Genomic DNA, 54,596 nt, shown 5'->3' on the forward strand with positions numbered 1-54,596 from the left:
CCGGGACGACCCCGGCGGCCGTGACCGGCGCGGGTCCCGGCGCCCCGGCCCCCTCCCCCGCCGCAGCCGCCCCCGCGGACCGGCCCCCGCGGGTCACCCCCACACCGCCCCGCCCGGCCCACCCGGCACCCGTGGGCCCGCCACCAGCCCCTCACCGGCACCCGTGGGCCCACCACCAGACCCTCACCCCTCGGCCCGGGCACCTCGCCCCCCCCCACCCCCCACCACCACCGGACCCCACCCCCGCCCTCCTCCCCGCGCTCTCCTCCTCACTCGACCCAGACGCCCACCGCGGCCCCCGCGATCCGGCCCGCCGCGCCACTTCCACCCCGTCCGACCGGTTCGCCGGCCACCGGGGGCAGCGCAGGCCCCTGGCGCCCGCGGAGCACCGTCTCGCCGCGCACGGTGACGCCGTACGCCACCTCTCCGACGCGCACGACGCAGTCGGCCGGCGCGGCGCCCTGCGTCCCGGTACCGGCGGCCAGGCACCGGGACGGGCCGGCGGCGGCGCGCAGCAGTCCGCCGTCCCGGTGCGCCGGCTGCCGGGATGCGGCGGACGGGCACGGCGCGAGGCGGACCCCGACACCCGCCTCGTGCCCTCCCGCACGCACATCCGGGCAGCGCGCGGAGGCGACCACCCGCAGCCCGCCATGGCCGACTTCGACCGGATCACCCGATGCGTCGGCCCTCCCGGCGGACGCGACGGACGGCGCGTTGCCGAGGCGGCGAAGGCCCGTGCCGCTCGGGTCACCCGCGCCTCCCGGACCGCCCGGGCGACCGCCGTCTCCGGAATCGCTCGGGCCGCCGGCACCACCACCGCCCGCGTCCCCCGGCCGGCCCCTGCCCCTGCGACCACCCGCGCCACCGCCGCCGCGGTGACCCGTGGCGCCGACCGGGGCACCCCATGTGGCGCCGGGCGTCGGGACACCGTTGTCATCGGACCAGCTCCTCGCCACGAGGACGGTGGCGAGGAGCGCGAGCGAGGCCAGTCCGGCGCCCACGAGCAGCACCGTACGCCGACGGCCCACGGACCCGGTGCGGTGCCGGCCGCCGGCGCCCGCCGGAGTTCCCACCCGACCCTCCGCCCCGGACGACCGTTCCTCGCCGGCACCGCGGCCGGGGCGCGAGTCGAGATAGCGGCGGGCGCCCCAGCCGAGCACGGCCTCGGCGAGCAGGAGGCCCAGGCCGCCCTCGAACTGGCTGATGGTGTCGGCGGCGTGCCGGCAGTACGGGCACACCGTCAGATGCTGCCGGACATCGGGCAACAGGGCGCCGCCACGGCGCAGGGGGACGTCGAGGAGGCGGTTGTAGAAACGGCATTCATTCGTCGGCGCGAGTTCCCGGTGGGCACGCACGCAGCTCGCACGGAATTGCTCGCGAGCCCGTTCCAGGGCGGCCCTCGCGGTCGCCGGTGCGATGCCCAACAGACCAGCGGGTATGTTTATCGGCTCCGCTTCCACCTCGGTGTGCCACAGAAGGCATTGCGAGGCGGCCGGAAGGGCGCGGAAAGCGCGTTCTGCAAGCCGTCGCCTTTCCGGCGTTCCGGGCTTTGTGGCGCGTAGTCCGCGGCCCCCGGTGGGGCGACGCAATTCCGGCAGAGCCGTGCAGGTCTCCTCGTCCGCGGCCCAGGCACGGACGGTGTCGCGCACGGCGACCAGCAGGTGCGGGCGCAGGGCGCCGCCGACTGCGCCGCCCGCCGTACGGTCGAGCACCTCGTGGAAGGCAGCGGTGGCCACGAGCGGGGCGGCGGACCCGTAGGAGGCCAGGCAGACGACGGCGTAGTCGCGCGCGGCCCGCCAGTGTCGGGCGAGGAGCAGGGCGACGGCACGGTGGCGGGCGGCGTGCGGGCCGCTCAGCCGGGCGAGCAGGTCACGGTCGGACTCCCCGCCCGGACCGGGCAGGGGCGGGTACGGCGGGGGTGGGGGGTAGGGGGACTGCACGGAACCATTTCCTTTCCAGCCGCAGAACCGCACACGTAATGCCGTTCTGTGGAAAGCAGTGATAGTTCCCGCGGGGAGGCTCACCTTCGCACACGCACCTCACAGGAAACAAGAAGATGGATTGACGTGACTTCAAAGTCAGGAAATTAACCGGGGGTTACCGTCGGTACAGCCCTGTCGCCGGTTCTGTCGCACCGTCCACAGCCGGTTCCCATGTTTCTCCGGGCGCACTCTCATCCGCGTGCTCCAGCATGGGCCGCATGATCGCTCCCCACTCCACAGCGGCCTCCGGGACCCCCCGTGCCGTGCGCAAGGCCGTCGTGCCGGCGGCCGGACTCGGCACCCGGTTCCTGCCCGCGACGAAGGCCACGCCGAAGGAGATGCTGCCGGTCGTCGACAAGCCGGCCATCCAGTACGTGGTCGAGGAGGCCGCCGCGGCCGGCCTCGAGGACGTCCTGATGGTCACCGGCCGGCACAAGCGGGCCATCGAGGACCACTTCGACAACGCCTTCGAGCTGGAGCAGGCGTTGGCCGCCAAGGGTGACACCGTGCGCCTGGACGCCGTACGCGACCCCGCCCGGCTCGCCGACATCCACCACATCCGCCAGGGCGATCCGCTCGGCCTCGGCCACGCCGTGCTGTGCGCCCGCCACCACGTCGGGGACCAGCCGTTCGCGGTGCTGCTCGGTGACGACCTGATAGACCCGCGCGAGACCCTGCTGAGCCGCATGCTGGACGTACGCGAGCGCCACGAGGGCAGCGTGGTCGCGCTGATGGAGGTCGATCCGGAGCAGATCCACCTCTACGGCTGCGCGGCGGTCGAGCCGACCGGCGAGGAGGGCGTCGTCCGGGTCACCGGGCTGGTGGAGAAGCCGGCGCCGGGGACCGCGCCGAGCCGGTACGCGGTCATCGGCCGCTACGTCCTGGACCCGGCGGTCTTCGACGTCCTGGAGCGCACCCCGCCGGGCCGGGGCGGCGAGATCCAGCTGACCGACGCCCTGCACGAGCTGGCGGCGGGCGGCACCGTGCGCGGGGTCGTCTTCGGCGGGCTGCGCTACGACACCGGCGACAAGGCCGACTATCTGCGCACGGTGGTCCGGCTGGCCTGTGACCGTGCGGACCTGGGGCCCGAATTCCGCCGGTGGCTCAAGGAGTTCGTGGCCGGGCCGGCGGCCGGCGCGGCCGGTGGCGGCGAGGAGCGCCGGGTCGCCTGAGAGCCACCCCGCGACCCCGGCAGGGCCCCGGGACGGGGACCCTGCCGGCCAATGGGCCGCTCAGTCCTGGCTGTTGGGGCGCAGGGTCCAGACGACCGTCATCTCACCGGTCACGGCGCCGTCCGCGCGGCGGATCTCGATCGTCACGGGGAACTCGGGGCGCTGCCCCGCGTCCAGCTCCGCGACGACCTCGGCGGCCGGGCGGCCCAGGGTCGCGGTGGCGGTGACGGCGCCCATCGCGAGCTTCTTGTAGGCGATCTCGGCGCGGACGGCGAGCGGCACCGCGCGCGAGAGCTGGTCCCCGAAGGCGGCCAGCACGATGGCGCCGCTGGCCGACTCGCCGAGCGTGAACATCGCGCCGGCGTGCGGCCCGCCCACGTGGTTGTGGTAGGCGCCCTGGTCCGGCAGGGACACCACGGCCCGGTCCCGGTTCGTCTCCAGGAACTCCAGGTTCAGCGTCCGGGCCATGGGCACGGTGGCGGCGAGCATCTCGCCGATCGACATCTGGTCTGCGCTCATGGCCGTCATGTTACTCACGGGTAGGAGAAACTGACCAGCACGGATCCCCGCCGGGGCGGCCGGGCGGGACAGCGGGGCGCGCTTCGCTACGACCCTGACGAGGGCCGGTGACCGAATCGTTTCCCTGCCCCGGCTAGGGTTACGGGCCATGTGGCCAGATCAGCAGCCGCCAGGGGGCGCGCCGAACCCGCAGCAGAACCCGTACCAGCAGCCGGGTTACCAGCAGCCGAACCCGTACCAGCAGCCCGGGTACCAGCAGTACCCGCAGGCCGGCCAGTACGGTCAGCAGCCGCAGGCCGGGCAGCAGCAGGCCGGGCCGTACGGCCAGCAGCCGCAGTGGGGGCAGCAGCAGCCGCCCACCGTGCCCGTTCCGACGCCTCCGCAGGGCGGTGGCGGCCGTACGAAACTGATCGCGATCGTCGCGGCGGCGGCGGTCGTGGTCGCCGCCGGCGTGACCGGATACCTGGTCCTCGGCAAGGACGGCAAGAAGGACGACACGGCCGGCAAGGGCGGCGGGCAGAGCCAGTCGCCGTCGGCGCCGGCGTCGCCCTCCCCGTCCGTGACCGACGACCCGCGCGGCACCAACACCGAGAAGCCGACCGTCCCCGGCTGGAAGGTCGTCGTGAACGCCAAGTGGGGCGTGGCCTACGACGTGCCCGCGGACTGGACCGTGAACGCCCCCGGCCTGGAGATCGGGTTCACGGACGACAAGGGCGACGGCACCAAGCCCCTCATCGCGATGTCGGGCACCGCCGAGAACCAGCCCAAGTGGTGCACGTCGGACGACGACAAGGACGGCCGCACCGAGGACACACCGCTCGCGGTGGTGGGCTCCAAGGGCGCCAGCGGCGCGAAGGACGCGAACCAGATCGCGGTCAACACACCGGCCTGGTTCGTCTACGGCGGTTACACCCAGCCCGACAAGAAGAGCATCACCTTCGACAAGAAGGGCACGCCCTTCAAGACCGCCTCGGGCATCCAGGGCAGCTACGCGTGGGCCCGCTCGGCCCACACGCCGAAGAAGGGCAAGTGCGTCACCGACGGCAAGGCGCTCACCTTCGGCTTCCAGAACTCGGTGCACGACTACGTGTCGTTCGACTTCTACGGCGCCAAGGGCGTCAAGGACGAGGTCCCCGACGCGACCGTCATGAAGGTCCTCAGCACGGTCCGGCTGCACGGGGACCCGACGAACGGGCAGTGAGCCCGGACGTTCCGGCCCGCGGCGGCGCGGCGGGCCGGAATTCCCCGCGCCATAGGGGGGGTTGGCCGCGGAACTCCTTTGCAACCCCGCGCCGGGCGCGCCATTGTCGCCCGGTGAAGCCGACCATCCTGCCCGACCGCCCCCGCAGGCCCGCCTGGGCGGGGCGCAACTACACGCTGCTGACCTCGGCGGCCAGCGGGCCGGGCGTTCGCCGCCTTCCGCATGGCCACCCAGGGGGCGGCCCTCGGCGGAGCCGCGCTCGGCGGTGCGCTCGTCGCGGCCGTCGGTCCGGGCTGGGTGCTCGCGGTCGACGCGGCGGGCCTCGCCGTCGCCGGCGCCCTGCGCTCCTTCCTCGACGTCAGCCACATCCCGCCGCGCGCACCGGGCGCCGGCATGCTGGCCGATCTCCGCGAGGGCTGGCGCGAGTTCGTCGGCCGGCCCTGGCTGTGGGGCATCGTCGTGCAGTTCTCCCTCGCCAACGCGGTGGTCGGCGCGGCCGATTCCGTCTACGGTCCGCTGGTCGCCCGCGACCGCCTGGGCTGCGCCGCGCCCTGGGGCCTCGCGCTCGCCTCGTTCGGCGCGGGCACGGTGACCGGCGCGCTGCTGATGACCCGCTGGAAGCCCCGGCGCCTGCTGCTCGCGGGCACGCTCTGCGTCTTCCCGCTGGCGCTGCCCTCGGCCGCGCTGGCCGTACCGGTGCCGGTGGGCGTGCTGTACGCGGTGATGTTCGCCGCCGGTACGACGGTGGAGGTGTTCGGCGTCTCCCTGGATGACCGCGCTGCACCAGGAGATCCCCGAGGACAAGCTCTCCCGGCTCTCGGCGTACGACTGGTTCGGCTCGGTGTCCCTGCTGCCCCTCGCCACGGCGCTGGCGGGCCCGCCGAGGCGGCCTTCGGCCGCACGGCCGCCCTGTGGGGCTGTGCCGTGCTGGTCGTGCTGGTCACGGCGCTGGTGCTGCCGGTCCGGGACGTGCGCACGCCGGCCCCGCGCACCCAGCCGGTCGCCGACTCCCGGCCGGCGTCAGCCGACGCCGAACGCGCCGTCGGGGGGCTCGGGTGACGGTACGGCGTCCGCGTCCTCGACCGGCCGCGCGCCGCCGGTGAACTCCCGCACGGCCGCCCCGTGTTCGACCCGCGCCGGGAACACGTCGGCGGCGGTGCGACGGGCCAGGGCGGGGATGTCGACGGGCCGGTGCGAGGCGACGAGGACCGCGTTGCCGAACCGCCGCCCGCGCAGCACCCCCGGCTCGGCGATCAGCGCCAGCTCCGTGAACAGCTCGGCGAAGGTGGCCAGTTGGGAGCGGAGGAAGGCGAACGGGGCCTGGTCGGCGAGGTTGGCGAGATACACGCCGTGCGGTCGCAGGACCCGCTCGGCCTCGCGGGCGTAGGCCAGCGTGGTCAGGTGCGCCGGCACCCGGGAGCCGCCGAACACGTCGGCGATCAGCACGTCGGCGTGGTCGTCCGGCGCCTCCTCCAGCCAGGCCCGGGCGTCGGCGGCGTGCAGCACGACACCCGAGCCCGCCGGCAGCGGCAGATGCTCGACGACCAGGTCCAGCAGCCCGGCGTCCGCCTCCACCACGTCCTGCCGCGAGCCGGGCCGGGTGGCCGCCAGGTACCGGGGCAGGGTCAGCGCCCCGCCGCCGAGGTGCACCACGTCCAGCGGCCGCCCGGCCTCGGCCACGACGTCCAGCACGTAGCCGAGGCGCCGCGCGTACTCGAACTCCAGATGCGCCGGATCATCGAGGTCGACGTACGACTGCGGCGCCCCGTCGACCGTGAGCAGCCAGGCCCGCGCCCGGTCGACGTCGGGCATGAGCTTGGCCGTGCCGTGCTCGGTGGTGCGCAGGACGGGTATCGATTCGTTCACTCATCCATTGTGGACAGCCGTCACGGTCCCCGCGCCCACGGTCCGGCCGCCCTCGCGGACGGCGAATCCGAGTCCGGGCTCCAGCGGGACCCCGCGCCCCAGCTCGACGGTCATCTCCACCGTCTCGCCGGGCCGGGCCGCGCCCGCCGGGCCGAGGTCGACGTCCCCGACCACGTCCGCCGTGCGGATGTAGAACTGCGGCCGGTACCCGCTCGCGACCGGGGTCGCACGGCCGCCCTCGCGCGCCGGCAGCAGGTACACGCGCGCGGAGAACCGCCGGGCAGGCACCACGCTTCCCGGCGCGGCGACCACGTGCCCCCGCCGGACGGCGTCGCGCGGGACGCCCCGCAGCAGCACCGCCACGTTGTCCCCGGCCTGGGCCTGCTCCATCGGCTTGCCGAAGGTCTCCAGACCGGTGACGACGGTCTCGACGCCGGCGCCGAGCACGGACACCCGGTCCCCCACGCGCAGTGTTCCCCGCTCCACCGCGCCGGTGACGACCGTGCCGCGCCCGGTGATCGTGAGCACGTTCTCCACCGGCAGCAGGAACGGCGCGTCCAGGTACCGCTCGGGCATGGGCACGTACGTGTCCACCGCGTCGAGCAGCGCCTGGACGGAGGCCGTCCAGCGCGGGTCGCCCTCCAGCGCCCGGAGCCCGGAGACCCGTACGACCGGTACCGCGTCGCCCGGGTAGCCCTGCGCCGTCAGCAGGTCGCGCACCTCCAGCTCGACCAGGTCGGTCAGCTCCTCGTCCGCCGCGCCGTCCGCCTTGTTCAGCGCGACGACGATGTGGTCGACGCCCACCTGCCGGGCGAGCAGCACGTGCTCGGCGGTCTGCGGCATGATCCCGTCGAGCGCGGAGACGACCAGGATCGCGCCGTCGAGCTGCGCGGCGCCGGTGACCATGTTCTTGATGTAGTCGGCGTGGCCCGGCATGTCCACGTGGGCGTAGTGCCGGGTGTCGGTCTCGTACTCGACGTGCGCGATGTTGATGGTGATGCCGCGGGCCGCCTCCTCGGGGGCCCGGTCGATGCGGTCGTAGGGCACGAACGTGCCGGTGCCGCGCGCGGCGAGCACCTTGGTGATCGCGGCGGTCAGGGTCGTCTTGCCGTGGTCGACGTGACCCATGGTGCCGATGTTCAGGTGCGGCTTGGTGCGCACGTAGGCCGTTTTGGACATGGCTGTACCTCGAAGCCTCTCAGCCGTGGGATGGACGAGCGGGACCCCGGGGGACTGGCCGACCCTCCCCCTGCGGGGTCCGCCGGACGTTCCGGGGAGGGTCAGCTTCGGGCGCCGTCGACGGCGGCCACGAGGTGCGGGACGGCAGCCTTCGGCGCGTCCGCGACGGCGGATGCGGCGAGGTGGAAGGCGTACCGGAACATGGCGTCGATCATCGCCGAGGACCGGTCCGGCGTCGAACGGTTTTCCCCGGCCGGTGCTGTCAGCGGGACGGACGGTACGGGGGTTGCGCCCCGTTTCGTACGGGCGTTCCCTGGAAGTACCGGCGGCGAAGCGGGCGCACGGGGCCACGGTGGTCCGGGCCCCCGCCTTCGCGTGCGTCCCCGGCAGCGGTTCCCCTCGTGCGCTCCTCGCCGCCGCCGTCCGGTGCTCGACGCGGAGGTGACACAGAGAGATGAAAGCCGTCGTCTACGAAGAACCCTTCAGCGTGCAGGTGAAGGACGTACAGGATCCGTCGATCCAGCATCCCAACGATGTCCTCGTACGGGTCACGTCGACCGCCATATGCGGCTCGGACCTGCACATGTACGAGGGCCGTACGGCCGCCGAGTCGGGCATCGTCTTCGGCCACGAGAACCTCGGCATCATCGAGGAGGTCGGCAGCGGTGTGACCTCCCTGTCCGTGGGTGACCGTGTCGTGATGCCCTTCAACGTGGCCTGCGGATTCTGCAAGAACTGCCTCGCCGGGAAGACCGGCTTCTGCCTGACGGTCAACCCCGGGTTCGCGGGCGGGGCCTACGGCTATGTGGCGATGGGCCCGTACAAGGGAGGCCAGGCCGAGCTGCTGCGCGTGCCGTTCGCCGACTTCAACTGTCTGAAGCTGCCACCGGGCGAGGAGTTCGAGACCGATTTCGTGCTGCTCGCCGACATCTTCCCGACCGGCTACCACGGCTGCGAACTCGCCCAGGTGTCCCCCGGCGAGAGCGTGGCCGTCTACGGCGCCGGCCCGGTGGGCCTGATGGCCGCCTACTCGGCGCTGCTGCGCGGCGCGGCGAAGGTCTTCTCGGTCGACCGGGTGCCCGAGCGGCTCGCCAAGGCGGAGGAGATCGGGGCCATCCCCATCGACTTCACCAAGGGCGACCCCGCGCAGCAGATCAAGGAACAGACGAACGGAGAGGGGACCGACAAGGGCGTGGACGCCGTCGGCTACCAGGCTCAGGCGCACGACGCCAGCCACGAGGAACCGGCCATCGTCCTCAACGAACTGGTCGAGACGGTACGGCCCACCGGCATGCTCGGCGTACCGGGGCTGTACGTGCCCTCGGACCCGGGCGGGCCGGACGAGCACGCCAAGCACGGTCAACTGCTGGTCTCCATCGGCAGGATGTTCGAGAAGGGCCAGCAGATGGGCACCGGTCAGTGCAACGTCAAGCGGTACAACCGCCAGTTGCGCGACATGATCATCGCCGGGCGGGCCAAGCCCAGCTTCGTGGTCTCCCACGAGCTGCCACTGGACCAGGCGCCGCAGGCGTACGAGAAGTTCGACAAGCGGATCGAGGGCTACACCAAGGTGGTGCTGCACCCGGGTCACGCGCTCGCCGCGTGAGCGCGCCGCCCGTGCGCGGACGGGTCCGGGCGCCGGTCGGTGCCCGGACCCCTCCCTTGCCTCCTGACGGCGATCACACACGTGCTTCGGTTACTGTCACCGAATGCCCGATGCCACCACCCGCTCTGGGGGCACCGCCACGGCCTCTCCCCGGGCCGCCGCCACGGAGTTCGTCGTCCCCGTGCCGCCGCTGCCGCGCGCCGGGCTCACCGCCCGCTGCACGCGCGCGCTGCTGTCGCCGTACGCCCGGCTGTCGCTGCTGCTCGCCCTGCTCGCGGCGGCCGGTGCCGGGGTGCTGGTGTTCGAACCGCAGCGGCTGCTGGCGCACGGGTGGCCGCCGCAGCTCGGCGGGGCCGCGGCGGCCGTGGTGTTCGGAGCGGCGTACGGGCTGTGCACGGTGGCGTTCGTGCCGCGGCCGTTGCTGAATCTCGCGGCCGGGGCGTTGTTCGGCTCCCAGCTGGGGCTGACGGTGGCGCTGGCGGGGACGGTGCTCGGGGCGGGCGTGGCCTTCGGCCTCGGCCGGCTCCTCGGGCAGGAGGCGCTGCGTCCGCTGCTGCGGGGCCGCTGGCTGAAGGCGGCCGACGGGCAGCTGAGCCGGCACGGGTTCCGGTCGATGCTGGTGGCCCGGCTCTTCCCCGGGGTGCCGTTCTGGGCGGCGAACTACTGCGCGGCCGTCTCCCGTATGGGCTGGTGGCCGTTCCTGCTGGCCACGGCCCTCGGGTCGATCCCGAACACCGCCGCCTACGCGGTCGCCGGCGCCCGCGCCTCGGCACCGACCTCGCCCGCGTTCCTGATCGCGATGGCCTGCATCGCCGCACCGGCGCTGCTGGGCACGGTGGTGGCCTGGCGCAAGCGCCATCACCTGCGCGGGCACTGATCACGCCGGCGGCGGTTCAGACTCCTTCGAGGATCATGGCGTTGGCCAGTCCGCCCGCCTCGCACATGGTCTGCAGGGCGTAGCGGGCGCCGCGCTGGAGCATGGCATGGACCAGGGTGGTGGTCAGCCGGGTGCCGCTGGCGCCGAGGGGGTGGCCGAGGGCGATGGCGCCGCCGTGCACGTTGACGCGGGCGAGGTCGGCGCCCGTCTCCTGCTGCCAGGCCAGCACCACGCTCGCGAAAGCCTCGTTGACCTCGAAGAGGTCGATGTCGTCGATGCCCAGCCCCGCCCGGCGCAGCACCTTCTCGGTGGCCGGGACGACCCCGGTGAGCATCAGCAGCGGATCGGAGCCGGTGACGGCGAAGCTGTGCAGACGGGCCAGTGGGCGCAGGCCCAGCCGGGCAGCGGTCTCGCCGGAGGTGATCAGGACGGCCGAGGCGCCGTCGTTCACGGGGCTCGCGTTTCCGGCGGTGACGTTCCACTCGATCTGGGGGAAGCGCTCGGCGAAGCCGGGGTCGTGGTAGGCGGGCTTGAGCCCGGCGAGGATCTCGGGGGTGCTGCCCGGCCGTACGCACTCGTCGCGGGTGACGCCGTCGAGCGGCGCGACCTCGGTGTCGAAGAGGCCGTCCGCCCACGCGCGTGCCGCCTTGTGGTGCGAGGAGACGGCGAACTCGTCCATCCGGGCGCGGGTGAGCGACCACTTGGCGGCGATCAGTTCTGCGCTGATGCCCTGCGGGACCAGGCCCTCGGGGTAGCGCTCGGCGACGCCGGGCCCGAACGGATCCTTCCCCGCGGGCACGTTGGACCACATGGGCACCCGGCTCATCGACTCCACACCGCAGGCGACCACGAGGTCGTAGGCGCCGGAGAGGACGCCCTGCGCGGCGAAGTGCACGGCCTGCTGGGAGGAGCCGCACTGGCGGTCCACGGTGGCGGCCGGGACCGACTCGGGGAACCCGGCCGCGAGGACGGCGTACCGGGTGGTGTTCATGGCCTGTTCGCCGACCTGGTCGACGGTGCCGCCGATGACGTCGTCGATCAAGGCGGGGTCGACGCCGGAGCGCTCGACCAGGGTGCGCAGGGTGTGGGCGAGGAGCTGCACCGGGTGGACGTGGGCGAGGGCGCCGTTGGGCTTGCCCTTGCCGATGGGGGTGCGTACGGCTTCGACGATCACTGCGTCGCGCATGGCGCGGGCCTCCTTGGCCGCCTGGCCGCCGTGGACCGCGTCCACGCGGCACGGCGGCTACCAGTGAGTAATACCAGTGAGTAGGAAATCCGAACTCACCATAGCTCGACGAGTTGGAAAATCAAACCCTCCTCTAGACTGGCTGCCATGGCCGCCACGAAAGACCCGCGCCCCTGCTCCATCGCCGACGCCCTCGCGCTGGTCGGCGAGAAGTACTCCCTGCTCGTCCTGCGCGAGGTCTGCCTGGGCAACGGCCGCTTCGACCAGCTCGTGCGCAACACCGGCGCCCCGCGCGACATCCTGGCCACCCGGCTGCGCCGGCTGGTGGACGCCGGGATCCTCACCAAGCGCGTCTACAGCGAGCGCCCGCAGCGCTTCGAGTACCGGGCAACGCCGGCCGGGCTGGAGCTGGAGCCGGTCCTGATGACCCTCAAGGAGTGGGGCGACCGCCACCTGCGCCAGGGCACCGACCTGCCGATGGTCGTCGAGCACACCTGCGGCCACGAACTGGTCCCGGTCGTCACCTGCCGGGCCTGCGGCGACGAGGTACGCCACGAAGACCTCACCGCCCATCCGCAGGCCCCGGGCTGGACGATCACGGGACCGGCCGCGTGACCCCGGTTTCCGCGCTGCCGGTCCACCCCACTACGCCGCCCCCGTCATTTGGTCAGTTCTTTACCCGACAGCGCTGGGGCGTCCCCTCTCCATGTCTTGGTTCGAATCCCTCGTCCTCGGACTCGTCCAGGGGCTCACCGAGTTCCTGCCCGTCTCCTCCAGCGCGCACCTGCGGCTGACCGCGGCGTTCTCCGGCTGGGACGACCCGGGCGCGGCCTTCACGGCGATCACCCAGATCGGCACGGAGACCGCCATCCTGATCTACTTCCGCGAGGACATCGGCCGCATCGTCTCCGCCTGGTTCCGGTCGCTGTTCGGCAAGGGCACGCGCCGGGACCACGACGCGCGGACGGGCTGGCTCGTGATCGTCGGCTCGATACCCATCGGGGTGCTGGGTCTGACGCTCAAGGACCAGATCGAGGGCCCCTTCCGGGATCTGCGGGTCACCGCGACGATGCTGATCGTGGTCGGCCTGGTCATCGGCATCGCCGACCGGCTGGCGGCCCGCGACGAGACCGGCGGCCGCCACCGGGCACCCAAGCAGCGCAAGTCCCTGGCCGACCTGGGCGTCAGGGACGGCGGCCTCTTCATGGGCTACAGGCGCGAAGCCGCCGCCCGCTACTCGTTCCTCCTCGCCGTCCCCGCGGTGCTGGCCTCGGGCGCGTTCGAGGTGAAGGACTCGGTAGGCCAGGGCCAGGTGGACTGGGGCCCGACCCTGCTCGCGACGGCCATCGCGTTCGCGTCGGGATACGCGGTGATCGGATGGTTCATGAAATGGATCTCCAGCCGAAGCTTCATGCCGTTCGTCTGGTACCGCGTGGCTCTCGGCGCCGTGATCATCGCCCTGGTCTCGGCGGACGTACTGAGCCCGCACGCGGCGGAGTCGGCGAGCTGAGCCGGGGCCCGCAGGGCCTGCGAGACGGTGACCAACCCCATACGTTCTGCGTAGCCGGGCGGTAGCGCAGTGTCAGTGCTTGCCCCTAGGCTGTCCGCATGTCCCCCGAATTCCCGACCTCTGCTTCCGTGCGGTCCGCCGCCGAGGTGAACGAGCAGATCCGGGCGCTCTGGCTGCGCGCGGGCGGCACCCTGTCCCCCCAAGAGCGCGTGGAATACGAGCTGTTGGTGGTCGAGTGGGCCGAGGCCATCCGCGAGGAGGTCATCGAGGCCGCCTGAGGCGGCAGGCCCCGCAGCGCGCCCCGGCGGATCAGGCGAGCAGATGCGCCAGCGCCTCCCCGGCCACGGGGTACGGCCGCTCCGGCGGCAACAGCCCGGTGGCCCGCTCCAGTTCACCGGCCCGCACCAGAGCGTGCACCCGAGCGGCGAGCGGGGTCACGTCCTCGATCCCCCTGATCCACTCGTCGGCGTACCCCGCCGCCGCCTGTCCGGCGAGCCCGAGCTGCAACGACCGGTAGGGCAGCGGATTGTGGTGCAGATCGCGCTCGGGATCCCACTGGACCCGCGCCGGCGCCTGCCTCAACGTCCGCTTCCAGGACGCCCGATCCGCGTGCAGCCGGGGCACGTAATGCGACAGACAGGCGTTGCGGAGCGCCCATTCGAAACCGGCGCGGTCGATCTCGACGGCGAGTACGGTCTCCTGCCCCTCCTTGGTGCCCCAGCCGCAGCGGTACATCATCCACAGGAAGGACGGCTTGATCCAGGTCAAGCCGTGCTCACAGACCTTTCCAGCGGGCGGGGCACCTGGGGCACCCTGTGTTCTGCGCGCAACGTTGTGTAGATGGGCGGTGCCGAGCATCGCCTGGGGGACCGCATGGAAAGAGTTGGCCGCCGGACGGATCAGATGTGCGGGTTGCGCTCGTAGGAGGGTGACTCGTCGGGGAAGTCGTCCGGGAAGACATCGCTGACCAGGTCGCCGCGAAGGACCTGTAGGAGGTAGGACTCGACCGGACCCTCGAAGAGGTCGTAGTCGTCGCCACGGCCCTCCACGACGAGGACAGCCCACTTCGTGGGGTCGGGGTGGGGGATCAGGAAGCATGCGTCCGCATTGTCCGTTCCACCCCAGCGAACCAACTGGCTTGGATGAACGCCACGTTGGCGGAGAAGTTCGAGAATGTGCGGACGGGTCTCGAAGAACTTCTCTCCGGCTTCCTTCGTTCGGGATACGAGGTCGACGTTCTTGTTGTCGGCGCCCGCCCGGTACACGCGCAGGAAGTCGTCGAACTTCGCGCCGCCGAAAACATCCAGAAACCGGAGGAAGGCGGAGGGGAACGTGACTCCCAGGGCAGCCTCGGTCCGTTCCCAGTCGTTGACGACCATGCCCGCCTCGCCGGTCGCCGGGAATGCGGCCAGCAGTTCCAGATCCGTCATGAGCTGCCTACTTGTTGACGATGGTTTGGTTGATGTCGAGGCCACCGCCCCTGGCGGTCACGTGAACACCAGAGGGGATCAGGTCCGTGGGGTTCCTGTAGACGGGCATCGCCGAGTACTGCACGTCGTGACCTGCTTCGACCACTTTATAGATCTCCTGCTCCAGGTCCTTCATCTCCACGTTGTTTGCCTTGTCGTACATGATCACGATGTTTTCCGGGGCGGCCCCATCACCACCCAGGGACTTTGCGAGCAGGTGGCCCCGAGTATGGTCGGCGGCATCCCCGAGCCAACCCGGCGGTTTGACTCGCCTACTGGCTTTGGTCCCGGTGTTGAGCATCGACTTGGTGATCGTGGTCCTGACCCCCTGAGCCCGTCCCAGATCGTCGAGCGGCTCACAGTACGGCGGTGGCTGGCGTACCGCGCCGTAGCCGCCCTGCCCCGACCTGAGGGCCACGCCCAGATCATCCGTACTGGCGGCCAGTCCACCAGGTAGCGCCACTTGCGGCGCCAAACCCGGTATCCGTACGCCGCCCAGCAGCTCTGTCCAGCCGCCCGCATTGCCAGCTGCGCGTATCGCTGAACCCGCGCCTCCCAGGAGGCCGCCGGCGATGGCGCCGTCCACGCCCGCGCTGCGGGCTTCGTCGATGTTGAGGCCGCCCTTCTGCTCCCCGAGTGCGATGGACATGGGCTGGGTCACGGCGAGGTTCACGGCGACGGACTCAACGCCTGCGAACGCCGCGGTCGCCAGGGTCGTGCTGGCGATGGCCGCGATCTCCTCCGACACCGCCACGCCGAGGCTGGCGGCGGCGTCCGCGATCCCGGCCGCCACTGCCACGGCAGCGTCCTCGGAGAGGCTGAAGGTGACAACGGAGAGGACCCCGCCGACCACGAGCGTGGCACCGGCGATCTCCAGCTCGTGCTCCAGCTTCTTCTTCACACCGTGGATGAAGTCCGCGTACGCGTCCAGCGCTTTGGCCATGTCGCGCGCCGCGTCGGCGAGGTCCTTCAACCAACCGCGTTTGTCGTAGTAGTAACGGCGCCAGAATGGGTCCTCGAAGGCGGAGATGGCCTCGCCCTTGTTGTGCTCGATGATGGTGCGAGCCGCTCTGTTGGCACCGGAGGTGACGCCGTCGACGTCGTCGGCGAAGTCCCGCCACACCTTCGCCGCATGCCGCAGCCCGCTCTCGTCGGCGGCCGGCCACCACATGCCGGTCATGTCCTGGACGATCTTGCGGGCCTTGTCCGCAGTGCTCACCGGCCGTCGCCCTTGGCGCTGTGGTCGACGTGGATCCGGCTGAACATGCTGCGGATCAGCTGTTCGTTGTCGATGTGACCGTCCGCCATGTCGACCATGGCCTCACGGATGCTGGCCAGACCGTCGACAAGAATCTTGGTAGCGCGCTCGATCTGCGTCACGTGCGGGCCGTACACCTTGTGGAACTTCTGCCCCTGCTCGTCGTCCCCCCACGGCGACCCGGCCGCCTCCAGGCCGTGCTTCAGCTTGGTCAGAGCGTGTGCAAGAGCAACGCTTTCATGTTCGAAGTGAGGTGCTGTCGCTTTGAGGTCGGCGATCTTGATGTCGAGTATCTTGCCGCTATCACCCATGACTTGACGTCCTCCCCCTCCGCTAACTGCACGGACATTCGACCCTAGCTGCCGATCACTTCTACGCGGCCGCCTGATCGCAAAGGGGAAGCAAAGGCCCCGCCCAGCTGCCGTGAGCTCTCTCACCACCCATGGGCGTGACCCTGGTGTGGCAGCTCCGCCGGTGACAACGCCTAACTGATTCCCCTTCGCCTTCGACGGACGTTCGTACACCTTCACGATCGACAGCCAGGATGTGAGCGAGCGTGTGACAGTGGTCGACGTGCACACCGCCCCACATGGCCACCCCGCACGTCGTCCTGCACGTGAGCCCCGCCGAGGTCTGGCCTACCGCACTGAACCTGCTCGCCGCAACTGGGCATCGGGCTGATGGTCCGTGTCGTTCATCAGCCCCGGAAAGAGGTTATGAGCGCGGCTTGATGACCCAGGTCATGCGGTCCCGCTTCCAGGCCGCCGGAAAGCGCCCGGTCCGGGCCGCCGGTCCGCCGATCTCCGGGCGGTAGGCCTGGTAGACGGTAACGGTCGAATCCGTGTGGCGGGCGCGGACACGGAACACGGGCTCCGCCGCCGCGGTCGCGTCGTCGGGTTGATCGTTCATGGGCACAGACTCAGCCATGCGGCGCGTCCGCACCAGCGAATAAGCGGGACAACCCGAATGACCCGGCCCGCCCTCTTGGCAGGGGACCTCCGATGGCCAACACTGTGCCGATGACGCAGCGCGCGGAGCTTGCGACCGTGATCGACCGACTGGCCGTGGACGAGGTGATCACCGCGTACGCCGTGGCGGTGGACGACGGTGACTGGACGGCGTACCGGCGGCTGTTCACGCAGGACGGCCGCGCCGACTACCGTTCCTCCGGCGGCATAGAGGGGCCCGCGCCGGAGATCGCCGACTGGCTCGCCCGGAACCTGGCCGTGTTCCCCATGCGCCAGCACCTCATCGTCAACCGCCGTGTCCACTTCGGCGTCCTGGACCACGACACGGGCGACACGGCCCGGGTCCGGGCCGACTACCTCAACCCCATGCGCCTCTCGACCGTCGGCACCCCCACGTCACCGGACCTGGTCTGCGGCGGCCGCTACGACTTCGCGCTGCTGAGGACGCGGGAGGGCTGGCGCCTGCGCGAGGTGGCGGTCGAGGAGAAGTGGCGCAGCCGTCAGGCCACGGTGACGCCGGCACCGCACGGCCCGTAACGCCGGCCGGCCCTGTCCTGGATCGCTCCCCCGCCGCACACTGGAGACGCACGCTGGGTAGGGAGGGTCCACATGAGGACGATCGACCACTGGCTCACCTCCCCCTGGCGGCGCTCCACCGTCGCCGCCCTCGCCGGCGCGCTGCCCGTACTGGCCTTCCCCGCACCGGCCCTGTGGTGGTTCGCCTACATCGCCCTGGTCCCCTGGATCCTGCTGGCCCGCTCGGCCCCGGACGGGCGCCGCGCGGCGTACGACGGCTGGTGCGGCGGCGTCGGGCTGCTGCTCGCGGTGCACCACTGGCTGCTGCCGAGCCTGCACGTGTTCCTCTTCCTTATCGCCCTCCTGCTGGGTGCGCTCTGGGCACCCTGGGGCTGGCTGGTGCGCCGCTTCCTGGGCGGGCGGGCCACCCCGGGCCGGAGCGCCGCCGCGCTGCTGGTACTGCCGTCGGCCTGGCTGACGGTGGAGTCGGTGCGTTCCTGGCAGGGGCTCGGCGGGCCCTGGGGCATGCTGGGCGCCAGCCAGTGGCAGGTCTCCCCCGCGCTGCGGCTGGCCTCGGTGGGCGGGGTGTGGCTGCTCAGCTTCCTGATCGTGGCCGTGAACGTGGCGGCGGCCGTGCTGCTGTCGGTGCGCGACTCGCGCGTACCGGCCGTGGCCTCGCTGGTCGCCACGGCCGCCGCCACCTCGGCCGCGTGGGCCTGGGCGCCGCGCCCGCAGATGGAGGGACAGGTCCGGATCGCCGTCGTGCAGCCGGGCGTCGTGGACGGAAGCGACAGCGCCGAAAGGCGCTTCGCACGCGAGGAGCAGCTGACCCGGCGCCTCGCCGGGCAGGACGTCGACCTGGTGGTGTGGGGCGAGTCCAGCGTCGGCTTCGACCTCGGCGACCGGCCCGACCTGGCCCGGCGGATCGCCGCACTGGCCCGTGCGGTCGGCGCCGACGTGCTCGTCAACGTGGACGCCCGCGGCTCCGACCGGCCCGGCATCTACAAGAGTTCGGTACTGGTCGGCCCGAACGGCCCGACGGGCGACCGCTACGACAAGATGCGGCTCGTGCCCTTCGGGGAGTACATACCGGCCCGCTCCCTGCTCGGCTGGGCCACCTCGGTCGGCAAGGCGGCCGGCGAGGACCGCAGGCGCGGCACCGAGCAGGTCGTGATGAACGTCGGGCACGGGCTGCGGATCGGCCCGCTGATCTGCTTCGAGACCGCGTTTCCCGACATGAGCCGGCACCTGGCGGACGACGGCGCCGATGTGCTGCTCGGCCAGTCCTCCACGTCCTCCTTCCAGGACGGCTGGGCACCGGGCCAGCACGCTTCGCTCGGCGCGCTGCGGGCCGCCGAGACCGGCCGCCCGATGGTGCACGCCACCCTTACCGGGGACTCGGCGGTCTACGGGCCGGACGGGCAACGCCTCCGCCCCTGGCTCGGCACCGGCGCGAGCGCGGCGCGCGTGTACGACGTACCGCTCGCGCACGGCATCACGCCGTACGTCCGCTACGGCGACTGGCCGGTGCACGGTGCGCTGCTGGTGCTGGCCGGGCTGTGCGCGGCGGAGGGGGCGAGGGCGTTCAGGCTGCGCCGCAGCGGTCCCGAACCGCTCGTACCACCCGCTCGCACAGTTCATGAGTCGCCAGCGCGTCCCGGGCGCTGAGCACCTTTCCGGCCCGCACGGCGTCGAGGAAGGCGAGGACCGCCTGCTCGATGCCGCGCTGCCGGGCCACCGGCACCCAGTCGCCGCGCCGCCGCACGGTCGGCTGGCCCTTGTGGTCGACGACCTCGGCGAGGTTGAGCACCTGCCGCTTGGTGTCCTGCCCCGAGACCTCCAGGATCTCCTCGGTGGAGCCGCTGAGCCGGTTCATCACGCCGAGCGCGGTGAAGCCGTCGCCGGCGAGCTGGAGCACCACGTGGTGCAGCAGCCCGTCCTCGCCCCGGGCGCGCACCGTCACGTCGTCGACCGTGCCGGGCACCAGGAAGCGCAGGGTGTCGACGACGTGGATGAAGTCGTCGAGGATCATCGAGCGCGGTTCCTCGGGCAGCCCGATGCGGTTCTTCTGCAGGAGGATCAGCTCGCGGGGGTGCTCCAGGCACTGCGCGTAGCCGGGCGCGTACCGGCGGTTGAAGCCGACGAAGAGGGACACCCCGCGCTCCTCGGCGAGCCGCACCAGCCGTTCGGACTGGGCGAGTTCGTAGGCGAGCGGCTTGTCCACGTACGTCGGTACGCCCGCTTCCAGCAGCCGGGTGACGATCTCGGGGTGGACGGCGGTCGGCGCGTGCACGAAGGCCGCGTCGAGGCCCGCGGCGAGCAGGGAGTCGAGGGCGGTGTGCCGCCGCTCGGCCGGCAGGTGCAGGCTGTCCGCGACCCGGTCGAGGGTGGCGGGCGTCCGGGTCTGCAGGTGGAGGTCGATCCCCGGCTGCGTGCCCAGCACCGGCAGGTACGCCTTCTGCGCGATGTCGCCGAGTCCGATGCAGCCGACCTTCACGTCCACTCCCCTTGCCGCTTGTCCGCGCGTGTCTCCCCGGCAGCATACGGGGGCCGCCAGTCGGCGATGCCGTCGAAGCCGCGCAGGAAGAGCGCGGGCCCGGCCTTGGACAGTGCGGCGACCACGGTGTCCCGCACGGCGACGGCGGCGCGGTTCTCGGCCATGTTCACGCGGGCGACCCGGACGGCCTGACGGGCGATCGCGGTGGTGCGCGGGAGCCGGGCGGCGGTGTAGGCGGGCACGTCGCGGCAGTGGTGGGCAAGCACGACCGCGTCCTCGACGGCCTGGTTGCCGCCCTGGCCGAGGGTCGGCGGCATGGCGTGTGCGGCGTCGCCGAGGAGGGCGACCCGGCCGGAGTGGTAGGCCGGCAGGGGCGTGGCGATGTGGTGCACGTCGTGCCGGAGGACGTCCTCGGGGCGGGCGGCGGCGAGAACGGCGGGTACGGGGTAGTGCCAGTCGCCGAACCGGCGCGTGAGTTCCGCCTTCTCGTCGTCCGGCGCCCGTTCGCCGGCCGGTGCGACGGCCGCCGCGTAGGCGTAGACCCGGCCGTCCTTGAGCGGGTGCGTGCCCCAGATCCGGCCCCGGCCCCAGGTCTCGTGGGAGGCGAACCGCGCTCCCGGGACCGGGATCATCACCCGCCAGGTGGTGAACCCGGAGTACACCGGGCCGGGGTGGCGCGGGAACAGGGCGGTGCGCACGCGGGAGTTGATGCCGTCCGCGCCGACCACGAGGTCGGCCTGAAGCTCCTGCGTCCCGGCGCGCACCCGGGCCGGCCGTCGGCTGTCGCCGGGCTCGGTGAGGGTGGCGGCGGTCCCGGTGCGTACGGCGTCCGGCGGAAGCAGGGCGGCGAGGCGCGCGACCAGGGTGGCGCGGGGCAGCAGGACCAGGGGGCCGCCGAAGCGGGCGGCGGTGGCCTCGGCGCTGGAGCGGGACAGCCAGCGCCCGCCGGGGGCACGCAGCCCTCCGTCGCCCTGCCAGGCGGCCAGCTCCCGGATCTCGTCGCCGATGCCCAGCACGTCCAGCGCGCGCAGGGCGTTCGGGGCGAGGGAGATGGCCGCGCCGGCGGGTTCCAGCGAGCGGGCCCGCTCCAGCACGGTCACCTCCCAGCCGCGCCGGTGCAGGGCCGCCCCCGCCGCGAGCCCTCCGATCCCGCCGCCGATGACGACCGCACGTGCCGACCGCGCCATGGCTCCTCCTGTGTCCTCGGTCCCCGCACCCCATGCCGCACTACATCTGTAGTGGGCGCGATGGGCACGACTGTACTACACCCGTAGTGAGCGCTACTACGGCCGTAGTGCGACGGGTAGGGTCGCCTCATGCCCGCACGCACCCCTCCCGCCTCCCGCGCCGATCTGGTCGCCGACGCCGCCCTCGCCCTGCTCGCCGAGCGCGGCATGCGAGGGCTGACCCACCGGGCGGTGGACGAGTCGGCCGGGCTGCCGCCGGGCTCGACGTCGAACGTGGCCCGCACCCGGCAGGCGCTGCTGGAGCTGGCCGTACGCCGGCACGCCGAGCGCGAGGCCCGGGTCCTGGAGCTGACGGAGATGCCGCAGCCGGGCGGCGGACCCGACGCGCTGGCCGACGCGCTGGCCCTGGCTGTGCACCGCTCGCTGACCGACGGCCGCGACCTGCTCATCGCCCGCTACGAACTCGCCCTGGAGGCCACCCGCCGCCCCGAGCTACGGGCCTTCTACGACCGCGCGGGCGCCGTCTTCAAGGAGCAGCTGGCCGCGATGCTCACGGCCGTGGGCTCCCCCGACCCCGCCCGCCACGTGCTGTCCCTCGTCGCCTGGGCGGACGGGCTGATGTTCTCCTGCGCGGCGGGCTCCTTCGGTGCCGAGGAGCCCGGTCTGCCGCAGCTCCGCACGGGCCTGCGCGAACTGCTGGCGGGCATGCTGGGCCGCTGAACTCCCCGGCACCCCACGGAAAACCCGTGGTGGGACGGCATGGGCGCGGGCGAGGATACGGGGCATGACGACCGAACGCCGAGAACCCGACCAGACCGCCGGTGAACGCGCCATGCTGGAGGGCTGGCTGGACTACCACCGCCAGACGCTCGCCGCCAAGTGCGAGGGGCTGGCCGACGAGCAGCTGCGCACCGCGTCCGTGCCGCCCTCCGAGCTGTCCCTGATGGGGCTGGTGCGGCATCTGGCGGAGTGCGAGCGCGGCTGGTTCCGCAGGGTGCTGGCGGGCGACGACGCCGGGCCGATCTACTACTCCGACGCCGACCAGGACGGCGACTTCCACCCCACCGCGACCGACACCTGGCAGGAGACGTACGCGACCTGGCAGGCGGAGATCGAGACCGCCCGGCGCCGCGCGGCCGGCTTCGGGCTCGACGATCTGTCCCGGGGCCGGAGCAGGTTCACGGACACGCCGTTCAACCTGCGCTGGATCTACACCCACATGATCGAGGAGTACGCCCGGCACAACGGCCATGCCGACCTGATCCGCGAGCGGATCGACGGCGCCACCGGCGACTGAACGTCACCTTCCGTACGGCGGACCCCTCCTACGGGGCACGAGATCACCCGTGCGGGGGTGTCAACCTCGGCTCGTCCGTGCCAACTCGGCCGCGGACCCAGCAGAGTTGCCCGGGTGCAGCGAACGACCACCACCGCGACGCTCCTGGTCACCGTGGCCCTGACGTCCCTCACCGGCTGTGTGACGGTACGGCACCCGGCACCTCCCGCGGCGCCGCCGGACACGGCAGTCACCCAGCCGACGGCACCCCGGCCGGACGGCAGCGCGGCGCCCCGCGTGATCCAGGCCCCGGCCGAGCAGGCCCTGGAGATGGTCGGCCCCTCCCAGCGCCCCCGTCCCGAGCGGCCGCCGACCCCGCGGCACACCGCCGAGGCCCCGCCGCCGGCACCCCGGGGCCGGACGAACGAGCCCGCCCGCCACGAGGCTCACCCCCATCACGAGCACCGTCACCGGCGCCCGCGCACGGACGTCCCGGGCCTGTCGGACCCGGCCCCCGCGGCCCCCGGCGTGTGCGGCCTGGGCAGGGCGTACGGCGGCTGGAAGGACGACAGCCCGGAGGCGGAGATCTGCGAGCGGACGTACGGCCGCTGAGAGGCGGCGCCCGCGCTACTCGCCCAGCCGCAGCTCCAGCCGGCGGATCGCGGCCCGCACCCCGTCGCCGTAGCGATCGTCGGCCAGCACCCCCGCGGCCCGCCGCGCCCTCCGCACATGGCTCCGCGCGGCCTCCACCTGCCCGAGCTTCACATAGTCGGCGGCCAGATTGAGATGCAGGGACGGCAGGAATCCGCCGGGCCCGTCGGCAAGCTCCTCGGCCGCCGACAACGCCCTCAGGTCCCAGGCGAGTTCGTCGGCCGGATCGTCCTGCGTATCGGCGAGGTAGTGGGCCAGCGTGCAGCGGTGCAGCGGATCACCGGCCTCCCCGATCTCCGCCCACAGGTCCAGGAGACGACGGCGCGCCTCCTCCCGGTCGCCCCCGTGGTGCAGCATCACGACCTGCCCGATCCGCGTCGGCACGTCGTCCCGCGCCGCCTGCTCCCGCTGCTCCGCCACCGCACCCTCCGGGCCGTCGTCGGCTGTGTGGTCAGCCGTCCGTCCCGACGCTAACCGGCCGCGCGGACATTCCCGGGCAGGCGGCCCCGCGCGCGGCGGGGCCGCGCGGCCGGTCAGCCCAGGTTCGGGATCGTCCAGTCGATCGGCTCGTGTCCCTGCGCCGCGATCGCCTCGTTGATCTGGGTGAACGGACGGGAGCCGAAGAACTTCTTCGCGGACAGCGGGGAGGGGTGCGCGCCCTTGACCACCACGTGCCGGGTCTCGTCGATCAGCGGCAGCTTCTTCTGCGCGTAGTTCCCCCACAGGACGAAGACCGCCGGGTCCGGGCGGGAGTCCACCGCGCGGATCACCGCGTCCGTGAACTTCTCCCAGCCTTTGCCCTTGTGCGAGTTGGCCTCGCCGGCCCGGACGGTGAGCACCGCGTTGAGCAGCAGGACGCCCTGCTCGGCCCACGGCATCAGATAGCCGTTGTCCGGGACGGGCAGGCCCAGCTCCGCCTGCATCTCCTTGTAGATGTTCCGCAGCGAGGGCGGGGTCTTCACACCCGGACGGACCGAGAAGCACAGGCCGTGGCCCTGGCCCTCGCCGTGGTACGGGTCCTGGCCGAGGATGAGGACCTTGACCTCGTCGTATGGCGTGGCCGCCAGCGCTGCGAAGACCTCCTCGCGCGGGGGGTAGACGGGACCGTTCGCCCGCTCCTCCTCGACGAACTCGCTCAGCTCCTTGAAGTAGGGCTGCTGGAGCTCGTCGCCCAGAACCCCGCGCCAGGACTCGGGCAGCATGGCGATGTCGGTCACGTCAACGTCCTCACGGTGTCGATCGACTGCGTCGTACGGTCACTTCCAGGTCTCAGAACCTACAGTCGACCACTGACAACCGGCACACGAAGCCCGGTTCACCAGCTCGTCTTGCGGTGCAGCGTCCACATCATCATGATCGTCGACGGGTCGAGGGCCTGCTCGCCGCCGGAGACGTCGTCGCTGGCGGCGATGTACTGCCGGCCCTGCCACAGCGGGATCAGCCGGGCGTCGTCCACCAGGATCTGCTGGGCCCGCTCCATGTCCTTGACCGTCTGGGCGCGGTCGCTCTCGGCGCGCGAGTGCGGCAGCAGTGTGTCGGTGATCTCCTTGGCCGGATACGGCGTCCCGAGGGCGTTGTGCTCGCCGACGAACGGGGCGATGAAGTTGTCGGCGTCGGGGAAGTCAGGGAACCAGCCGCGGCCGAAGACCGGGTACTCGCCCTTCTGGTAGCCGACCACGAAGGTCTTCCAGGGGCGGCCGCGCAGCGTGACGGTGAACAGTCCGGAGGCCTCCAGCTGCCGCTTCAGCTCCTGGAACATCAGGGCGGTCTCGGAGCCGTAGCGGTCGGTGGTGTACCAGAGGGTGAGGGGCACGCGCTGGTGGATGCCCGCGCCGGTGAGGATCGCGCGGGCCCGGCCGGCGCTCGGGTCGCCGAAGGCGTCGAAGTAGGCGGTGGTGTGGCCGGTCAGGCCCTTGGGGACCATCGAGTACAGCGGGTCGACGGTGTCCTGGTAGACCTTGTGCGCGATGGCGCCCCGGTCGATGATCTGGGCGACGGCCTTGCGGACGGCGGGCTCCTTGGCCCAGGGGTCCGCGGGGTTGAACACCAGGTAGCTGATGTCGGTGCCGGTGCCGTCCACCAGCTGCAGGTCGGCGTCGCCGTGCTGCTGGAGGGCGAGGATGTCGCCGGCGGCGAGGCCGCGGTAGGTGACGTCGATCCGCCGCGCGCGCAGCGCCTTGACCATCTCGGCCGAGTCCTGGAAGTAGCGGATGGTCACCGCGTCGTTCTGCCGCTTGGCGAAGCCCCGGTAGCCGCCGTTGCCGACGAGGACGGCCTGCTTGTCCTCCGTGTAGGACCGGAGCGCGTACGGCCCGGAGCCGTTGACCTTGTCGTCCTTGCGCAGGGAGTGCGCCGGGTAGTCGTCGGGGTCGACGATCGACAGGGCGGGGGTGGCCAGCACGAACGGGAAGGTGGCGTCGGGCCGGTTGAGGTGGAACACGATCTCGCGGTCGCCGCTCGTCCGCACCTGGTCCAGGCTGCCGAGCAGACCGGCGGGGCCGCCGGGGGCGTCGATGGCGCGGATGCGGTCGACGGAGTACTTGACGGCTTTCGCGGTCAGCGGGTCGCCGTCGGAGAACTTCAGGCCCGGGCGCAGCTCGCAGCGGTAGGTGCGGCTGGTGGAGTCGGTGAAGGAGCAGCTCTCGGCGGCGTCGGGCTGCGGGGTGGTGGTGCCGTTCGGGTAGGCGAGGAGCGTCTGGTAGACGTTCCGGTACAGCTCCCAGGAACCGTCCCAGGCGCCCGCCGGGTCCAGCGTGCTGGGCGCGCTGGTGGTGCCGACGACGATCGGGCCCTTGCCGCCACCGCCGCTCCCGGACAGCACTCCGCAGCCGGCCGCCAAGGTCATGGACACGATCGCGGCGACTGACCGCAGGCATCGGTTCCGGTTGAACACGCGCACGCTCCTCGATCCGCCGTACCAAGGGTCGGCAGACCATACCGCAGCGTTCGACCCTGCGAACCTCCCCTGGAACCAGGCCTCTTGATCGCGAAAACGACGGCGGATCGATGACGACGTTGTCAGTTCGCTGTGCGGTACGCGTACGGCGTTCCGGGCGCCGATCCGTCCGGAAATCGGCGCCCGGACGTGGCTCAGCCCACTCCGGCGTTCAGGAAGATGCCGCCGTCCACGACGAGCGTCTGACCGGTGATCCAGTCGGACTGCGTGGAGGTGAGGAAGGCCGCGGCCCCGCCGATGTCGGAGGGCACGCCGAGCCGGGCGAGCGGGTAGGCGGCCGCCGCCTCCTCCTCCCGGTTCTCGTACAGGGCCTGGGCGAACTTGGTCTTGACGACGGCCGGGGCGATCGCGTTGACCCGCACCTTCGGCGCGAACTCGTGGGCGAGCTGCTGCGTCAGGTTGATCATCGCGGCCTTGCTCACGCCGTAGGCGCCGATGAACGGCGAGGGTGCGAGGCCCGCGACGGAGGCGATGTTGACGATCGCGCCGCCGTTGTCCTTCTGCCAGGCGTGCCAGGTCTTCTGGGCGAAGCCGAGCGCGGAGATCACGTTGGTCTCGAAGACCTTGCGGGCGACGTCCAGGTCGAGGTCCGCGATGGGTCCGAAGACGGGGTTGGTGCCCGCGTTGTTGACCAGGTAGTCGAGGCGGCCGAAGGCCTCCATGGTGCGCTCGACGGCCTCGGCCTGGTGGTCGAGGTCGTGCGCCTTGCCGGCGACGGCGATGACCCGCTCCGCGCCGAGCTTCTCCACGGCCTCCTTCAGGGCGTCCTCACCCCGGCCGGTGATGCACACGCGGTCGCCGCGGGCGACCAGGGCCTCGGCGACGCCGTAGCCGATGCCCCGGCTCGCGCCGGTGACGAGGGCGACCTTGCCGGACAGCTCCGGGAGTTCAGTCATGTCGGTGTGTCCTCAGGTTCCCTAGTCGAGCGGTCCGCCGGCCACGTACAGCACCTGGCCGGAGACGAAGCCGGCCGCCTCGCCGGTGAAGAAGGCGATGGCGTTGGCGATGTCCTCGGGCTCGCCGACGCGCTGCACCGGGATCGCGCCCGCGGCGGCCTTCTTGAAGTCCTCGAAGTCCATCTTGACGCGGTCGGCGGTGGCCTTGGTCATCTCGGTGGCGATGAACCCGGGGGCGACGGCGTTCGCCGTGATGCCGAACCTGCCCAGCTCGATGGCGAGGGTCTTGGTGAAGCCCTGCAGACCGGCCTTGGCGGCGGAGTAGTTGACCTGGCCGCGGTTGCCGAGCGCCGAGGAGGAGGAGAGGTTGACGATCCGGCCGAAGCCCGCGTCGACCATGTGCTTCTGGACGGCCTTGGTCATGAGGAACGAGCCGCGCAGGTGGACGTTCATGACGGTGTCCCAGTCGGAGACGCTCATCTTGAACAGCAGGTTGTCGCGCAGCACGCCCGCGTTGTTGACGAGGATCGTCGGAGCACCCAGCTCCTCGGCGATCCGGGCGACGGCCGCCTCGACCTGCGCCTCGTCGGAGACGTCCGCGCCGACCGCGATCGCCTTGCCGCCGGCGGCGGTGATCTTCTCGACGGTGTCCTTGCAGGCGGCCTCGTCGAGGTCGATCACGGCGACCGCGCGACCCTCGGCGGCCAGCCGTACGGCGGTGGCGGCACCGATGCCGCGCGCCGCGCCGGTGACGACCGCGACCCGCTGTTCAGTGGTGGACATTGCTTCTCCTCGCCCTTGAGAGAACCTGGCACCCTCCCGCAGACCGCCCTGCGGACTGCGGTGAGGGCCTTCCGATGCGGTGAGCGACCGCTTAGTACCTTCAGCACAGGTGACGCTAGAAGCCCTGGCACCCGGTGTCAACGGCAGCACGGGTGCGTGTGATCCATTACCTCACCAGGAGGTCCAGCAACCGCTCGGTCTCGGCCGCCGGATCGGCGGTCAGCCCCGTGTGCACGGGGCCGGGGCAGACGACGGTGGAGCGGGGTGCGATGAGCCAGCGGAAGCGCCGCCCGGCGTCGTCCCGGGCCGCCTGCCCCGCCTGCTCGCCGCCCGCGCACGTCCGCTCGATCGCGTCGAGCGCGGCCCGGATCCCGGACACGTCGGCCGCCGGGTCCAGGGCGAGCAGCCGGGCCTCGTCCAGATGGGTACGGGCGCCGACGTAGGCCTTGGCCCGGCTGTAGACGAGCACACCGGCGTTGATGCACTCGCCGCGCTCGACCCGCGGTACGACGCGCAGCAGCGCGTACTCGAACACGTCCCGGTCGCCGCCCTGACCCGCCCGGGTGATGTGCCGCTCGGTGACGTGTCCGGCCATGTGGATGTGGGTCTCGCTCACTTGGTCCCCTCGATGCCGGTGACGCGTTCGTGGACGACGGCCGCCCGCGCGAGCAGCGGCCGTGCGTAGGCCCGGCGCAGGTCGTCCGGGGTGTCGAAGCCGGGCTCGTCGGCGAGCCAGGCGTCCGGGATCTCGGCGGTGACCTCGGCGAGCAGGTCCTCGGTGACGCGGGGCGCCAGCTGCGCGGCGGCGGCGCGGACGTCCGGCGCGAAGCGGGCGAGGGCGTGGTCGGAGGCGTCGTAGGGGCGGCCCGCGGAGGTGTCGGCCGAGGGCCAGTTGTGGTGCCAGATCATCGTGGCGCCGTGGTCGATGAGCCACAGCTCGCCGCGGTGCACGAGGAGGTTCGGATTGCGCCAGGACCGGTCCACGTTGTTGATCAGCGCGTCGAACCAGACGATCCGCCCCGCCTCCTGCGCGCTCACCGGGAAGGCGAGCGGGTCGTAGCCGAGGGCGCCGGAGAGGAAGTCCATGCCGAGGTTGGGACCGCCGCTGGACCTCAGCAGGTCCTGCACCTGCTGCTCGGGCTCGCCGAGTCCGAGGACCGGGTCCAGCAGGAGGGTGACCAGCCGGGGCATCCGGAATCCGAGGCGCCGGGCGAGTTCGCCGCACACCACCTCGGCGACCAGTGTCTTGCGGCCCTGTCCGGCGCCGGTGAACTTCATGACGTAGGTCCCGAGGTCGTCGGCCTCGACGAGCCCCGGCAGGGAACCGCCCTCACGCAGCGGCGTGATGTAGCGGGTCGCGGTGACTTCCTTGAGCATCGCCCCAGGTTACTGGGGCCGGCGGGCGGGGCGGCGGGGGACGGCCGACAGCGCGCGGACAGCTCTGGCTTACGGCCGTCTCATGCCCGGACCGCGAGGATCTGGGTTCCCGTCTGAACGGGCGGTGCCCGGGCACCGTACCCCTGGACGGATCACGAGAAGCCTCGACGGAAGTTCCGCGGAAGGGAATCCCACATGAGCACCGCATCGCCCCAGCCCTCAGCCGGACCGGCCCGCCGTACCGTCGTGGCGGCGGCTGGAGCGGCGGGTCTCGCCGCCGCGCTGACCGCCTGCGGTTCGAGCAACGACAACTCCGCCGGCTCCTCCGGCACGTCCGACACCGCCTCCGCCGCCGGCTCGACCGGGACGACGGGGACGAGCGGGACGACCGGCTCGACCGGCTCGACGTCCCAGAGCGGCGGCGGGACCGCGCTCGCCAAGACCACCGACATCCCCGAGGGCGGCGGCAAGATCTTCAAGGAGCAGGGCGTGGTCGTGACCCAGCCGACGGCGGGCACGTTCAAGGCGTTCTCGGCCAAGTGCACCCACCAGGGGTGCGCGGTGGGCAGCGTGTCGGGTGGCGTGATCGTCTGCCCGTGCCACAACAGCCACTTCTCCGTCGCTGACGGCAGCGTGAAGCAGGGTCCCGCGACCCAGCCGCTGGCCGCCGAGAAGATCACCGTCTCCGGCGAGAACATCACGCTGGCCTGAACACCGGTCTGAACGACGGCCCGGACGACGGCACGCGCGCTGCCCCGATCCGGATCAGCCGCGCCCGCGCGGCCCTCCCAGACAGCCGAGCACCTCGTCGGTGGTCGCGACCGTGGCGACCAGCGCGAGGGTGTGCCGGATCATCGCGGGGGTGTACTCGGCGGGCACCCCCGCGATCGCGTCGGCCGGGACGACGGCGGTGTAGCCGAGGTTGACCGCGTCGAACACCGCGTTGGGGATCGCCACGTTGGCGGAGACACCGGTGACGACCAGCGTGCGGCAGCCGAGGTTGCGCAGCAGGGCGTCGACCCCGGTGCCGTGGACCGGCGACAGCCCGTGCAGCCGCCGTACGACGATGTCCGCCTCGGCGACCTCGATCGGCGGCGCGACCCGGACGGCGGCGGTACCGCTCAGCTGCCGCACGGCAAGCCGTTCGGCGGCCCGGAACAGACGGGCGTTGCGGCTCGCGCCCCGCCCGTCCGGTCGGCGCTCGGCGATCGCGTGGATCACCTGGATCCCGCCCTGGTGCGCGGCGGCGACCAGCCGGGCGACATTGCGCAGGGCACCACGGGAGCGGGCCTCGCGGGCGAGTTCGGGCAGCGCGCTGTCCGGGCCGACGACCCCCTGCTGGCACTCCACGGTGAGCAGGACGGTGCTCGCGGGGTCGAGGAGTTCGCTGAGCTGTGCGCGCGACGGCATACCCGTTCCCTTTTCTGATGATGTGTCAGAGGATCAGGAGGACAGGGTAGTTCGCCGACAAGACGTGGGAGAAGAGGGAGCCGCATGACCGTGACCGAGCAGCGCCGGGCCCGCAGGATCATGATGACGCCCGGCGAGCTGGACGCGTTCCTGACCGCGCAGCGCACCTGCCGGGTGGCGACCGTCTCGGCGGACGGCACGCCGCACGTCAGCGCGCTGTGGTTCGCCTGGGACGGTATGTCGCTGTGGTTGTACTCGGTGGTGCGCAGCAGGCGCTGGACGCAGCTGTGCCGCGATCCGCGGGTGGCGGTCGTGATCGACTCCGGCGAGGAGTACGACCAGTTGCGCGGGGTCGAGTTGTCGGGCCGGGTGGAGTTCGTGGGCGAGGTGCCGCGCCGGGGCGAGCTGTGCGCCGAACTCGACACGGCCGAGACGCTGTTCGCGCGGAAGAACTTCGGCCTGGACGAGATGCCGCACGACGGCCGGCACGCCTGGGCGCGGCTCACGCCGGAGAAGATCGTCTCGTGGGACTTCCGGAAGCTGGGCGGTCCGCGGACGCAGCCGTGACGGGTCCCGGGCGCCCACGGCCTCCCGGCAACCGCCCCCGAGGCACCGGCAGCCTCACCCCCTGCCCAGGCACAGGTACCCCCCAACCGGTACCCCCCAACCCCACGGCAACCGACCAGGGGCGCCAGCCGCCTCACCCTGCCCAGGCCGCAGGCCCCCACGACCTCGCCGAGACCGACCGCTGGGCGTCAAAAGCCTCACCCCACTGCCCAGCCGCAGCCGTTTCCCCGCCTCGCGCTGACCGGTCGCCGCGTCCCGGCCGCGCGGTTCTCCGGAGCCGATCGGCTGCGGTTCAGGGCTCGTCGGCCTGGCGGGCAGCTGTCCGCAGGGCCTCGACCGCCGCGCGGATCGAGGGTCTGCGGTCGGCGTCCGCGCGCCAGATGACGTAGACATGGCGGCGCACGCCCTGGACCAGCGGGACGGTCACCACGCCCGCCGGCACCGGCCGGCGCCCCAGCCGCGGCGCGATGCACACGCCCAACCCGGACTTCACCAGGGCGAGTTGGGTGTGGGTCTCGCTCGCGCGATGGCCGACGATCGGCTCGATGCCCTTGGACCGCAGCATGAAGACGAGCCACTCGTGGCAGAACTCGCCCTCGGCCCAGGTGATCCACTCGTCCTCGGCGAACTCGGTGAGGTCCACCTCGTCCCGGCCCGCCAGCCGGTGTCCCGCCGGCATGGCGACATCGGCCGGGTCGTCCAGCAGGGGCGCCTTGACCAGCCCGTCAGGCACCGGCATCGGCTTGTTGTACCAGTCGAGGACCACCGCGAGGTCGAGGTCGCCGCGGACGACACCGGCGACGCCCTGCTCCGGCTCCAGCTCACTGGAGCGCACCCGCAGCCCCGGATGCCGGGCCCGCAGCGCGCCGAGTGCGACCGGGAAGAGGCCGCGCGCGGCGGTCGGGAACGCGGACAGCCGCAGCTCGCCGACCACCTGTCCGCGATGCGCCTCCAGATCGGACTCGGCCAGCTCGACCTGGGACAGGATCCGCGACGCGTGCTCCGACAGCAGCCGGCCCGCGTCCGTGAGCCGTACGCCGCGGCCGTTCTTGGCGAGGAGCTGCTGGCCGACCTCGCGCTCCAGCTTGCCCAGCTGCTGCGAGACGGCGGACGTGGTGACGTGCAGCGCCTCGGCGGCGGTGCTGACCGAGCCGTGCCGGGCGAGGGCGTCCAGGGTGCGCAGGCGCTCAAGGTTCAACATGTAAGTGATTCTAAGAGGTACTGCATCAAAAATCTCGATTGTGCTACGACGTCGGCTCCATCATCGTTGACTCCATGAGCACGGTCACCGCATCCCAGACCCAGAACCACCCACACCCCCGGGCGCAGGCCCCCTCCCCCGCCCGGCCCCGCCTCGACTGGCGCCTCCGCTTCGGCGCGCTGTCCCTGATCTGGGGCTTCAGCTTCCTGCTGATCAAGGTGGGGACGAACGGGTACGCGCCGTTCCAGGTCACCCTCGGGCGTCTGGTGTTCGGCACGGCGGTACTGGCGGCGACGATGGCGGTCAAGCGGGAACGGCTGCCGCGCGGGGCCCGGCTCTGGGGCCACATGGCTGCCGCGGCCTTCTTCCTGAACGCCCTGCCCTTCTCCCTCTTCGCCTACTCCGAGCTGACGATCCCGTCCACGCTGGCCGGCATCTGCAACGCCACCTCACCGCTGTGGGGCATGGCTCTGTCCCTGGTCGCCCTCTCCGAGGACCGGCCGACCCGGGTCCGGGTGGCCGGGCTCGGGCTGGGCTTCCTCGGGGTGCTGACCGTGCTGGGCGCGTGGCAGGGCTTCCACGGGCTGGACGCCACGGGCACGGCACTGGCGCTGCTGGCTTCGCTGAGCTATCCGGTGGGCTGGATCTACGTCCGCCGCACGCTCGCCGGGACGGGCAACTCCCACCTGTCGATGACCGGGGCGCAGCTGCTGCTGGCGACGCTCCAACTGGCCGTGGCCACCCCGCTGTTCGCCGGATTCCCAACCCACCTCTCCCTGGTCCCGCTGCTGGCGATCGCCGCGCTCGGAGCGCTGGGCACGGGGCTGGCGGTGCTGATCCAGTACGGGCTGGTCGCCGAAGTCGGGCCCACGACCGCGCAGATGGTCACCTATTTCATCCCGGTCATCGCGACCGCCGCGGGAGTGGCGGTCCTGGGGGAGTCGTTGCGGTGGAGCACGCCGGTGGGAGCGGTGATCGTACTGGCGGGGGCCGCGTTGACCCAGGTGCGGCGGAAGGGCGCCTGAGGGGCCTGAGCGGACAAGCGGCCCGGTACGACGGGCGAGTGCGGGCCGGACGTGGCCGGTCGTGCCCTTCCCCGCGCCCCCAGGACGGTCCCGTCAGCCATAGACCCGCGCGGGAGACGGCCGTACCGCCGCAGCCACCGCCTCGGCCAGGGGGACGACGTCCTCCTGGCGGAGCATCGAGACGGTGATGCGGATCGCCGGGGGACTGTCGATGCGATAGCGGGCGCCCGGGGCGACCGCCCAGCCACCCTGGAGGAGGCGGGCCACCGCGCCGGTCTCGTCGGGGACGGGGACCCAGACGTTCATGCCGCTGCGGCCGTGGCCGACGACGCCCCGGTCGGCGAGGGCGTCGAGCAGGGCGTCCCGGCGCGCGCCGTACGACCGCGCCCCCGCCGTCCGGTCCACCGACCGCTCCGTCCACAGGTGGACCACGGCCCGCTGGAGCAGCAGGCTGACCCAGCCCGGGCCCAGGCGCTGCCGGCCGCGTACGCGGTCGACGGTGTCCGGGTCGCCGGTGAGGACCGCCACGCGCAGGTCGGGACCGTAGGTCTTGGAGGTGGAGCGGACGAAGGCCCAGTGCCGGGTGACGCCCGCGAGGGGGTGCGCGGGGAGGTCGACGATGCCGTGGCCGTGGTCGTCCTCGATCAGCAGCGTCTCCGGATGGTCGCGCAGGACCGCGCGCAGGGCACGCGCGCGTGCGGCGGTGACGGAAGCACCGGTCGGGTTCTGCGCGCGGTCGGTGACGATGAGCGCTCGGGCCCCCGACGCGAGGGCCGCGCGCACGTCCTCGGGGAGCGGGCCGTCGTCGTCCACGCCCACCGGGAGGGTGCGCAGGCCCAGCGCGGGGATCAGGTCCAGGACGCTGCCCCAGCCCGGGTCCTCGACGGCGACGGCGTCACCGGGCCTGAGGTGTGCGGACAGGACGCGTTCGACGGCGTCGAGGGAACCGGACGTCACGGTCACCGGGCCCTCGGGCACGCCGTCGGCCTCGAGTTCGGCGCGCGCGAGGCGGGCGAGGTCCGCGTCGACGGGGTCGTCGCCGTAGAGGACGGGCCGCCGGTCGCCCTCACGCGCGGCCGCGGCGAGGGCGGGGGCGAGGCGGGGCAGCAGGGCCGGGTCCGGGTTGCCGGAGGCCAGGTCGCGGCCCCCCTCGGGGACCTCCACGCGCAGTTCCTCGCGCCCGGTGGTGGCCGGCTTGCGCCGTACGCGGCTGCCCCGGCGGCCGGCCGTCTCGATCACCCCGCGCTCGCGCAGGGTGCGGTAGGCGGCCGCGACCGTGTTGGGATTCACGCCCAGCAGCACCGCCAACTCCCGCATCGGCGGCAGGGGTTGGCCCGGCGCCAGCTCACCGGCACCCACCGCGCGCTCGACGCTGGCCGCGATCTCAGCTGCGCCACGCCCTTCGATCCGATACTCTCCTAGCACAAAGCTGATTATGCACTAGTGCAATACATCCAGCAACACCGCTCGTCACAGCTCGCCATGGAGGACCGTCATGCAGGGGACGACCGAGGAATCCCGGGCCGCCGCCTACACCCCGACCGACCGCACCGTGCCCACCCGCTCCGCGGACCGGGCCTCGTACGACAAGGAACTGGTGCACGCGATACTCGACGAGGGGTACGTCTGCCACCTCGGCTTCGTCCGGGACGGGGCCCCGGTGGTGCTGCCGACGCTCTACGGCCGGGTGGGCGAGCGGCTCTACGTCCACGGGTCGACCGGTTCCCGCCCGCTGCGGATGACCGGTGCGGCCGACCCGGGGCTTCCGGTGTGCCTGACGGTCACCCACGTCGACGGGCTGGTGCTGGCCCGCTCCGCCTTCCACCACTCGATCAACTACCGCTCCGTGGTGGTGCACGGCGTCGCGCACGAGGTCACGGACCCCGAGGAGCGGCGGCTGGCCCTCGACGCGCTGGTGGACCACGTCGTGCCGGGCCGCTCCGCCGACTCCCGGCCCGCGAACAAGAAGGAACTGGCCGCCACCGCGGTCATCCGGCTGGATCTGGACGAGGTCTCGGCCAAGGTCCGCACCGGCGGCGCGAACGACGAACCCGAGGACCTCGCCCTGCCGCACTGGGCCGGGGTCGTCCCGCTCCGCAAGGGTTACGACGCCCCGGTGCCCAACGCCGACCTGACGGCCGGCGTCGAACTGCCCGACTACCTCAAGGCGCGGTAGGCCGGCGCGGTCACACCGGGACCGGTCCGCGCCGGCCGGTCCCGCGGGCCTCGCTCACGGCCAGGCCCCCGACCGCCGCCAGCATGAGCAGGGTGCCGGCCGCGGTGGTCGCGGTGAGCCGCTCGCCCAGGAGGACGACGGCGAGCACGGCCGCGGTCACCGGCTCCAGCAGCATGATCACGGAGACGGTTGCGGACCGTACGACGGCCGCTCCCGCGAAGTACAGGGCGTACGCGAGCGCCGTCGGCACGGCGGCGATGTAGCAGACGAGCGCAAGCAGCCGGGCCGGGTGGGCGGTGTGCGGGAGCAGCCCCTCGTGCAGGGCGAACGGCAGTACGCACAGGCCGGTCACGGCGAACGCCCAGACGGTGGTGTCGGAGGCGTCGGCCTCGCCGCCCCTGCCCCACCAGCGGGTCAGCAGGGTCATGACCGCGTAGCCCGCTGCCGACAGCAGTGCCGCCAGCACGCCCGCGGGGCGGACGGTGGCGGCCGAGCCGCCGAGGGTCAGCACGGCCAGCCCGGCGAGCGCGCCGCCGATCGCCAGCACTCCCGCGCTGCCGAGCCGTTCGCCGAGCAGCAACCGGGCGCCGAGCGCGATGAGCACCGGGCCCGCGCCGAGGGTGACGACGGTGGCCACGGCGAGACCGGTCGACTCCACGGCCGCGAAGTAGGCGGTCTGGAACACCGCCAGGCCCAGGCCCGTGACGAGGGCGCGGGCCGCCCGGCGCGCGGGCGGTTCGCTCGTGGCGGGGCGGGCCTTCGGGCGCAGTCCGCGCCCGGCCAGCAGCAACAGCAGGCCCAGCGCGCAGCGCCAGAACGACAGGGTGAAGACGCCCATGTCGCTGGTCCGGTAGACCAGGGAGGCGGCGGCGCCCGCGGTGCCCCAGGCGGCCCCGGTGACGATCAGATAGAGCAGGCCTCGCCCCTCGGGCAGGCCGGAAACAGCGTTCGTGTTCGTGGACAAGAGGATCTCTCCGCAGAAGCGCACCGCCAAGGGTGCGGAAGTTCGGGGGCGACCCGCTTCAGCGGGGCGCGCGGACTTCATCCGCGGGCAGCACCGTCCGGCCCGGCGCCCACGCGCCGGGCGGGTGTCCCGGAGGCCCGCCTCAGGCGGCCGGGGGCGGAAGAACGAGGGTGGACAGCACGAGCGGCACCTTATGCGGGCCTGCCGGGCACCGACAACTGCCTTTCCGGGCCGCCCCGGGCCACGGGCTCGGCCGCTCCCCGGGCGGGGGTGGCGGACTGGGCGATGAACGCGCCGGCGAGGACGACCAGGCCGCCCAGGATCTGCGGCGCCGAGAGGTGCTCGCCGAGCAGCACCCAGGCCAGCACGGTCGCGATGACGGCCTCCAGGCAGGCGACGACTCCGGCGACCTGCGGCGACAGCCGCCGTACCGCGAGCACCCCGGTGACGTACGCGACGACCGTGGCGATCAGCACGATCCAGGCCAGCAGGGCGACGGCGGGCACGGCGGTGCCGTTCATCCGCGCGGAACCGGTGAGCACCGACCAGCGCATGCTCCAGGGGTGGGCCACGGCGGTGAGGACGACGGCGCCGACGAGCAGGCCGTGAGCGATGACGCCGAGCGGGTCGGGGGCCTCCTCACCCGCGTCGCCGCCGTGGTCGGCCAGCACGAAGTAGCCGACCTGGCAGCAGGCGGCGGCGAGCGCGAACAGCAGGCCGAGCGCGTCGAAGCCCAGTCCCGACCAGACCTCCACCACACAGGCGAGGCCGCCGGCCGCGAGGACCACGCCGAGCGCGGCGGCCCGCGTCACCGGCCGGCGCTGCACGAACCGCACCCAGCCCAGCACCAGGGCCGGGGCCAGGTACTCGATGAGCAGCGCCACGCCGACCGGGATGCGGGAGAGCGCGGCGAAGTAGCAGGCCTGGACACCGGCGACGGCGAGCAGTCCGAACCCGGCGAGCAGCGCGGGCCGGCGGCGCGGCAGGGTCCTGTGACGTACGGCGAGCGGCAGCATGACCAGCGCCGCGCCGGTCACCCGCAACCACACCACGTGGAGCGGGTCCAGCCCCGCCTCGATCAGCGGCTTCGCGGCCACCCCCGACCCGCCGAAGGCGAGCGCCGACGCGAGCGCGAGACCGAGCCCGGCGCCCTTGCCGCGGCTGCCCTGACTGCTCTCTGAGATCTGCACCGGCACATGATGACAGGCGACGACATGACCGTCACGCCCTTTGACACCTGTCTCAGGAGGTGGACGGCCGGGCACGGGGCGAGGCCACGGGGGGCGGGGCGTCGGACGGGTCCCCGACGGGCGACCCACGGGACGACCGGCGGAGGGGTCGGCTCCGGACTCAGGAAGACGCCGGCTCGCCGCTCAGCAGCTCCCGCCGCCGCTGTCGGCCGCGCACTCCCCGGTGCCGGCGCCCAGCCGGGCGTTCAGGTCGAGGGCGGGGATGCCGGCGCGTTCGAGGACCTCGACCGCGCGGGAGCCGGGGTCCGCGGTGAGAGCGGCGAGCAGGTCGGTGCCGGCGGGGCGGGTCCCGCCGCGGCGGCGAGCGCGCCCGCGGGCCTCGGCCATGGCGGCGGCCGCGACGGGCGACCATGCGGGTGCGTCCCGGGTGTCCGGTACGACGGAGCCGGGCACGGCGGGTACGACGGCGATCGCGCCGGAGTCCTCCACGCTGCCCTGCCAGCGCAGCCCGTAGCCGATACTGCGCTGCACGAGGTAGCCGAAGAGCCTGGCGAGCCGGCCCGGCTCGCCGACGGCGGCGCGGACCTCGGGATCGTGCTCCAGCAGGGAGTGCAGCAGATGGGCGGTGTCGACCTGCCGGTCCCCGTCCCGGACGGCCCGGCGACGGGCACCGGCAACCACCGCTGCCAGCTCTGCGCCGAGCGCGGCATCGTCGTCGATGTGCGCAACCGCCTCGTCACGGGCGGCTTCACGGGTAGTACGGGGTCGCACAACCCCTACCCCATCAGTCCCAACGTCCCGAGTCATCCGCGAGCGGAACCATCTTCGCGTCCCACACAGAGTGGACATCGCCGGCCGGAATCTCATCCTTACGGAGGAGATCCGGCCGATACGGCGGGGGTCCGGCCGCCGGCCCGCGCGGTCTCGGGGCGCGCACCGGTCGAGGAGAGCGGCTTCCCGCGCGCGGGGGACCTGGTCGACGCGGCGCCGATCCGACGGGTCCGGAATTCCTGACGGTTCATCAGCATTGAATGTTCACGCCTCTGCGGCTACGTTCCGCGACACCGTAGCCCGATACGCCCGATCCGGAGGGGTGGACGCATGGCCGAAGTCAGTGCTGAGGCACGTATGCAGGCACAGGCCGAGAAGGTGTGGGCGAAGCTCACCGACTGGTCGGCGTACGGGGAGTGGAACGCGACCCACACCAACTTCCCCCAGGGCGGCCCGCGGACCCTGGCGGTGGGCGGGACCTTCCAGGAGAACATGAAGCTGATGGGCTTTCCGGCCGAGGTCGAGTGGACCATCGAGGAGCTGGAGCCGGCCCGCGTGTTCGCCATTCGCGGCAAGGGGCCCATGGCCGTGGGCGTCGCCACACGCTACACGCTCGTCCCGGAGGGCGAGGCCACGGTGGTCCGCGTCGACGGCGAGTTCACCGGTGCCGCCGTCTCCCTCATGGCGGGCAAGCTCAAGGACTCGGCGACGGCCGCGCTGAACGAGTCACTGCGCAAGCTGGCCGGGCTGGTGTCCTGACGGACCGAGGCGAAGGCGCCCCGTGGCCGGTCCACGGGGCGCCTTCCGCCGACGGGGCAGCGCCCGCCAGTGCCCCTCAGTACTCGTCAGTGCTCGTCGGCGAGGATCAGGTACAGCTTCTTGCGGGCTTCGTTGATGACGGTCAGCGCCTTCTCGCGCTGCTCCTTGCTGCCGGTCTTCCAGACCTGGCTGAAGGCCTCCATCAGCCCGAAGCCGGCCTGCCGGATCTCGCTCAGGGCCTCCCAGTCGACCCCGCGCGAGGCCTCCTCCCAGGGGGCGTCCGGACCCTCGTCGGCGGCGGCGCGCCCGTCGTCGGTGAGCGCGAACAGCTTCTTGCCGCCCTCGCTCTCGCTGGCGATCAGGCCCTCGTCCTCCAGGAGCTGGAGCGTGGGGTAGACCGAGCCGGGGCTGGGCTTCCACGCGCCACCGCTGCGCTCGGCGATCTCCTGGATCATCTCGTAGCCGTGCATCGGCCGGTCCTTCAGCAGGGCCAGGATCGAGGCCCGTACGTCACCGCGCCGTGCCCGCCCCCTCGGACCGAAACCGGGTCCACCGGGGCCGAACCCCGGGCCGCCCGGACCGAAGGGCCCGAACGCGGCCCGACGCCCCTCGAAGCCGCCGAGACCCCGGTGGCCGTGGCCCTCGTGCCGATGTCCGTGCTCGTATCCGTGGCTGCGCATCGCGATCACTCCATTCCATCGATGATCTGTCACGTCTGCATCGCGTATCGTTCGCGATGTCTCAACGATATATCGGAACCGATCGCATGGCAATCCCCTTCAACCGAAGTGGGAGCAGCACCTGTCCGAGGCCCCACGGCCGGAGCACGTCGGCGAGCGCTTCACCGTCGGCTACTGAGCACCGCGGGGCCCTGCCGTCCGCCCGCACGCGCGGGGACGGGTCAGTCGGCTCGCCCCGCCGTCCGCAAGGGGCAGCCGGTGCCGACGCGGGCGGCGAGGTCGGCACGGAGCGCGGTCAGCTCGGCCATGCGCGCGTCGATGACGCGGATCTTGTCCTCCAACAGCGCGGACAGCGCCTCGGCACTGTCCGGGGCGTCCCGCAGCTCCGCACCGTGCCGGGCGATCTCGGCGAGCGTGAAGCCGAGCGCCTGCGCGGTGCGGACGTAGTGCAGCCAGGTCACCGTCTGCGGTGGGAAGTCGCGGTAGCCGTTGGGCAGGCGGTCGCCGTCGAGCAGGCCGATCTTCTCGTAGAAGCGCAGCGTGTCCCTGGACAGCCCGGTGCGCGCGGCCAGTTCCCCGATCCGCATGCCCGACTCCCCCGCCCCTCGGCCGACTTGACCTTGGAGCGTACTCCGCTGTTTAGCGTGGCGGCGCCCGATCGAGCCCTGCCGAGGAGCCCCCTGATGAACCCCGCGTCCCCCACGTCCCCCGCCTACCCGCGCCTGGTCCGCGTCAGCGGCTGGTACGACCTGCTCGTCACGGCCGGCTTCGCGACCCCGTGGACGTACGCGCCGGTGCACCGCCTGCTGTCGGCCGCGGGCGGCGCGGCCGGTCTCGGCACCATGCCCGCGCCCACCCCGCTGCAGACGCTGTACGCCAACCTGATGGGCTCGGTCGTGCTGGTCTGGTCCGGTCTGCGTGTCGTACGGCCGCTGCCGCTGTACGGCCTCCTCGACGGCGTCGCCCGCGCCCTGTTCGCCCTCTGGCAGGGCTACTCGCTGGCGCACGGCGGACCCGGGGTGCTGTGGCCGTTCCTGGTGCTGGAGGCCGCGTTCGGCGCCGCCCAACTCGCGCCGTGGGCGCGGACGCGGTCCGCCGCCCGGCCGGGTGACCGTGTCCGAAAGGTGCCAGGACCCGTGAATTGGCCTTGGGCAGGCGCCCGGCGCGGCCGCTAGCGTCGACGCCATGCGCATGCGAATCGTGGACGCCTTCACCGACCGGCCCTTCGCCGGCAACCCGGCCGGAGTCGTGATCCTGGACGACGCCTTCCCCGACGACGCCTGGCTCCAGAACGTCGCCATGGAGGTCAACCACGCCGAGACGGCGTTCACGCACCGGCTGCCCGAGGGCGGCGAGGCGGACTGGGCGCTGCGCTGGTTCACACCGGTCGCCGAGGTCGCCATGTGCGGACACGCCACCCTCGCCGCGGCCCACGTCCTGCACACCACGGACGCCCACCCGGGCCCGGTGCGGTTCGCCACCCGCAGCGGCGTGCTCATCGCCACGCCCGCCGCCGACGGATCGATCACCATGGACTTCCCGACCGCGCCGCTCACCCGGGTCGAGGTCCCGGACGGCGTCGCCGAGGCGCTCGGCGCCGTGCCGGTCGCCGCCTTCGGCACCGGTCCGAACGTCGGTGACCTGCTGCTGGAGCTGGCCGACGAGAAGACGGTGCGGGGCCTCGCCCCCGACCTCAGGGCCCTGACCCGCTACTCCTCGCGGGGCGTCATCGCCACCGCCCGCGCCGAACAGCCCGCCCGGGGCTACGACTTCGTCACCCGCTGCTTCTTCCCGAACGTCGGCATCGACGAGGACCCAGTCACCGGCTCCGCCCACACCGCGCTCGCCCCGCACTGGTCGGCCCGGCTCGGACGCGACGACCTCACGGGGCTGCAGGCCTCCCGGCGCACCGGGCTGGTCCGCACCGGGCTGCGCGGGGAGCGCACGCTGCTCACCGGCCGCGCGGTCACGGTCATCGAGGGCGAACTGAACGCCTGACGGCGTCCGGCGGCGCGTTCAGCCCGTCGGCAGCCAGCCCACCCGGTGCGCGAGGAGGGCGTAGCCGACGAACGCGCCGATGTCGAGCAGGGAGTGCGCGACGACCAGCGGACCGACGCGTCCCCAGCGGCGGTACAGCCAGACGAACACCACGCCCATCACCATGTTGCCGACGAAGCCGCCGATGCCCTGGTAGAGGTGGTAGGAGCCGCGCAGGACCGCGCTGGCCGCCAGCGCGGTCCCCGGCGCCCAGCCCAACTGGCGGAGCCTGCGCAGCAGGTAGCCGACGACGACGACCTCTTCGAGAACGGCGTTCTGTACGGCGGACAGGATGAGCACCGGGTACTTCCACCACACGTTCGCCAGCGACTCGGGGACGACCGTGAGGTTGAAGCCGAGGGCGCGGGCCGCCAGGTAGAAGGCGATGCCGGTGCTGCCGATCACCGCTGCGATCGCGACGCCCCGGCGGAGGTCGGGCCACGGCCGGGTGCGGTCGAAGCCCAGCGTGCGCAGGCCGCTGCCCTCGCGCAGCAGCAGATGGGCGACCAGGGCCACGGGGACCAGGGCGGTCGCGATGTCGAAGAGCTGCCAGGCGAGGTCCAGCCAGGGGCGGCCGGGAGCGAGCGAGACGTTCATCCTGGCCGCCTGGTGCGCGAGGCCGCCCGGCTTGGTCAGCGCGCCGATGAAGCTGATCAGCGCCGAGACACCGCTCGCCCCCAGCGACAGCGCGAGGACGAGCAGCGTCTCGTCCCGCAGGATCCGCCGCGGGCCGCGCCGCCGCGCCCCGGAGTCGGCCACCGCGTCAGCCTCCACCTGCACCCCTGCCTCCCGCCGGCTCACGGGCCCACCGGCCCATCTGTCGCCTGGCAAGGATCGCAGAAGGAGTTGTGAGGACGGCGTACGGTACCGGACGCGCACCCCGCACCCCGCCGGCGGCGTCTGCCGTCCAGGGGGGTCGTCCGGATCGGGCCGGCCGGGGCGAGCGGTGCGGCCCCACGGACCCGAGCGGAGTCTGGTGCGTGCAGCTGCGAGGCGGAGGAGGGAGTCGACGCGAGGGGGTTTCCCCACGCGAGCGAAGCGGCGACGACGGGGATGTGCCTGCCAGGCCGGGCGACGCCGGGACGGTCCGAGCGACGCCCCCTGGGTGTCCCCGCTCGGCGTCAGCCCAGCGGCACCGGTTCGGGCAGGCCCACCGGCCACATGTGCACCGGCTCCCCGGCGTGCATCAGCTCGGCGTAGCGCCGTGTCGTCGCGGCCAGCGCCGACTCACGGGTCATGCCCTGTTCGAGGGCCCGGTGGAAGGTGGCCGCCTGCCAGGAGGCCCCGTTCACGCGGCGCCGGCAGCGCTCCTCGATGACGCCCAGGTAGAGGTCGCGGTCGGCCGCCTCCACGCCCCACGCGTCCAGGCCGGACGAGGCCAGCGGCAGCAGCTCGTCGCGGATCAGCGTGACCGCGTCGACCTCGCCGGTGCCGCCGTAGCGCCCGCGCCGGGGCCAGACGAACCGCGCGTCGATGCCGTGGCGGCACGCGGCGTCGAAGTTGGCCTCGGCCGCGGCGAAGGGCAGCCGGGACCACACCGGGCGGCTCTCCTCGGCCAGGGCCCGCACCAGGCCGTAGTAGAAGGCCGCGTTGGCGATCACGTCGATGACGGTCGGCCCGGCCGGCAGCACGCGGTTCTCCACGCGGAGGTGCGGGACGCCGTCCGCGACGCCGTACACCGGCCGGTTCCAGCGGTAGATCGTGCCGTTGTGCAGCACCAGCTCGGCCAGTCGGGGCGTGCCCCCGGCGTCGACGACCTCCAGCGGCTCCTCGTCGTCGCAGATGGGGAGCAGCGCGGGGAAGAACCGCAGGTTCTCGGCGAACAGGTCGTACGCGGAGCTGATCCACCGCTCGCCGAACCAGGTGCGGGGCCGTACGCCCTGCGCCTGGAGTTCGGGCGGGCGGGTGTCGGTGGACTGCAGGAACAGCGGTGGCCGGGACTCGCGCCACAGCTCCTGTCCGAACAGGAACGGCGAGTTGGCGCCCACCGCGATCTGCGGTGCGCACGCCACCTGCGCCGCGTTCCACACGTCCGCGAACCGGGCGGGGGTGACCTGGAGGTGCAGTTGCACGGAGGTGCAGGCGGCCTCGGGGACGATTGACTTCGCCGTGCGGACCAGGTGTTCGACGCCCTCGATGTCGAGCCGGAAGTCCTCGCCGCGCGCGGCGACGATCTGGTCGTTGAGCAGGGCGTAGCGGTCGACCTCGGAGAGGTTGGCGGAGACCAGGTCGTCCGGGCCGAGCGTGGGCAGGATGCCGATCATGACGATGCCGGCGTCCACCTCGTGGGCCTTGCGGTCGGCGTACGCGAGCGAGGTGCGCAGTTCCTCGGCGAGCCGGTCGAATACGCGGCCGCCCAAGCGGTGTGGGGCAATGTTGACTTCCAGGTTGAACATGGCGAGTTCTGTTTGGAAATCGCGGCTCGCGATGCGCTCCAGCACCTGGCCGTTCAGCATTTTCGGCATACCGTCGATGCCCGCGAGATTCAATTCGATCTCGACTCCCATGAGGTTCTTGGGGCGATCGAATCGCTTCTCGACCAGCAGCCGCTCCAGTCCCGTCAGGCACTTCTGGAGCTTTTCGCGGTATCGCTGGCGATCGGACAGGTCGTACTGCCCCGCCACGACCTTCTCCCCCATCGAAGTGTCCCTCCTCGGCTGGGCGGGCCGACACGGCGGCCGCCGGGCTCCCGGGTGCAGGGGGGATGATGCCCAGCGGAAGCGATCGATAACGCCCCACGCGAACCCGGCGCACGCTACTCTGTCGGATTGTTCCCAGAGGCATTTTCACTGGGCATGCTGCAGTCCGCCCGTCCGGGTACCCGGAACATCTCGTGAAAAACGCCGACGACATTCGGCCTACCGTTACCGGCGCGTATGACGAGGTCAGGGCACTGGGCCGGTCCGGGGAATCGGGAGGATTCCCGCATATCGGCGGCGTATTGACGCCTTGCGCACGTCACCGGAATGGGATAGACGAAACAACGGCCGAACAAGCGTCGTATAAACTTCGCCCACAAGGCAGAAGGTTGACGCCCTCGGTCGTGGTTCCTGCATGTTCCTGCCGTCGCGGTCACGGGAGGCAGACCGAGCCGCAGCCACGTTCACCGACCCGAGCCGCCACCCTTCCGGCCTTCTCCGTGAGCAGACAGCGCCGTCCGCCCCACCCTCCTCGCGCCGCCGCGCCTGTCGAATGAGAGAGGCGACCCACATGCCGCTGCACGTGCCCCCTGCCCCCGCGCCCGCACTGCGTTCCGTCCTCGCCGCCCTCGGTTCCCCCACCGCCGTCCGCGAGGCCCGCACCCCCTCCCTGCGCGCCGCGCAGGGCCCGGCGACACCCGAATTCCCGCTGCCCGTCCATGTGCTGGACCGGATCAGCGCCCAGGGCCTGTCCGCGACCCGGCTGGCCGGCTGGCGTTTCCTGATCCGCTGCGGCGACAAGGCGGTGGCCGCGGCCGAGACCATGCTCACCCCGGACGGCTGGGCCTTCTCGCACTTCTTCGAGGGCCCGTACGTCCCCTCCACCGAGCGCGCGCTGCAGCAGGCCGAGATGCTGCAACAGCCGTACCAGGCGCGGCTGCTGTCCGTTCCGGGGCTGTACATGCTCACGCTGTGGCTGCACGGCGACCTCACCGCCGACGGCGCCGAGGGCCATCCGGACGGCGCCGACCTGCTCGTGCCGCTGGCCCCCGCGCCGCCCGGCATACCGGCGCACCGCCCGTTCCGGGTCGCCGAGCTGCTGCCGGTGCTGAACCGTCGCGCCACGCCGGTTCCGCTCCTCGGACCGACCGTCCTCGACTCGCCCGCCGCCTGACCGACACCCGCGTACGACACGTGTGTGCCCCGCCGCCCGCACCGGACGGCGGGGCACACCCCTGTCCGGGGACCGGTCGCCCGGCCTGCATGGACTAGCCCTATCCGGCCACCGCGAACCACCCAAAGGGACAGCGCATGTGGACTGAACCGTCCGCGCGGGTGACGCGTCATGAACCTGTGAGAAGCGGTGCCACGAAATCCCTGCGGAACGACGCCCGGAGGGCAACACTGGGTTCCGACCGACTTGTCATCACGGGGGGACGGCCATGACCACGACAGAGCGAGAGATCCCACCCATGTGCCAGCACCAGCCGCCGTGTCCGACCGCCGAGTCCGCCGACCGGGAGTCCGCCCGCCTCGTGGCGCACCACCCGGAACAGGGCTGGAGTCTGCTGTGCAACGGCGTCCTGCTCTTCGAGGACACCGGTGAGCTGCTTCCCGACGGCCGGATCATCGCTCCGCACCGCCCGCTGGGTGCGGAGCATGTGGCGACCGCCGCCTGAGCGGAGCGCGCGCGAACGACCCGAGGGGCCGGCCGCACCCAGCAGGTGCGCACCGGCCCCGACGCGTGTCCGCCGACGGCTACCGACCGTGTCCGGGTGCTAGCGCAGCGCCTCCCGCAGTGCCTGGTACGCCGGCTTGGGCCTCAGCTGCTCGTCCCACGGCAGGGCGGCGCCCTCGCCGGGGAAGACGGCCGGGATCCAGGAGTACTTGTCGGTGTAGTCCCAGATGGTGACGCCGACGCACCGGCGCACGGCCAGGCAGGCCTCGGTCACCTGCCGGTACCAGTCGGCCTGTTCGGCCAGCTTGGCGTCGGTCGCCGGCAGCTGCATCCGGATGTCGACCTCGGTGAGCGCGGTGTCCAGGCCGAGGCGGGCGAAACGGGCGAGGTTGTCCTTCAGGGTGGTGGGATAGCCGTACTGGAGCGCCAGATGGGTCTGGAAGCCGATGCCGTCGAGGGGTACGCCCTCGGCTTTGAGTTGCCGGGCGAGGGCGTAGTAGGCGTCGCTCTTGGGGCCGGTCGCCTCGATGTTGTAGTCGTTGAGGTAGAGCCTGGCGTGCGGGTCGGCCTCGTGGGCCCAGCGCAGCGCGTCGGCGATGTAGCCGGGGCCGAGCGTCTTGTACCAGAGCGTCTCGCGGTAGGTGCCGTCCTCGTTGAAGGCCTCGTTGACGACGTCCCAGGAGTAGACCTTGCCCCGGTAGTGCCGCACCTCGGTGGTGATGTGCTTCTTCAGCACGGCCCGCAGTTCGGGGGCCGTCCACTGCTTCGAGGTGAGCCAGTCCGGCAGCTGGCTGTGCCAGACCAGGGTGTGGGCCCGGACCCGCTGGTGGTTCCTCCGGGCCAGGTTCACGATCTGGTCGCCGTTGGTCCAGTCGAAGACGCCCTGCTGGGGCTCGGTGGCGTACCACTTCATGCCGTTGCCCGGCGTGATCATGTCGAACTCGCTGCCGAGGATCTTCGTGTAGGCGCTGTCGGTGAGTTCGGGGTTGTCGGTGGCGCTGCCGAAGTAGCGGCCGTGTCGCTCGGCGAGGTTCGCGAGGGTGGGCTGGCGGGCATGGGCCGGTGCGGCCTGGGCGGTGGGGCCGGTGGCGACACCGGCCGCCACGAGGGCGGCCGCGAGGGCGCCGGCGATTCTCAGACGTACCTGGGGCATGGTGCGGCTCCTGTCTGCTGGAAGAGGTGTGGCTCAGCCCTTGGTGGCACCGGCGGTGAGACCGCCGACGAGCTGGCGTTCGGCGACGGAGTAGAAGGCGAGGGCGGGGACCATGGCGAGGACGAGGTAGGCGAAGACGCGGGCGGTGTCCGCGGAGTACTGGCCCTGGAACTGCTGCACGCCGATCGGGATGGTCCACCAGGTGTTGTCGGTGAACACCAGCAGCGGCAGGAAGAAGTTGTTCCAGCTGGCGACGACGGTGAGGACGCAGACCGTGCCGAGCGCGGGCCGGGCCATCGGCAGCAGGATGCGCCAGAAGAAGCCGAGCGGTCCGCAGCCGTCGAGCGTGGCCGCCTCCTCCAGCTCGCCGGGGATCTGCCGGAAGAAGCCGCGCAGGATGATGATGGTCATCGGCAGCCCGAACGCCGCCTGCGGCAGGATCACGCCCAGTGGGTTGTCCAGCAGCCCCATCGAGCGCAACAGCAGGAACAGCGGCAGCGCGGCCACCGCGAAGGGGAACATCAGCCCCATCGTGAACAGCGTGAACAGCAACTCCCGGCCGCGGAAGGCGAACCGCGCGAAGGAGAACGCGGCGAGCGCGGAGACCACGACGACGATGACCGTCGTACCGACCGCGATGAACGTGCTGTTGCCGACCAGCCGCCAGAACGAGCCCGACGCCAGGATGTCGCCGTAGTTGGACAGGACCCACGGGTGCGGCAGGCCCACGGGGTTGCGGGAGAGCTGGTCGGTGGACTTGAAACCGGAGAGCAGCGCGGACAGCAGGGGTACGGCCATCACCGCGCCGACGACGACCAGCACCACGTGCAGCGGCAGGGTACGGCCCTTGCGGCGGACGCTCATGCGTCGGCTCCCCTCATGTTCGTGGTGGCCCCTTCGAGGTCGCGGCGCAGGACGAACCGCTGGTAGGCGAGGGCGAAGACGAGGCTGATGGCGAACATGACCACGCTGATCGCGCTGGCGTAGCCGACCTGGTAGCGCTTGAAGCCGTACTGGAACATGGTCACGGCCATCGTCTCGGAGTGGTGGTCGGGGCCGCCCGCGGTGACCACCCACACCAGGTCGAACAGCTGGATGGAGCCGATCACCGACAGGAAGACGCTGATCCGCAGGGTGGGCGCGAGCAGCGGCAGGGTGACGTGGCGGAAGCGCTGCCAGGGGTTCGCGCCGTCGACGACCGCCGCCTCGGTCAGCTCGGCCGGGATGGCCTGCAGGCCGGCCAGGTACAGCATCATGTGGAAGCCGAAGTACTTCCAGGTCATGACGAGGAACAGCGTGGCCATCACGGTGGAGGTGCCGGCGAACCACTCGCCACCGAGCCCGCCGAGGCCGACGGCCTTGAGGACGTGGTCGGCGAGCCCCTGGTCCGGGGCGAAGATCATGCTGAACAGCACGCCGGTGATGGCCTCGGAGAGCACGTACGGCGCGAAGAACAGCATCCGGTAGACGGCCCGGCCGCGCACCTTCTGGTTCAGCAGCACGGCCATGGCGAGCGCGAAGGGCAGTTGCAGCGCCAGCGACAGCACGACGAGCAGCAGACAGCGCCACAGGTCGCCGAGGAAGACGGGGTCCTTGAGCAGCCGGCTGAAGTTGTCGGTGCCGGTGTAGTCGGACGGCATCCCGAAGCCGCCCCAGCGGAAGAAGGACGCGTACAGCGCGAACAGGATCGGCAGCAGGACGAGGACACCGAACAGGGCGAGGGCCGGGACCTGGAAACCGACGGCGGTGAGCCAGTGCAGGGCGCGCCGCCGGGCACGCTGCCGGACCGCGTCGGCGGCCGGGGCGGGCCGGACGGCGCCGGGTCCGCCGCGCTTGTCGGAGAGGAACGTGGAGGTCATCGCCTGCCCTACTGCTCCTGCTTGGCGGTGCTGGTGATCGCCTGTGTGACCGCTTGCGGGGACTTGGAGCCGGCGATCAGCCCGGCCACGCTGTCGTTGACCTGCTGGCCGAGGGCGGGCGTGTAGGCCTGGTCGAGGTAGAGCTGGAAGCCGGTGGCGGCCTTCAACTGGGCTTGTACGGCCTTGAGGTTGGCGTTGGTCAGGACGCTCTCGGCCGCGGGGACGACCGGCAGCGTGCCGGTCCTCCGCACCAGTTCGCGGTCGGTGGTCTGCGAGGCGAAGAACTTCAGGAAGTCCACGGCCGCCTGCGGGGCGCCCTTGCGCAGGGCGTGGCCGCCGCCCCCGCCGAACACCTCGGTGATCTTGCCGGCGCCGCCCTCGACCTCGGGGAACGGGAAGAAGCCGAGGTCCGCGCCCAGCCCCTTGCCGGCGTCGGCCTCCACCACCGGCGCCCACTGGCCCATCAGCTCCATGGCCGCCTTGCCGTTGCCGACGGTCGCGGCCTGGCCGGTGGGGGTGGAGTAGGCGGCGCCGAGGAACCCCTTCTGGAAGGGCTGGAGGTCCACGAGGTCCTTCAGGTGCTGCCCGGCCCGGACGAACCCGTCGCCGGTGAAGTCCTTCTTGTCGGCGGCCTTCTGCAGGGCGTGGACGCCGGCGGTGCGCATCGCCAGGTACGCCCAGTAGTACATGGCGGTCCAGCTCTCCTTGCCGGCCAGCGCGAGCGGGGTGACGCCGGCGGACTTCAGCTTCCTCACGGCGTCCAGGAAGGCGCTCCAGGTGGTGGGGGGCGCGCTGATCCCGGCCTTCTTGAAGAGCGCCTTGTTGTACCAGAAGCCGACCATGCCGATGTCGAAGGGGACGCCGTAGAGTTTGCCGCCCACGAGGAACGGCTGTTGGGCGACCGACAGCATCCCGTCGGCCCAGGGCTTGGTGTGGTCGGTGAGGTCCTCGACCAGCCCCGCCTCGACCTGCTGCTGGAGCACCCCGCCGCCCCAGGTGTGGAAGATGTCCGGGAGCTTCCCCGACGCGATCAGCGCCGTCATCTTCGACTTGTAGGCGTCGTTCTCCAGTTGCACGATCTTGAGCTTGACCCTGGGGTTCTGGGCCTCGAACTTCTTGGCCAGACCGGCCCAGACGGTCTTGGTGGGCTCGGTGGTCGAGATGTTCCACCACTCGATCGTGGTCGTCCCCGAGGACGACCCTCCGCCCGAGTCGCCGCCGCAGCCGCTGAGCGCGGTCATGCCGAGACCGGCGGCGACGGAGGCCGCCAGGAAGCCGCGGCGGGACAGTGCAGGGTCGCCCATCTTGCGCTCCTTCGAAACTTCCGGAGTTGCCGTGGAGAGGATCCCGACTCAGAGTGCGGGGGCCGTCGCAAGCCGCCTGAGCACTTTCCGCATCCCGGTGGGTCGAAACATTCGAGGAAAGTGCCGAACGTTCCGAACCGCGACTCTAGAAAGGCCCGTTGGGAGCGTCAAGGTGTCGTGCACGAGGGAGCGGGCGCGTAGTCGAACCAGTAGAAGGTCGCGCCGCACTGCCCTCGGTGACGTACACACCGAGGACGCGACCGGGGAATCCGGTGGCCACTTGGGTGGAGAGACAGCGGCCGTCCAGTTCGGCCAGCCGAACGATCGATCCCTTCGGAAAGAGCCCGTCGTGGTGGCGGATCGTCGGCGCGTAGATGCCGCCCGAGGCCCGCAGGGAGTCCGGCAGCGTCAACTGGCCGGGCGGTCGAGGGCGTTGCCGATCTGCCGCCAGTGCACCAGGTCCCGGCTGTGGAAGAGCGGGACGCCGCGGACGTACTCGAAGCTGGAACACACCAGGCAGCAGTCGTCCCCCACCCGGCACACGCCCGGGTCGGGGTGGAAGCCGGGGATCACGGGGTTGTCGTAGATCGGCATGGCTCGCGCCCCCAACGGCCGCTCGAAAGTTTCGACTGAGGCGCCGAATCCTGGCGGCGCGCGGGCGGATCGACCCGGGGGAAGGACGAGGCGGCCGCCGCCGGGACGACACGGCACGCGCCGGCTGGTCGAATCGCCCGCGCGGAGGTGGGATGGAAGGAAGCAAGGGCCTTGCAGGCGGGCACGTCCCCGCGCGTCACACCGGCGGCGCCCGCCAGGACGCGAGGAGCGGTGGAACGATGTCCGGTGACGACGCCTCGGCGAGGGCTCGGGTGGTGGTCGGTGTGAGCGGTTCCCTGGGCAGCGTCACGGCCCTGCGCCGGGCCACCGCGCTGGCCCGGCGGCTGGGAGCCGAGCTGTGGCCGGTGCTGGCCTGGGAGCCGCCGGGCGGTGACTCCGCCGCCCGCCGCGCCCCCGTCGGCGGTCTCCTGATCGAGGACTGGCAACGCCTGGCCCGGCAGCGGCTGTGCGCGGTGCTGGAGGAGATCTTCGGCGGGGACGGCCCAGGGGTGCCGATGCGCGCCGTCGTCGTCCGCGGCGCCCCGGGCCCCGCTCTCGTGGCGACGGCGGACCGTGAGGACGACGTGCTGGTCGTCGGGGCGGGGCGGCGCGGACTGCACCGCGCCTTCTCCGGTCGGGTCTCCCGGCACTGCCTGGCCCATGCGGACTGCCCGGTCCTCGCCATCCCCCCGTCCCCGCTCGAAACCGAACTGCTGTCGGTCCACCGGCGGAACACATGGCATCTGCGCATGGATCTCCGCCGGCTGTGACGACGGGCCGGCCGGCGGCGACGCCCGGCTTACGGGCACCCACGGCCCCACTCCGAGACGTCGGAGCCACGGGTCGCGAAGCCCGAGAGCGCGATGTCCGGGTGACCACCGGAGAGTCAGGGGTGTCGGCGGCGTCGGATCGGGCACCCGCGAGGACGACCGGGCATCGACCCGGCATCCCGCGCCGGCGCCGGCGGCAGGACACCGGAGCCGGAGCAGGGGGCAGCGCGCGGCGACGGTCACGCACCGTGGTCACGCGCCGTGGCCGCGCGCCGCCGTCACTCCTGTGGCCACGTCAAAGAAGCGTCCCGTAGCCGTCAGGATTCCGCCGACATGACCACTCGGTGGCATCGCGAGCGGGCGGCCCGACCCGCCGTCCGACCGACAGTGCTCCAGGTCACAGCACTCGGACTCGTCTTGATGCGCCGCGGTCGGCCCAGGGTCATTCTTAACGCAAGCTTGACGCCCACCGCGCCGAGATCCATGGGCCCAGACATCACTCTCCGCATACGCTGGTGCGGCCGTCCGCGTGATGGCCGGAAAGAGCTGAGCCGCATACAGGAGCACGCCGATGGCCACGACCGAACACCCTCCTTCCAGTCGTTTGCGCGCCTGGATGCTGGAGGGGCTGTCCGACATGGGCAAGCCGGGCGGTCACACGGGCCCCCACGCCGAACCCGAGCCCCCGCACCAGGGGCAGCGCTGGTGGCGGGTGATGTGCCTGACCGGTGTGGACTACTTCTCCACCCTGGGCTACCAGCCGGGCATCGCGGCGCTCGCGGCCGGCCTGCTGGGGCCGATCGCGACCATCGTGCTCGTCATCGTCACCCTGGCCGGCGCGCTTCCGGTGTACCGCCGCGTCGCCGAGGAGAGCCCGCACGGCGAGGGTTCGATCGCCATGCTGGAGCGGCTGCTGTCCTTCTGGCAGGGCAAGCTCTTCGTCCTCACGCTGCTGGGCTTCGCCGCCACCGACTTCCTGATCACCATCACGCTCTCGGCCGCCGACGCCTCCACCCACCTGGTGGAGAACCCGCATCTGACGAACGTCCTGCACGGCCGGCAAATGCTGATCACCCTGATCCTGGTGGCGCTGCTCGGCGCGGTGTTCCTCAAGGGCTTCCTGGAGGCGATCGGTGTCGCGACGGCGCTGGTCGGCGTCTACCTCGCGCTCAACGTCGTCGTCGTGATCGTCGGTCTCTACCACGTGCTCACCGCGGGCCATGTGATCACCGACTGGTCCAACGCGCTGACCGTGCAGCACGGCAACATCTTCGTCATGATCGGCCTGGCGCTGATCGTGTTCCCCAAACTCGCCCTCGGCCTGTCCGGCTTCGAGACCGGCGTCGCCGTCATGCCGCACGTCCAGGGCGACCCGGACGACACCGAGGAGAAGCCGACCGGGCGGATCCGGGACACCAAGAAGCTGCTCACCACGGCCGCGATCATCATGAGCGCGTTCCTGATCACGTCCAGCTTCATCACCACACTGCTCATCCCGGAGAACGACTTCAAGACCGGCGGCCCGGCCAACGGACGTGCCCTCGCCTACCTCGCGCACCAGTACCTGGGTGGCGCCTTCGGCACGGTCTACGACATCTCGACCATCGCCATCCTGTGGTTCGCCGGCGCCTCCGCGATGGCCGGCCTGCTCAACCTCATGCCGCGCTACCTGCCCCGCTACGGCATGGCCCCGCACTGGGCCCGCGCCGTGCGCCCCATGGTCATCGTCTTCACCCTCGTCGCGTTCCTGGTGACCTGGATCTTCGACGCCAACGTCGACAAGCAGGGCGGCGCCTACGCCACCGGCGTGCTGGTGCTCATCACCTCCGCGGCGATCGCGGTGACCATCGCGGCGCGCAAGGCCGGGCAGCGCAAGTGGACCATCGGCTTCGGCGTGATCTCGGCGGTGTTCCTCTACACCACGGTCGTGAACGTCATCGAGCGCCCGGACGGTGTGAAGATCGGTGCCTGCTTCATCGTCGGCATCATCCTGGTCTCGCTGCTGTCCCGGCTCGCCCGCGCCTTCGAACTGCGCGTGACCAGTGTGACGTTCGATCCGATGGCGGAACGATTCATCCGGGACATGGCCAGCCGGAAGATACGGTTCATCGCCAACGAGCCCGGCCATCGCGACAAGGCCGAATACCGCGACAAGATCGAGCAGATCCGCGCCGACAACGACATGCCCGAGCAGGAGGACTTCGTCTTCGTCGAGGTCACGGTCACCGACCCCTCCGAGTTCGAGGCGGGCCTGACCGTGCGGGGCGAGGTGCTGCACGGCCGCTACCGGGTGCTCACCCTGGAGTCGGCGTCCATCCCGAACGCCCTGGCCGCGCTGCTCCTCAACGTCCGCGACATGACGGGCTGCACACCGCACATCTACTTCGAGTGGACCGAGGGCAATCCGTTCGCCAACTTCCTGCGCTTCTTCCTCTTCGGGCAGGGCGAGGTCGCCCCGGTCACCCGTGAGGTCCTGCGCGAGGCGGAACCGAACCGGCAGCGCCGGCCGCGCGTGCACACGGGCTGAGGCCCGGTCCGGGTGGGGCGCGGCGCGCCCTACCGCCCGAACCACCGCCGGGGCTGCCGCGCCTCCAGCTTGCCCATGCTGATCCGCCCCCGTATCTCCACCCGGAACGCGCCCGGAGCCGCTGGATCACGGGGCGGGCGGACCCTGGTCCGGCTGTGCCCGAGCACCAGGGAGTCGGCGTCCACGAGCATGTCCGGCCGGGTGATCAGGCGCAGGGTGCCGCCGCACATGTCCAGGTCGATGGCGAGCGTGTCGTGCGTGAGGACGGCGTCGGAGAAGTCCAGGGTCACGTCGCCCCAGGCGGAGTCGATCTCCAGCCGGCGCGGCACGTCCCAGCGGCCCTCGCGGGACGTCGAGGCG

Annotated in this window: 56 protein-coding genes and 3 pseudogenes (1 of these 59 running past the window's edge); 24 read left to right on the top strand and 35 right to left on the bottom strand. The window is 72.2% G+C overall.

Annotated features, from left to right (window positions below):
• Positions 1–269: 269 nt before the first annotated feature.
• Positions 270–1,940 carry an RICIN domain-containing protein gene (locus tag ACZ60X_RS30620; protein WP_469605265.1) on the bottom strand — a complete coding sequence of 557 codons (1,671 nt, stop codon included), beginning with the start codon at positions 1,938–1,940 and terminating at the stop codon, positions 270–272.
• A 260-nt stretch (positions 1,941–2,200) separates the two neighbouring features.
• Between ACZ60X_RS30620 and galU the strand changes: the two genes are divergently transcribed.
• Complete coding sequence (gene galU / locus ACZ60X_RS30625; protein WP_469605267.1) at positions 2,201–3,154, top strand: UTP--glucose-1-phosphate uridylyltransferase GalU; 954 nt, start codon at positions 2,201–2,203, stop codon at positions 3,152–3,154.
• 60 nt (positions 3,155–3,214) lie between these two features.
• Here the strand turns inward: galU and ACZ60X_RS30630 are convergent, their stop codons facing one another.
• The gene (locus ACZ60X_RS30630; RefSeq protein WP_469605270.1) at positions 3,215–3,673 is read right to left on the bottom strand and encodes a DUF4442 domain-containing protein; all 459 of its coding nucleotides are present in this window, start codon (positions 3,671–3,673) and stop codon (positions 3,215–3,217) included.
• 148 nt (positions 3,674–3,821) lie between these two features.
• Here ACZ60X_RS30630 and ACZ60X_RS30635 point away from each other — a divergent pair, with 148 nt between their 5' ends.
• Positions 3,822–4,874 (top strand): DUF8017 domain-containing protein, encoded by a 1,053-nt coding sequence (locus tag ACZ60X_RS30635; RefSeq protein ID WP_469605273.1) that lies wholly within the window; start codon positions 3,822–3,824, stop codon positions 4,872–4,874.
• Between the two features lie 195 nt (positions 4,875–5,069).
• Positions 5,070–5,933, top strand: a pseudogene (locus tag ACZ60X_RS30640) (MFS transporter); the annotation flags it as partial.
• Here the strand turns inward: ACZ60X_RS30640 and ACZ60X_RS30645 are convergent.
• Together ACZ60X_RS30645 and tuf are read right to left on the bottom strand one after the other, a co-directional pair.
• Positions 5,895–6,740 carry a spermidine synthase gene (locus tag ACZ60X_RS30645; protein ID WP_469605275.1) on the bottom strand — a complete coding sequence of 282 codons (846 nt, stop codon included), beginning with the start codon at positions 6,738–6,740 and terminating at the stop codon, positions 5,895–5,897. The pseudogene ACZ60X_RS30640 and the gene ACZ60X_RS30645 sit on opposite strands and share 39 nt — an antisense overlap.
• Complete coding sequence (gene tuf / locus ACZ60X_RS30650) at positions 6,741–7,919, bottom strand: elongation factor Tu (RefSeq protein ID WP_469605278.1); 1,179 nt, start codon at positions 7,917–7,919, stop codon at positions 6,741–6,743.
• A 454-nt stretch (positions 7,920–8,373) separates the two neighbouring features.
• Between tuf and ACZ60X_RS30655 the strand changes: the two genes are divergently transcribed.
• Both ACZ60X_RS30655 and ACZ60X_RS30660 read left to right on the top strand, forming a co-directional pair.
• Positions 8,374–9,525 carry a glutathione-independent formaldehyde dehydrogenase gene (locus ACZ60X_RS30655; protein ID WP_469605280.1) on the top strand — a complete coding sequence of 384 codons (1,152 nt, stop codon included), beginning with the start codon at positions 8,374–8,376 and terminating at the stop codon, positions 9,523–9,525.
• A 103-nt stretch (positions 9,526–9,628) separates the two neighbouring features.
• On the top strand, positions 9,629–10,402 hold the full coding sequence (locus ACZ60X_RS30660; RefSeq protein ID WP_469605282.1) for a TVP38/TMEM64 family protein: 774 nt from the start codon (positions 9,629–9,631) through the stop codon (positions 10,400–10,402).
• A 16-nt stretch (positions 10,403–10,418) separates the two neighbouring features.
• Here ACZ60X_RS30660 and ACZ60X_RS30665 read toward each other — a convergent pair whose 3' ends face one another.
• A complete protein-coding gene (locus tag ACZ60X_RS30665) occupies positions 10,419–11,588 on the bottom strand; it encodes a thiolase family protein (protein ID WP_469605285.1) in 1,170 nt (389 codons plus the stop codon).
• Positions 11,589–11,735: 147 nt separating this feature from the next.
• Here ACZ60X_RS30665 and ACZ60X_RS30670 point away from each other — a divergent pair, with 147 nt between their 5' ends.
• From ACZ60X_RS30670 to ACZ60X_RS30680, 3 genes are all read left to right on the top strand, one after another.
• The gene (locus ACZ60X_RS30670; protein ID WP_469605288.1) at positions 11,736–12,203 is read left to right on the top strand and encodes a winged helix-turn-helix transcriptional regulator; all 468 of its coding nucleotides are present in this window, start codon (positions 11,736–11,738) and stop codon (positions 12,201–12,203) included.
• Between the two features lie 91 nt (positions 12,204–12,294).
• A complete protein-coding gene (locus tag ACZ60X_RS30675) occupies positions 12,295–13,098 on the top strand; it encodes an undecaprenyl-diphosphate phosphatase (protein ID WP_469605291.1) in 804 nt (267 codons plus the stop codon).
• 98 nt (positions 13,099–13,196) lie between these two features.
• On the top strand, positions 13,197–13,376 hold the full coding sequence (locus ACZ60X_RS30680; protein WP_469605294.1) for a hypothetical protein: 180 nt from the start codon (positions 13,197–13,199) through the stop codon (positions 13,374–13,376).
• A 31-nt stretch (positions 13,377–13,407) separates the two neighbouring features.
• Here ACZ60X_RS30680 and ACZ60X_RS30685 read toward each other — a convergent pair whose 3' ends face one another.
• The 5 genes and pseudogenes from ACZ60X_RS30685 to ACZ60X_RS30705 form a co-directional block, all read right to left on the bottom strand.
• Entirely contained in the window at positions 13,408–13,956 is a 549-nt protein-coding gene (locus ACZ60X_RS30685) for a DUF4291 domain-containing protein (protein ID WP_469605296.1), read from the bottom strand.
• Between the two features lie 41 nt (positions 13,957–13,997).
• Positions 13,998–14,528 (bottom strand): hypothetical protein, encoded by a 531-nt coding sequence (locus ACZ60X_RS30690; RefSeq protein WP_469605299.1) that lies wholly within the window; start codon positions 14,526–14,528, stop codon positions 13,998–14,000.
• Positions 14,529–14,535: 7 nt separating this feature from the next.
• The gene (locus tag ACZ60X_RS30695) at positions 14,536–15,786 is read right to left on the bottom strand and encodes a DNA/RNA non-specific endonuclease (RefSeq protein WP_469605302.1); all 1,251 of its coding nucleotides are present in this window, start codon (positions 15,784–15,786) and stop codon (positions 14,536–14,538) included.
• Positions 15,783–16,136 carry a hypothetical protein gene (locus tag ACZ60X_RS30700; protein ID WP_469605303.1) on the bottom strand — a complete coding sequence of 118 codons (354 nt, stop codon included), beginning with the start codon at positions 16,134–16,136 and terminating at the stop codon, positions 15,783–15,785. Before ACZ60X_RS30700 ends, ACZ60X_RS30695 begins: the two co-directional genes overlap by 4 nt.
• Before the next feature lie 412 nt (positions 16,137–16,548).
• Positions 16,549–16,752 (bottom strand): annotated as a pseudogene (locus tag ACZ60X_RS30705) (DUF4291 family protein); the annotation flags it as partial.
• 92 nt (positions 16,753–16,844) lie between these two features.
• Here ACZ60X_RS30705 and ACZ60X_RS30710 point away from each other — a divergent pair.
• Together ACZ60X_RS30710 and lnt are read left to right on the top strand one after the other, a co-directional pair.
• Positions 16,845–17,330 (top strand): nuclear transport factor 2 family protein, encoded by a 486-nt coding sequence (locus ACZ60X_RS30710; RefSeq protein WP_469605305.1) that lies wholly within the window; start codon positions 16,845–16,847, stop codon positions 17,328–17,330.
• A 72-nt stretch (positions 17,331–17,402) separates the two neighbouring features.
• The gene (gene lnt / locus ACZ60X_RS30715) at positions 17,403–18,977 is read left to right on the top strand and encodes an apolipoprotein N-acyltransferase (RefSeq protein WP_469605308.1); all 1,575 of its coding nucleotides are present in this window, start codon (positions 17,403–17,405) and stop codon (positions 18,975–18,977) included.
• On the opposite strand, the gene ACZ60X_RS30720 is transcribed toward lnt, so the two are convergent.
• A complete protein-coding gene (locus ACZ60X_RS30720) occupies positions 18,895–19,806 on the bottom strand; it encodes a Gfo/Idh/MocA family protein (RefSeq protein WP_469605310.1) in 912 nt (303 codons plus the stop codon). The genes lnt and ACZ60X_RS30720 overlap by 83 nt on opposite strands.
• A complete protein-coding gene (locus ACZ60X_RS30725; protein WP_469605312.1) occupies positions 19,803–20,993 on the bottom strand; it encodes an FAD-dependent monooxygenase in 1,191 nt (396 codons plus the stop codon). Before ACZ60X_RS30725 ends, ACZ60X_RS30720 begins: the two co-directional genes overlap by 4 nt.
• Positions 20,994–21,122: 129 nt before the next feature.
• Here ACZ60X_RS30725 and ACZ60X_RS30730 point away from each other — a divergent pair, with 129 nt between their 5' ends.
• From ACZ60X_RS30730 to ACZ60X_RS30740, 3 genes are all read left to right on the top strand, one after another.
• Complete coding sequence (locus ACZ60X_RS30730) at positions 21,123–21,713, top strand: TetR/AcrR family transcriptional regulator (protein ID WP_469605315.1); 591 nt, start codon at positions 21,123–21,125, stop codon at positions 21,711–21,713.
• Between the two features lie 64 nt (positions 21,714–21,777).
• Entirely contained in the window at positions 21,778–22,290 is a 513-nt protein-coding gene (locus tag ACZ60X_RS30735) for a DinB family protein (RefSeq protein WP_469605318.1), read from the top strand.
• Between the two features lie 114 nt (positions 22,291–22,404).
• Positions 22,405–22,881, top strand: coding sequence for a hypothetical protein (locus tag ACZ60X_RS30740; protein WP_469605321.1), 477 nt, complete (start codon positions 22,405–22,407; stop codon positions 22,879–22,881).
• Positions 22,882–22,896: 15 nt separating this feature from the next.
• On the opposite strand, the gene ACZ60X_RS30745 is transcribed toward ACZ60X_RS30740, so the two are convergent.
• The 7 genes from ACZ60X_RS30745 to ACZ60X_RS30775 form a co-directional block, all read right to left on the bottom strand.
• Positions 22,897–23,340 (bottom strand): hypothetical protein, encoded by a 444-nt coding sequence (locus tag ACZ60X_RS30745; RefSeq protein ID WP_469605323.1) that lies wholly within the window; start codon positions 23,338–23,340, stop codon positions 22,897–22,899.
• Positions 23,341–23,453: 113 nt separating this feature from the next.
• Complete coding sequence (gene ung / locus ACZ60X_RS30750; protein ID WP_469605324.1) at positions 23,454–24,137, bottom strand: uracil-DNA glycosylase; 684 nt, start codon at positions 24,135–24,137, stop codon at positions 23,454–23,456.
• A gap of 98 nt (positions 24,138–24,235) precedes the next feature.
• A complete protein-coding gene (locus ACZ60X_RS30755) occupies positions 24,236–25,813 on the bottom strand; it encodes an ABC transporter substrate-binding protein (protein ID WP_469605328.1) in 1,578 nt (525 codons plus the stop codon).
• A gap of 197 nt (positions 25,814–26,010) precedes the next feature.
• Positions 26,011–26,772 carry an SDR family oxidoreductase gene (locus ACZ60X_RS30760; RefSeq protein ID WP_469605331.1) on the bottom strand — a complete coding sequence of 254 codons (762 nt, stop codon included), beginning with the start codon at positions 26,770–26,772 and terminating at the stop codon, positions 26,011–26,013.
• Between the two features lie 21 nt (positions 26,773–26,793).
• On the bottom strand, positions 26,794–27,555 hold the full coding sequence (fabG, locus tag ACZ60X_RS30765; RefSeq protein WP_469605333.1) for a 3-oxoacyl-ACP reductase FabG: 762 nt from the start codon (positions 27,553–27,555) through the stop codon (positions 26,794–26,796).
• Between the two features lie 166 nt (positions 27,556–27,721).
• Positions 27,722–28,171 (bottom strand): DUF3037 domain-containing protein, encoded by a 450-nt coding sequence (locus tag ACZ60X_RS30770; RefSeq protein ID WP_469605335.1) that lies wholly within the window; start codon positions 28,169–28,171, stop codon positions 27,722–27,724.
• Positions 28,168–28,932 (bottom strand): HipA family kinase, encoded by a 765-nt coding sequence (locus tag ACZ60X_RS30775; RefSeq protein WP_469605339.1) that lies wholly within the window; start codon positions 28,930–28,932, stop codon positions 28,168–28,170. Before ACZ60X_RS30775 ends, ACZ60X_RS30770 begins: the two co-directional genes overlap by 4 nt.
• Before the next feature lie 195 nt (positions 28,933–29,127).
• Here ACZ60X_RS30775 and ACZ60X_RS30780 point away from each other — a divergent pair, with 195 nt between their 5' ends.
• The gene (locus tag ACZ60X_RS30780; RefSeq protein WP_469605341.1) at positions 29,128–29,643 is read left to right on the top strand and encodes a Rieske (2Fe-2S) protein; all 516 of its coding nucleotides are present in this window, start codon (positions 29,128–29,130) and stop codon (positions 29,641–29,643) included.
• A gap of 54 nt (positions 29,644–29,697) precedes the next feature.
• Here the strand turns inward: ACZ60X_RS30780 and ACZ60X_RS30785 are convergent, their stop codons facing one another.
• Positions 29,698–30,342 carry a cysteine hydrolase family protein gene (locus ACZ60X_RS30785; RefSeq protein ID WP_469605344.1) on the bottom strand — a complete coding sequence of 215 codons (645 nt, stop codon included), beginning with the start codon at positions 30,340–30,342 and terminating at the stop codon, positions 29,698–29,700.
• Between the two features lie 84 nt (positions 30,343–30,426).
• Between ACZ60X_RS30785 and ACZ60X_RS30790 the strand changes: the two genes are divergently transcribed.
• Complete coding sequence (locus ACZ60X_RS30790) at positions 30,427–30,909, top strand: pyridoxamine 5'-phosphate oxidase family protein (protein ID WP_469605346.1); 483 nt, start codon at positions 30,427–30,429, stop codon at positions 30,907–30,909.
• Between the two features lie 292 nt (positions 30,910–31,201).
• Here ACZ60X_RS30790 and ACZ60X_RS30795 read toward each other — a convergent pair whose 3' ends face one another.
• Entirely contained in the window at positions 31,202–32,110 is a 909-nt protein-coding gene (locus ACZ60X_RS30795) for a LysR family transcriptional regulator (protein WP_469605349.1), read from the bottom strand.
• Between the two features lie 74 nt (positions 32,111–32,184).
• Between ACZ60X_RS30795 and ACZ60X_RS30800 the strand changes: the two genes are divergently transcribed.
• Positions 32,185–33,135 carry a DMT family transporter gene (locus ACZ60X_RS30800; protein WP_469605351.1) on the top strand — a complete coding sequence of 317 codons (951 nt, stop codon included), beginning with the start codon at positions 32,185–32,187 and terminating at the stop codon, positions 33,133–33,135.
• A 93-nt stretch (positions 33,136–33,228) separates the two neighbouring features.
• Here the strand turns inward: ACZ60X_RS30800 and ACZ60X_RS30805 are convergent, their stop codons facing one another.
• Positions 33,229–34,560, bottom strand: coding sequence for an aminotransferase class I/II-fold pyridoxal phosphate-dependent enzyme (locus ACZ60X_RS30805; RefSeq protein WP_469605353.1), 1,332 nt, complete (start codon positions 34,558–34,560; stop codon positions 33,229–33,231).
• 70 nt (positions 34,561–34,630) lie between these two features.
• Between ACZ60X_RS30805 and ACZ60X_RS30810 the strand changes: the two genes are divergently transcribed.
• Positions 34,631–35,311: a pyridoxamine 5'-phosphate oxidase family protein gene (locus ACZ60X_RS30810; RefSeq protein ID WP_469605355.1), complete on the top strand. Its 681-nt coding sequence runs from the start codon at positions 34,631–34,633 to the stop codon at positions 35,309–35,311.
• 10 nt (positions 35,312–35,321) lie between these two features.
• Here ACZ60X_RS30810 and ACZ60X_RS30815 read toward each other — a convergent pair whose 3' ends face one another.
• The 3 genes from ACZ60X_RS30815 to ACZ60X_RS30825 all read right to left on the bottom strand — a co-directional run bounded on the left by ACZ60X_RS30815 (position 35,322) and on the right by ACZ60X_RS30825 (position 38,236).
• Entirely contained in the window at positions 35,322–36,275 is a 954-nt protein-coding gene (locus tag ACZ60X_RS30815) for a DMT family transporter (protein WP_469605359.1), read from the bottom strand.
• Between the two features lie 191 nt (positions 36,276–36,466).
• Positions 36,467–37,471 (bottom strand): EamA family transporter, encoded by a 1,005-nt coding sequence (locus ACZ60X_RS30820; protein WP_469605361.1) that lies wholly within the window; start codon positions 37,469–37,471, stop codon positions 36,467–36,469.
• Positions 37,472–37,648: 177 nt separating this feature from the next.
• A complete protein-coding gene (locus ACZ60X_RS30825) occupies positions 37,649–38,236 on the bottom strand; it encodes a hypothetical protein (RefSeq protein ID WP_469605363.1) in 588 nt (195 codons plus the stop codon).
• Between the two features lie 330 nt (positions 38,237–38,566).
• On the opposite strand from ACZ60X_RS30825, the gene ACZ60X_RS30830 reads away from it, so the two are divergent.
• Positions 38,567–38,995, top strand: a complete 429-nt coding sequence (locus ACZ60X_RS30830; RefSeq protein WP_469605366.1) for a type II toxin-antitoxin system Rv0910 family toxin — start codon at positions 38,567–38,569, stop codon at positions 38,993–38,995.
• 86 nt (positions 38,996–39,081) lie between these two features.
• Here the strand turns inward: ACZ60X_RS30830 and ACZ60X_RS30835 are convergent, their stop codons facing one another.
• Together ACZ60X_RS30835 and ACZ60X_RS30840 are read right to left on the bottom strand one after the other, a co-directional pair.
• Positions 39,082–39,675, bottom strand: a complete 594-nt coding sequence (locus ACZ60X_RS30835) for a PadR family transcriptional regulator (protein ID WP_469605368.1) — start codon at positions 39,673–39,675, stop codon at positions 39,082–39,084.
• A 221-nt stretch (positions 39,676–39,896) separates the two neighbouring features.
• Positions 39,897–40,262, bottom strand: coding sequence for a MerR family transcriptional regulator (locus ACZ60X_RS30840; RefSeq protein ID WP_469605371.1), 366 nt, complete (start codon positions 40,260–40,262; stop codon positions 39,897–39,899).
• A 96-nt stretch (positions 40,263–40,358) separates the two neighbouring features.
• Between ACZ60X_RS30840 and ACZ60X_RS30845 the strand changes: the two genes are divergently transcribed.
• Together ACZ60X_RS30845 and ACZ60X_RS30850 are read left to right on the top strand one after the other, a co-directional pair.
• A complete protein-coding gene (locus ACZ60X_RS30845; RefSeq protein WP_469605375.1) occupies positions 40,359–40,850 on the top strand; it encodes a hypothetical protein in 492 nt (163 codons plus the stop codon).
• 10 nt (positions 40,851–40,860) lie between these two features.
• The gene (locus tag ACZ60X_RS30850; RefSeq protein WP_469605377.1) at positions 40,861–41,673 is read left to right on the top strand and encodes a PhzF family phenazine biosynthesis protein; all 813 of its coding nucleotides are present in this window, start codon (positions 40,861–40,863) and stop codon (positions 41,671–41,673) included.
• 18 nt (positions 41,674–41,691) lie between these two features.
• Here ACZ60X_RS30850 and ACZ60X_RS30855 read toward each other — a convergent pair whose 3' ends face one another.
• On the bottom strand, positions 41,692–42,492 hold the full coding sequence (locus tag ACZ60X_RS30855; protein WP_469605379.1) for a CPBP family intramembrane glutamic endopeptidase: 801 nt from the start codon (positions 42,490–42,492) through the stop codon (positions 41,692–41,694).
• Between the two features lie 341 nt (positions 42,493–42,833).
• On the bottom strand, positions 42,834–44,351 hold the full coding sequence (locus ACZ60X_RS30860; RefSeq protein WP_469605381.1) for a glutamate-cysteine ligase family protein: 1,518 nt from the start codon (positions 44,349–44,351) through the stop codon (positions 42,834–42,836).
• A 571-nt stretch (positions 44,352–44,922) separates the two neighbouring features.
• Here ACZ60X_RS30860 and ACZ60X_RS30865 point away from each other — a divergent pair.
• Together ACZ60X_RS30865 and ACZ60X_RS30870 are read left to right on the top strand one after the other, a co-directional pair.
• Entirely contained in the window at positions 44,923–45,525 is a 603-nt protein-coding gene (locus tag ACZ60X_RS30865) for a hypothetical protein (protein ID WP_469605383.1), read from the top strand.
• A 298-nt stretch (positions 45,526–45,823) separates the two neighbouring features.
• Positions 45,824–46,030 (top strand): DUF5999 family protein, encoded by a 207-nt coding sequence (locus tag ACZ60X_RS30870; protein ID WP_469605455.1) that lies wholly within the window; start codon positions 45,824–45,826, stop codon positions 46,028–46,030.
• A gap of 99 nt (positions 46,031–46,129) precedes the next feature.
• Here ACZ60X_RS30870 and ACZ60X_RS30875 read toward each other — a convergent pair whose 3' ends face one another.
• The 5 genes and pseudogenes from ACZ60X_RS30875 to ACZ60X_RS30895 all read right to left on the bottom strand — a co-directional run.
• Complete coding sequence (locus ACZ60X_RS30875; protein ID WP_469605385.1) at positions 46,130–47,182, bottom strand: endo-1,4-beta-xylanase; 1,053 nt, start codon at positions 47,180–47,182, stop codon at positions 46,130–46,132.
• A gap of 33 nt (positions 47,183–47,215) precedes the next feature.
• Complete coding sequence (locus ACZ60X_RS30880) at positions 47,216–48,046, bottom strand: carbohydrate ABC transporter permease (protein WP_469605388.1); 831 nt, start codon at positions 48,044–48,046, stop codon at positions 47,216–47,218.
• Complete coding sequence (locus ACZ60X_RS30885; RefSeq protein WP_469605390.1) at positions 48,043–49,041, bottom strand: carbohydrate ABC transporter permease; 999 nt, start codon at positions 49,039–49,041, stop codon at positions 48,043–48,045. The genes ACZ60X_RS30880 and ACZ60X_RS30885 overlap by 4 nt, the downstream gene beginning before the upstream one ends.
• Positions 49,042–49,049: 8 nt before the next feature.
• Positions 49,050–50,345 (bottom strand): extracellular solute-binding protein, encoded by a 1,296-nt coding sequence (locus ACZ60X_RS30890; RefSeq protein ID WP_469605393.1) that lies wholly within the window; start codon positions 50,343–50,345, stop codon positions 49,050–49,052.
• Positions 50,346–50,682: 337 nt separating this feature from the next.
• Positions 50,683–50,939, bottom strand: a pseudogene (locus ACZ60X_RS30895) (family 43 glycosylhydrolase); the annotation flags it as partial.
• 239 nt (positions 50,940–51,178) lie between these two features.
• On the opposite strand from ACZ60X_RS30895, the gene ACZ60X_RS30900 reads away from it, so the two are divergent.
• Positions 51,179–51,709, top strand: a complete 531-nt coding sequence (locus tag ACZ60X_RS30900) for a universal stress protein (RefSeq protein ID WP_469605396.1) — start codon at positions 51,179–51,181, stop codon at positions 51,707–51,709.
• A gap of 571 nt (positions 51,710–52,280) precedes the next feature.
• On the top strand, positions 52,281–54,236 hold the full coding sequence (locus tag ACZ60X_RS30905; protein ID WP_469605398.1) for an APC family permease: 1,956 nt from the start codon (positions 52,281–52,283) through the stop codon (positions 54,234–54,236).
• Positions 54,237–54,265: 29 nt separating this feature from the next.
• On the opposite strand, the gene ACZ60X_RS30910 is transcribed toward ACZ60X_RS30905, so the two are convergent.
• Positions 54,266–54,596: the 3' portion of a DUF1707 SHOCT-like domain-containing protein gene (locus tag ACZ60X_RS30910; RefSeq protein WP_469605401.1), read on the bottom strand. Its footprint extends 251 nt past the window's final position; the window shows 331 of its 582 coding nt (coding positions 252–582); the start codon falls outside the window, past its right edge — the gene reads right to left on this strand; its stop codon occupies positions 54,266–54,268.

Source organism: Streptomyces sp. NPDC104106 (genome assembly GCF_055584345.1).

Excerpts from the sequence above, each read along its gene's own strand:
- ACZ60X_RS30670 (WP_469605288.1), top strand. The coding sequence starts at position 11,736 with ATGGCCGCCACGAAAGACCCGCGCCCCTGCTCCATCGCCGACGCCCTC.
- ACZ60X_RS30795 (WP_469605349.1), bottom strand. The coding sequence starts at position 32,110 with ATGTTGAACCTTGAGCGCCTGCGCACCCTGGACGCCCTCGCCCGGCAC.
- ACZ60X_RS30685 (WP_469605296.1), bottom strand. The coding sequence starts at position 13,956 with ATGCTCGGCACCGCCCATCTACACAACGTTGCGCGCAGAACACAGGGT.
- fabG (WP_469605333.1), bottom strand. The coding sequence starts at position 27,555 with ATGTCCACCACTGAACAGCGGGTCGCGGTCGTCACCGGCGCGGCGCGC.
- ACZ60X_RS30840 (WP_469605371.1), bottom strand. The coding sequence starts at position 40,262 with ATGCGGATCGGGGAACTGGCCGCGCGCACCGGGCTGTCCAGGGACACG.
- ACZ60X_RS30775 (WP_469605339.1), bottom strand. The coding sequence starts at position 28,932 with ATGCTCAAGGAAGTCACCGCGACCCGCTACATCACGCCGCTGCGTGAG.
- ACZ60X_RS30660 (WP_469605282.1), top strand. The coding sequence starts at position 9,629 with ATGCCCGATGCCACCACCCGCTCTGGGGGCACCGCCACGGCCTCTCCC.
- ACZ60X_RS30885 (WP_469605390.1), bottom strand. The coding sequence starts at position 49,041 with ATGACCTCCACGTTCCTCTCCGACAAGCGCGGCGGACCCGGCGCCGTC.
- ACZ60X_RS30890 (WP_469605393.1), bottom strand. The coding sequence starts at position 50,345 with ATGGGCGACCCTGCACTGTCCCGCCGCGGCTTCCTGGCGGCCTCCGTC.
- ACZ60X_RS30635 (WP_469605273.1), top strand. The coding sequence starts at position 3,822 with ATGTGGCCAGATCAGCAGCCGCCAGGGGGCGCGCCGAACCCGCAGCAG.
- ACZ60X_RS30710 (WP_469605305.1), top strand. The coding sequence starts at position 16,845 with ATGACGCAGCGCGCGGAGCTTGCGACCGTGATCGACCGACTGGCCGTG.
- ACZ60X_RS30735 (WP_469605318.1), top strand. The coding sequence starts at position 21,778 with ATGACGACCGAACGCCGAGAACCCGACCAGACCGCCGGTGAACGCGCC.
- ACZ60X_RS30675 (WP_469605291.1), top strand. The coding sequence starts at position 12,295 with ATGTCTTGGTTCGAATCCCTCGTCCTCGGACTCGTCCAGGGGCTCACC.
- ACZ60X_RS30760 (WP_469605331.1), bottom strand. The coding sequence starts at position 26,772 with ATGACTGAACTCCCGGAGCTGTCCGGCAAGGTCGCCCTCGTCACCGGC.
- ACZ60X_RS30665 (WP_469605285.1), bottom strand. The coding sequence starts at position 11,588 with ATGCGCGACGCAGTGATCGTCGAAGCCGTACGCACCCCCATCGGCAAG.
- ACZ60X_RS30860 (WP_469605381.1), bottom strand. The coding sequence starts at position 44,351 with ATGGGGGAGAAGGTCGTGGCGGGGCAGTACGACCTGTCCGATCGCCAG.
- ACZ60X_RS30835 (WP_469605368.1), bottom strand. The coding sequence starts at position 39,675 with ATGCGCAGCCACGGATACGAGCACGGACATCGGCACGAGGGCCACGGC.
- ACZ60X_RS30630 (WP_469605270.1), bottom strand. The coding sequence starts at position 3,673 with ATGAGCGCAGACCAGATGTCGATCGGCGAGATGCTCGCCGCCACCGTG.
- ACZ60X_RS30830 (WP_469605366.1), top strand. The coding sequence starts at position 38,567 with ATGGCCGAAGTCAGTGCTGAGGCACGTATGCAGGCACAGGCCGAGAAG.
- ACZ60X_RS30790 (WP_469605346.1), top strand. The coding sequence starts at position 30,427 with ATGACCGTGACCGAGCAGCGCCGGGCCCGCAGGATCATGATGACGCCC.
- galU (WP_469605267.1), top strand. The coding sequence starts at position 2,201 with ATGATCGCTCCCCACTCCACAGCGGCCTCCGGGACCCCCCGTGCCGTG.
- ACZ60X_RS30845 (WP_469605375.1), top strand. The coding sequence starts at position 40,359 with ATGAACCCCGCGTCCCCCACGTCCCCCGCCTACCCGCGCCTGGTCCGC.
- ACZ60X_RS30700 (WP_469605303.1), bottom strand. The coding sequence starts at position 16,136 with ATGGGTGATAGCGGCAAGATACTCGACATCAAGATCGCCGACCTCAAA.
- ACZ60X_RS30655 (WP_469605280.1), top strand. The coding sequence starts at position 8,374 with ATGAAAGCCGTCGTCTACGAAGAACCCTTCAGCGTGCAGGTGAAGGAC.
- ACZ60X_RS30725 (WP_469605312.1), bottom strand. The coding sequence starts at position 20,993 with ATGGCGCGGTCGGCACGTGCGGTCGTCATCGGCGGCGGGATCGGAGGG.
- ACZ60X_RS30680 (WP_469605294.1), top strand. The coding sequence starts at position 13,197 with ATGTCCCCCGAATTCCCGACCTCTGCTTCCGTGCGGTCCGCCGCCGAG.
- ACZ60X_RS30780 (WP_469605341.1), top strand. The coding sequence starts at position 29,128 with ATGAGCACCGCATCGCCCCAGCCCTCAGCCGGACCGGCCCGCCGTACC.
- ACZ60X_RS30810 (WP_469605355.1), top strand. The coding sequence starts at position 34,631 with ATGCAGGGGACGACCGAGGAATCCCGGGCCGCCGCCTACACCCCGACC.
- tuf (WP_469605278.1), bottom strand. The coding sequence starts at position 7,919 with ATGTCCAAAACGGCCTACGTGCGCACCAAGCCGCACCTGAACATCGGC.
- ACZ60X_RS30690 (WP_469605299.1), bottom strand. The coding sequence starts at position 14,528 with ATGACGGATCTGGAACTGCTGGCCGCATTCCCGGCGACCGGCGAGGCG.
- ACZ60X_RS30905 (WP_469605398.1), top strand. The coding sequence starts at position 52,281 with ATGGCCACGACCGAACACCCTCCTTCCAGTCGTTTGCGCGCCTGGATG.
- ACZ60X_RS30870 (WP_469605455.1), top strand. The coding sequence starts at position 45,824 with ATGTGCCAGCACCAGCCGCCGTGTCCGACCGCCGAGTCCGCCGACCGG.
- ACZ60X_RS30800 (WP_469605351.1), top strand. The coding sequence starts at position 32,185 with ATGAGCACGGTCACCGCATCCCAGACCCAGAACCACCCACACCCCCGG.
- lnt (WP_469605308.1), top strand. The coding sequence starts at position 17,403 with ATGAGGACGATCGACCACTGGCTCACCTCCCCCTGGCGGCGCTCCACC.
- ACZ60X_RS30875 (WP_469605385.1), bottom strand. The coding sequence starts at position 47,182 with ATGCCCCAGGTACGTCTGAGAATCGCCGGCGCCCTCGCGGCCGCCCTC.
- ACZ60X_RS30865 (WP_469605383.1), top strand. The coding sequence starts at position 44,923 with ATGCCGCTGCACGTGCCCCCTGCCCCCGCGCCCGCACTGCGTTCCGTC.
- ACZ60X_RS30900 (WP_469605396.1), top strand. The coding sequence starts at position 51,179 with ATGTCCGGTGACGACGCCTCGGCGAGGGCTCGGGTGGTGGTCGGTGTG.
- ACZ60X_RS30730 (WP_469605315.1), top strand. The coding sequence starts at position 21,123 with ATGCCCGCACGCACCCCTCCCGCCTCCCGCGCCGATCTGGTCGCCGAC.
- ACZ60X_RS30785 (WP_469605344.1), bottom strand. The coding sequence starts at position 30,342 with ATGCCGTCGCGCGCACAGCTCAGCGAACTCCTCGACCCCGCGAGCACC.
- ACZ60X_RS30850 (WP_469605377.1), top strand. The coding sequence starts at position 40,861 with ATGCGCATGCGAATCGTGGACGCCTTCACCGACCGGCCCTTCGCCGGC.
- ACZ60X_RS30880 (WP_469605388.1), bottom strand. The coding sequence starts at position 48,046 with ATGAGCGTCCGCCGCAAGGGCCGTACCCTGCCGCTGCACGTGGTGCTG.